General features: G+C 68.7%; 51 protein-coding genes. 38 read left to right on the forward strand and 13 right to left on the reverse strand.

The window, feature by feature from the left end:
* The 3 genes from DK254_RS04950 to aguA all read left to right on the forward strand — a co-directional run.
* A partial coding sequence (locus tag DK254_RS04950; protein ID WP_109933007.1) for a TetR/AcrR family transcriptional regulator occupies positions 1 to 626 on the forward strand: 626 nt, incomplete at its 5' end.
* Between the two features lie 276 nt (positions 627 to 902).
* Positions 903 to 1784 carry an N-carbamoylputrescine amidase gene (aguB, locus tag DK254_RS04955; RefSeq protein WP_109932676.1) on the forward strand — a complete coding sequence of 294 codons (882 nt, stop codon included), beginning with the start codon at positions 903 to 905 and terminating at the stop codon, positions 1782 to 1784.
* A 65-nt stretch (positions 1785 to 1849) separates the two neighbouring features.
* Positions 1850 to 2953, forward strand: coding sequence for an agmatine deiminase (aguA, locus tag DK254_RS04960; RefSeq protein ID WP_109932678.1), 1104 nt, complete (start codon positions 1850 to 1852; stop codon positions 2951 to 2953).
* 296 nt (positions 2954 to 3249) lie between these two features.
* Here the strand turns inward: aguA and DK254_RS04965 are convergent, their stop codons facing one another.
* From DK254_RS04965 to desA, 3 genes are all read right to left on the reverse strand, one after another.
* On the reverse strand, positions 3250 to 4614 hold the full coding sequence (locus DK254_RS04965; protein ID WP_109932680.1) for an OprD family porin: 1365 nt from the start codon (positions 4612 to 4614) through the stop codon (positions 3250 to 3252).
* A 599-nt stretch (positions 4615 to 5213) separates the two neighbouring features.
* Positions 5214 to 6185: a sensor domain-containing diguanylate cyclase gene (locus tag DK254_RS04970; protein WP_109932682.1), complete on the reverse strand. Its 972-nt coding sequence runs from the start codon at positions 6183 to 6185 to the stop codon at positions 5214 to 5216.
* A 126-nt stretch (positions 6186 to 6311) separates the two neighbouring features.
* Positions 6312 to 7493, reverse strand: coding sequence for a delta-9 fatty acid desaturase DesA (gene desA / locus DK254_RS04975; protein ID WP_109932684.1), 1182 nt, complete (start codon positions 7491 to 7493; stop codon positions 6312 to 6314).
* 160 nt (positions 7494 to 7653) lie between these two features.
* On the opposite strand from desA, the gene DK254_RS04980 reads away from it, so the two are divergent.
* From DK254_RS04980 to DK254_RS05005, 6 genes are all read left to right on the forward strand, one after another.
* Positions 7654 to 9930 (forward strand): bifunctional diguanylate cyclase/phosphodiesterase, encoded by a 2277-nt coding sequence (locus DK254_RS04980; protein ID WP_109932686.1) that lies wholly within the window; start codon positions 7654 to 7656, stop codon positions 9928 to 9930.
* Positions 9931 to 10059: 129 nt separating this feature from the next.
* Entirely contained in the window at positions 10060 to 10242 is a 183-nt protein-coding gene (oscA, locus tag DK254_RS04985; protein WP_009614015.1) for a sulfur starvation response protein OscA, read from the forward strand.
* A gap of 87 nt (positions 10243 to 10329) precedes the next feature.
* The gene (locus DK254_RS04990) at positions 10330 to 11340 is read left to right on the forward strand and encodes a sulfate ABC transporter substrate-binding protein (RefSeq protein WP_109932688.1); all 1011 of its coding nucleotides are present in this window, start codon (positions 10330 to 10332) and stop codon (positions 11338 to 11340) included.
* An 89-nt stretch (positions 11341 to 11429) separates the two neighbouring features.
* A complete protein-coding gene (gene cysT, locus DK254_RS04995; protein ID WP_109932690.1) occupies positions 11430 to 12248 on the forward strand; it encodes a sulfate ABC transporter permease subunit CysT in 819 nt (272 codons plus the stop codon).
* Between the two features lie 10 nt (positions 12249 to 12258).
* Complete coding sequence (cysW, locus tag DK254_RS05000; protein WP_109932692.1) at positions 12259 to 13131, forward strand: sulfate ABC transporter permease subunit CysW; 873 nt, start codon at positions 12259 to 12261, stop codon at positions 13129 to 13131.
* A 3-nt stretch (positions 13132 to 13134) separates the two neighbouring features.
* Complete coding sequence (locus tag DK254_RS05005; protein ID WP_089390825.1) at positions 13135 to 14124, forward strand: sulfate/molybdate ABC transporter ATP-binding protein; 990 nt, start codon at positions 13135 to 13137, stop codon at positions 14122 to 14124.
* A 77-nt stretch (positions 14125 to 14201) separates the two neighbouring features.
* On the opposite strand, the gene DK254_RS05010 is transcribed toward DK254_RS05005, so the two are convergent.
* Positions 14202 to 14774 (reverse strand): TetR/AcrR family transcriptional regulator, encoded by a 573-nt coding sequence (locus DK254_RS05010; RefSeq protein WP_109932694.1) that lies wholly within the window; start codon positions 14772 to 14774, stop codon positions 14202 to 14204.
* 99 nt (positions 14775 to 14873) lie between these two features.
* Here DK254_RS05010 and DK254_RS05015 point away from each other — a divergent pair, with 99 nt between their 5' ends.
* Together DK254_RS05015 and DK254_RS05020 are read left to right on the forward strand one after the other, a co-directional pair.
* On the forward strand, positions 14874 to 15617 hold the full coding sequence (locus tag DK254_RS05015) for an SDR family oxidoreductase (RefSeq protein WP_109932696.1): 744 nt from the start codon (positions 14874 to 14876) through the stop codon (positions 15615 to 15617).
* A gap of 32 nt (positions 15618 to 15649) precedes the next feature.
* The gene (locus tag DK254_RS05020) at positions 15650 to 16240 is read left to right on the forward strand and encodes a 2-hydroxychromene-2-carboxylate isomerase (protein WP_109932698.1); all 591 of its coding nucleotides are present in this window, start codon (positions 15650 to 15652) and stop codon (positions 16238 to 16240) included.
* A gap of 36 nt (positions 16241 to 16276) precedes the next feature.
* Here DK254_RS05020 and DK254_RS05025 read toward each other — a convergent pair whose 3' ends face one another.
* Positions 16277 to 16681 carry a hypothetical protein gene (locus DK254_RS05025; RefSeq protein WP_109932700.1) on the reverse strand — a complete coding sequence of 135 codons (405 nt, stop codon included), beginning with the start codon at positions 16679 to 16681 and terminating at the stop codon, positions 16277 to 16279.
* A gap of 129 nt (positions 16682 to 16810) precedes the next feature.
* Between DK254_RS05025 and DK254_RS05030 the strand changes: the two genes are divergently transcribed.
* Positions 16811 to 17599, forward strand: a complete 789-nt coding sequence (locus tag DK254_RS05030; RefSeq protein WP_109932702.1) for a helix-turn-helix domain-containing protein — start codon at positions 16811 to 16813, stop codon at positions 17597 to 17599.
* Between the two features lie 4 nt (positions 17600 to 17603).
* Here the strand turns inward: DK254_RS05030 and DK254_RS05035 are convergent, their stop codons facing one another.
* Positions 17604 to 18128: a DUF962 domain-containing protein gene (locus tag DK254_RS05035; protein ID WP_109932704.1), complete on the reverse strand. Its 525-nt coding sequence runs from the start codon at positions 18126 to 18128 to the stop codon at positions 17604 to 17606.
* 79 nt (positions 18129 to 18207) lie between these two features.
* Here DK254_RS05035 and DK254_RS05040 point away from each other — a divergent pair, with 79 nt between their 5' ends.
* Positions 18208 to 18903 (forward strand): Crp/Fnr family transcriptional regulator, encoded by a 696-nt coding sequence (locus DK254_RS05040; protein WP_109932706.1) that lies wholly within the window; start codon positions 18208 to 18210, stop codon positions 18901 to 18903.
* Positions 18904 to 19128: 225 nt separating this feature from the next.
* Entirely contained in the window at positions 19129 to 19896 is a 768-nt protein-coding gene (locus DK254_RS05045) for a hypothetical protein (protein WP_109932708.1), read from the forward strand.
* A gap of 24 nt (positions 19897 to 19920) precedes the next feature.
* Here DK254_RS05045 and ppk2 read toward each other — a convergent pair whose 3' ends face one another.
* Together ppk2 and DK254_RS05055 are read right to left on the reverse strand one after the other, a co-directional pair.
* On the reverse strand, positions 19921 to 20808 hold the full coding sequence (ppk2, locus tag DK254_RS05050) for a polyphosphate kinase 2 (protein WP_256595812.1): 888 nt from the start codon (positions 20806 to 20808) through the stop codon (positions 19921 to 19923).
* A gap of 219 nt (positions 20809 to 21027) precedes the next feature.
* The gene (locus DK254_RS05055) at positions 21028 to 22014 is read right to left on the reverse strand and encodes a magnesium transporter CorA family protein (RefSeq protein WP_109932711.1); all 987 of its coding nucleotides are present in this window, start codon (positions 22012 to 22014) and stop codon (positions 21028 to 21030) included.
* 89 nt (positions 22015 to 22103) lie between these two features.
* Between DK254_RS05055 and DK254_RS05060 the strand changes: the two genes are divergently transcribed.
* From DK254_RS05060 to DK254_RS05070, 3 genes are all read left to right on the forward strand, one after another.
* Positions 22104 to 22376 carry a hypothetical protein gene (locus DK254_RS05060; protein ID WP_109932713.1) on the forward strand — a complete coding sequence of 91 codons (273 nt, stop codon included), beginning with the start codon at positions 22104 to 22106 and terminating at the stop codon, positions 22374 to 22376.
* Between the two features lie 61 nt (positions 22377 to 22437).
* A complete protein-coding gene (locus DK254_RS05065; protein WP_109932715.1) occupies positions 22438 to 22674 on the forward strand; it encodes a TIGR02647 family protein in 237 nt (78 codons plus the stop codon).
* 133 nt (positions 22675 to 22807) lie between these two features.
* Positions 22808 to 25651, forward strand: coding sequence for a class I adenylate cyclase (locus DK254_RS05070; protein WP_109932717.1), 2844 nt, complete (start codon positions 22808 to 22810; stop codon positions 25649 to 25651).
* 38 nt (positions 25652 to 25689) lie between these two features.
* On the opposite strand, the gene rnk is transcribed toward DK254_RS05070, so the two are convergent.
* From rnk to DK254_RS05090, 4 genes are all read right to left on the reverse strand, one after another.
* On the reverse strand, positions 25690 to 26097 hold the full coding sequence (gene rnk / locus DK254_RS05075) for a nucleoside diphosphate kinase regulator (protein ID WP_109932719.1): 408 nt from the start codon (positions 26095 to 26097) through the stop codon (positions 25690 to 25692).
* Between the two features lie 108 nt (positions 26098 to 26205).
* Positions 26206 to 26406, reverse strand: a complete 201-nt coding sequence (locus tag DK254_RS05080; protein ID WP_109932721.1) for a DUF1289 domain-containing protein — start codon at positions 26404 to 26406, stop codon at positions 26206 to 26208.
* Positions 26384 to 26719, reverse strand: a complete 336-nt coding sequence (gene cyaY / locus DK254_RS05085) for an iron donor protein CyaY (RefSeq protein WP_109932722.1) — start codon at positions 26717 to 26719, stop codon at positions 26384 to 26386. Before cyaY ends, DK254_RS05080 begins: the two co-directional genes overlap by 23 nt.
* 9 nt (positions 26720 to 26728) lie before the next feature.
* A complete protein-coding gene (locus tag DK254_RS05090; RefSeq protein WP_109932724.1) occupies positions 26729 to 27778 on the reverse strand; it encodes an AraC family transcriptional regulator in 1050 nt (349 codons plus the stop codon).
* A 376-nt stretch (positions 27779 to 28154) separates the two neighbouring features.
* On the opposite strand from DK254_RS05090, the gene DK254_RS05100 reads away from it, so the two are divergent.
* From DK254_RS05100 to DK254_RS05125, 6 genes are all read left to right on the forward strand, one after another.
* Positions 28155 to 28295 (forward strand): lipoprotein, encoded by a 141-nt coding sequence (locus DK254_RS05100; protein WP_009614052.1) that lies wholly within the window; start codon positions 28155 to 28157, stop codon positions 28293 to 28295.
* Between the two features lie 11 nt (positions 28296 to 28306).
* Positions 28307 to 29554 (forward strand): diaminopimelate decarboxylase, encoded by a 1248-nt coding sequence (gene lysA, locus DK254_RS05105; RefSeq protein WP_109932728.1) that lies wholly within the window; start codon positions 28307 to 28309, stop codon positions 29552 to 29554.
* Positions 29555 to 29564: 10 nt separating this feature from the next.
* Positions 29565 to 30395, forward strand: a complete 831-nt coding sequence (gene dapF / locus DK254_RS05110) for a diaminopimelate epimerase (RefSeq protein WP_109932730.1) — start codon at positions 29565 to 29567, stop codon at positions 30393 to 30395.
* 25 nt (positions 30396 to 30420) lie between these two features.
* Positions 30421 to 31122, forward strand: coding sequence for a DUF484 family protein (locus DK254_RS05115; protein ID WP_089390804.1), 702 nt, complete (start codon positions 30421 to 30423; stop codon positions 31120 to 31122).
* Positions 31123 to 31202: 80 nt separating this feature from the next.
* On the forward strand, positions 31203 to 32123 hold the full coding sequence (gene xerC / locus DK254_RS05120) for a tyrosine recombinase XerC (RefSeq protein WP_109932732.1): 921 nt from the start codon (positions 31203 to 31205) through the stop codon (positions 32121 to 32123).
* Positions 32120 to 32812 carry an HAD family hydrolase gene (locus tag DK254_RS05125; RefSeq protein ID WP_109932734.1) on the forward strand — a complete coding sequence of 231 codons (693 nt, stop codon included), beginning with the start codon at positions 32120 to 32122 and terminating at the stop codon, positions 32810 to 32812. The genes xerC and DK254_RS05125 overlap by 4 nt, the downstream gene beginning before the upstream one ends.
* Before the next feature lie 918 nt (positions 32813 to 33730).
* On the opposite strand, the gene flgA is transcribed toward DK254_RS05125, so the two are convergent.
* The gene (gene flgA, locus DK254_RS05130; protein ID WP_256595804.1) at positions 33731 to 34354 is read right to left on the reverse strand and encodes a flagellar basal body P-ring formation chaperone FlgA; all 624 of its coding nucleotides are present in this window, start codon (positions 34352 to 34354) and stop codon (positions 33731 to 33733) included.
* 264 nt (positions 34355 to 34618) lie between these two features.
* Here flgA and flgB point away from each other — a divergent pair, with 264 nt between their 5' ends.
* The 15 genes from flgB to DK254_RS34485 all read left to right on the forward strand — a co-directional run.
* On the forward strand, positions 34619 to 34987 hold the full coding sequence (flgB, locus tag DK254_RS05135; RefSeq protein ID WP_089393475.1) for a flagellar basal body rod protein FlgB: 369 nt from the start codon (positions 34619 to 34621) through the stop codon (positions 34985 to 34987).
* Positions 34988 to 34989: 2 nt separating this feature from the next.
* Positions 34990 to 35421 carry a flagellar basal body rod protein FlgC gene (gene flgC, locus DK254_RS05140; protein WP_109932736.1) on the forward strand — a complete coding sequence of 144 codons (432 nt, stop codon included), beginning with the start codon at positions 34990 to 34992 and terminating at the stop codon, positions 35419 to 35421.
* Positions 35418 to 36083 carry a flagellar hook capping FlgD N-terminal domain-containing protein gene (locus tag DK254_RS05145; RefSeq protein WP_109932738.1) on the forward strand — a complete coding sequence of 222 codons (666 nt, stop codon included), beginning with the start codon at positions 35418 to 35420 and terminating at the stop codon, positions 36081 to 36083. Before flgC ends, DK254_RS05145 begins: the two co-directional genes overlap by 4 nt.
* A 21-nt stretch (positions 36084 to 36104) precedes the next feature.
* The gene (gene flgE, locus DK254_RS05150) at positions 36105 to 37292 is read left to right on the forward strand and encodes a flagellar hook protein FlgE (RefSeq protein ID WP_109932740.1); all 1188 of its coding nucleotides are present in this window, start codon (positions 36105 to 36107) and stop codon (positions 37290 to 37292) included.
* Between the two features lie 9 nt (positions 37293 to 37301).
* Entirely contained in the window at positions 37302 to 38027 is a 726-nt protein-coding gene (locus DK254_RS05155) for a flagellar basal body rod protein FlgF (RefSeq protein WP_109932742.1), read from the forward strand.
* 53 nt (positions 38028 to 38080) lie between these two features.
* Positions 38081 to 38866, forward strand: a complete 786-nt coding sequence (gene flgG / locus DK254_RS05160; protein ID WP_109932744.1) for a flagellar basal-body rod protein FlgG — start codon at positions 38081 to 38083, stop codon at positions 38864 to 38866.
* A 5-nt stretch (positions 38867 to 38871) separates the two neighbouring features.
* Positions 38872 to 39534 carry a flagellar basal body L-ring protein FlgH gene (gene flgH, locus DK254_RS05165; protein WP_109933009.1) on the forward strand — a complete coding sequence of 221 codons (663 nt, stop codon included), beginning with the start codon at positions 38872 to 38874 and terminating at the stop codon, positions 39532 to 39534.
* A 13-nt stretch (positions 39535 to 39547) separates the two neighbouring features.
* Positions 39548 to 40651, forward strand: a complete 1104-nt coding sequence (locus DK254_RS05170; RefSeq protein ID WP_109932746.1) for a flagellar basal body P-ring protein FlgI — start codon at positions 39548 to 39550, stop codon at positions 40649 to 40651.
* Between the two features lie 9 nt (positions 40652 to 40660).
* A complete protein-coding gene (locus DK254_RS05175; protein WP_109932748.1) occupies positions 40661 to 41626 on the forward strand; it encodes a transglycosylase SLT domain-containing protein in 966 nt (321 codons plus the stop codon).
* A complete protein-coding gene (gene flgK / locus DK254_RS05180; RefSeq protein ID WP_109932750.1) occupies positions 41623 to 42990 on the forward strand; it encodes a flagellar hook-associated protein FlgK in 1368 nt (455 codons plus the stop codon). Before DK254_RS05175 ends, flgK begins: the two co-directional genes overlap by 4 nt.
* Positions 42991 to 43022: 32 nt before the next feature.
* A complete protein-coding gene (flgL, locus tag DK254_RS05185) occupies positions 43023 to 43937 on the forward strand; it encodes a flagellar hook-associated protein FlgL (RefSeq protein ID WP_109932752.1) in 915 nt (304 codons plus the stop codon).
* Positions 43938 to 43950: 13 nt separating this feature from the next.
* Positions 43951 to 44982 (forward strand): hypothetical protein, encoded by a 1032-nt coding sequence (locus DK254_RS05190; RefSeq protein WP_109932754.1) that lies wholly within the window; start codon positions 43951 to 43953, stop codon positions 44980 to 44982.
* A gap of 114 nt (positions 44983 to 45096) precedes the next feature.
* Positions 45097 to 45423, forward strand: a complete 327-nt coding sequence (locus DK254_RS05195; RefSeq protein WP_089393561.1) for a tryptophan synthase subunit beta — start codon at positions 45097 to 45099, stop codon at positions 45421 to 45423.
* Positions 45424 to 45578: 155 nt separating this feature from the next.
* Positions 45579 to 46289 carry a 2OG-Fe(II) oxygenase gene (locus DK254_RS05200; protein WP_109932756.1) on the forward strand — a complete coding sequence of 237 codons (711 nt, stop codon included), beginning with the start codon at positions 45579 to 45581 and terminating at the stop codon, positions 46287 to 46289.
* Between the two features lie 51 nt (positions 46290 to 46340).
* Positions 46341 to 46564, forward strand: a 224-nt coding sequence (locus DK254_RS34485; RefSeq protein WP_256595805.1) for an SH3 domain-containing protein, incomplete at its 3' end; no start/stop codon positions are given.

The raw sequence follows: 46564 nt of genomic DNA on the forward strand, positions 1-46564 counted from the left end.
CCCCCACCAGCTCCCGCAAGCCCCGCGCCAGCAGCCAGGCGCGCATCGCCAGCATCCTCGACGCCGCCCGCGCCCTGCTTGCCGAAGACGGCACCGCCGGCCTGTCGATCTACGCCGTGGCGGAGCGGGCGGACATACCGCCGTCCTCGGTCTACCACTTCTTCCCCAGCGTGCCGGCGCTGCTGCAGGCGCTGACCGGCGAAGTCCACGCCGCCTTCCGCGCCTGCCTGGCGGCGCCGGTGGACCACGAGGCCCTGCGCGACTGGCACGACCTCTCGCGGCTGGTGGAAGAGCGCATGCTCGCCGTCTACGCCGCCGATGCCGCGGCGCGCCAGCTGATCCTCGCCAGCCACGGCCTGGCCGAGGTGACCCTCGCCGACCGCCAGCACGACATGGAACTGGGCCGCTCCATGCAGGCGCTGTTCGACCGCCACTTCCACCTCCCCGAACTGCCGGCGGACATCGAGGTGTTCAGCCTGGCCATGGAACTGGGCGACCGCGTCTACGCCCTCTCGATGCAACGCCACGGCCGCATCGAACCGCGCCTGGCCGAGGAGGGCATGCGGGTGTTCGACGCCTATCTGTCGCTGTATCTGCCGCCCTTCTTGCCCAAACGGCAGCTGTAGGCGGCAGGCTACAGGCTGCAGGCGAAAAGCGGCTGGCCTCGCCACTTCGATCACGCTCTTACCTGCAGCCTGTAGCCTGCCGCCTGAAGCCGCTTTGTCGATATTTATCTGCCTTTTCATCGGATTCGATGGGCCTACAGATAAAATCCGCTTTAAAAGCCGATTTTTATCGGATATAAATCGCCCCAGCCTTGCGAGAAAGCCTCCTTCTCGCAGCACCCTGCGGCCGCCGCCCAATCCGGAAGGCCGATAAGTATCCGAATAAAAAGGTGTTCCATGACCCGTACCGTCACCGTCGCCGCCACCCAGATGGCGTGCTCCTGGGATGTCCAGGCCAATATCGCCAATGCCGAGAAGCTGGTGCGCCAGGCGGCCGCCCAGGGCGCGCAGATCATCCTGGTCCAGGAACTGTTCGAGACCCCCTACTTCTGCCAGAAGCCCAACGCCGACTACACCCAGTTGGCCACCCCGGTGGAAGAGAACCCGGCCATCGCGCACTTCCAGAAAGTCGCCGCCGAACTGAAGGTCGTGCTGCCGATCAGCTTCTTCGAGCGCGCCGGCCGCGCCCGCTTCAACAGCATCGCCATCATCGACGCCGACGGCAGCAACCTGGGCGTGTACCGCAAGAGCCACATCCCGGACGGCCCCGGCTACCACGAGAAGTACTACTTCAACCCGGGCGACACCGGCTTCAAGGTCTGGGACACCGCCTACGCGCGCATCGGCGTCGGCATCTGCTGGGACCAGTGGTTCCCCGAATGCGCCCGCAGCATGGCGCTGATGGGCGCCGAAGTGCTGTTCTACCCGACCGCCATCGGCAGCGAGCCGCATGACGCCAGCATCACCTCGCGCGACCACTGGCAGCGCGTGCAGCAGGGCCACGCCGGCGCCAACCTGATGCCGCTGGTGGCTTCCAACCGCATCGGCAAGGAAGAGCAGGACGGCTACGACATCACCTTCTACGGCTCCTCGTTCATCGCCGATCAGTTCGGCAAGAAGGTCCAGGAACTGGGCGAGACCGAGGAAGGCATCCTGGTGCACAGCTTCGACCTGGACGCCCTGGAGAAAGTCCGCACCGCCTGGGGTGTGTTCCGCGACCGCCGTCCGAACCTATACTGGCCGATCGCGACCCTCGACGGAGAGAACCTCTCCGAATGACCCCGCGCGGCGGGAGGCGATCCCTCCCGCCGCTTCGTCCGTAGCTGCCCGCACCTGGTGATCCCATGACCACTCTGACCAGTACCCCCCGCGCCGACGGCTTCCGCATGCCGGCGGAATGGGAACCCCACACCCAGACCTGGATGGTCTGGCCCGAGCGCCCGGACAACTGGCGCCTGGGCGGCAAGCCGGCGCAGGCCGCCTTCAGCGCCGTGGCCGAGGCCATCGCGCGCTTCGAGCCGGTCACCGTCTGCGTTTCCGCCGCCCAGTTCGAGAACGCCCGCGCGCGCCTGAGCGACGCCATCCGGGTGATCGAGATCAGCAACGACGACGCCTGGGTGCGCGACACCGGCCCGACCTTCGTGGTGAACGACCAGGGCGCCGTGCGCGGCGTGGACTGGACCTTCAACGCCTGGGGCGGCCTCGACGGCGGCCTGTACTTCCCCTGGCTGCGCGACGACCAGGTGGCGGCGAAGATCCTCCAGGTCGAACGTTGCGGGCGCTACCGCACCGAAGGCTTCGTGCTCGAGGGCGGCTCCATCCACGTGGATGGCGAAGGCACCGTCATCACCACCGAGGAATGCCTGCTCAACCGCAACCGCAACCCGCACCTGTCCCGCGAGGAGATCGAGCAGGTCCTGCGCGAGCACCTGGCGGTGGAGAGCGTGATCTGGCTGCCGGACGGCCTGTACAACGACGAGACCAACGGCCACGTCGACAACTTCTGCTGCTACGTGCGCCCGGGCGAAGTGCTGCTGGCCTGGACCGACGACGTCAACGACCCCAACTACCCGCGCTGCCAGGCCGCCATGCGCGTGCTGGAACAGGCGCGCGACGCCAAGGGCCGCCAGTTGGTGGTGCACAAGATGCCGATCCCCGGCCCGCTGCATGCGACCGGGGAAGAGTGCTCCGGCGTCGACCTGGTGGAAGGCAGCCAGGAGCGCGACCCGTCGATCCGCCTGGCCGGCTCCTACGTGAACTTCCTGATCGTCAACGGCGGCATCGTCGCGCCCAGCTTCGACGATCCGAAGGACGCCGAGGCCAAGGCCATCCTCCAGCGCGTGTTCCCCGAGCACGAAGTGGTGATGGTGCCGGGCCGGGAAATCCTCCTGGGCGGCGGCAACATCCACTGCATCACCCAGCAGCAACCGGCGCCGCAGAAACGCTGAGCCGGCAGCCGCCAACGAAAAGGCCGTCGCCCCGCAAGGGACGACGGCCTTTTTCATCACGGTACCCATCGCAAGATCCGCAGGCGAGCATGGCTTCTCGTAGGAGCGGACTCCGTCCGCGATGGGCCGGCCCCACACACGGTGCTTCCCTGTAGGAGCGCGCCCTGCGCGCGAAATCGCGGGCAGGGCCCGCTCCTACAATCCACCTCGCCGTGAGGCATGGCCTCCCCCCGTAGGAGCGGACCTTGTCCGCGATAGCCGCAACCTCCGGCGCGCTCCTACGGAAAGCCCCGGACCTAGAACAGCGGCAGGGTGTAGCTGACGATCAGGCGGTTCTCGTCCTGGTCGCGCTGGGCCGGGGTAGCGCCCTGGGCCGGCAGGCCGCTGCGCAGCGAGGCGTTCTTCCAGGTGAAGCCCAGGCCCTTGAAGGTACCGTCCGGGATCACGTAGGCCAGGGTGATGTCGCGCTCCCACTCGCTCTGGTCGCCGCGGGCGGTGTCGATGTTGTCGCCGCGCAGGTACAGGGCCTGGAAGGTCAGGCCCGGCAGGCCGGCCTGGGCGAAGTCGTAGCCGTAGCGGGCCTGCCAGGTACGCTCACCGGCACGCAGGAACTTGCCGATCTGCACGTCGGTGATCAGGTAGGCGGTGGCGCCGTCGCCGTTGTTGATGAACGGGAAGTCGCTGTCGCCGCTGAGCTGCTGGTAGCCGACACCGAAGCTGTGGCCGCTGACGATGTAGGTGAACAGGCCGCTGTAGGCCTTGTTGTCGACTTCGCCCTTGGTCACGCCGTTGCCGTAGTAACCGGAGGTGTAGTAGCGCGAGTCATGGCTGTTCTTGCCGTCGTCGCTGCTGTTGAAGTAGCGCAGGTCGCTCTTCAGGACGCCCGGGCCGATCGCCCAGTTGTGCTGCAGGCCGAGGAAATGCTGTTTGTAGAAGTCCTGCAGGTTGCCGTAGTAGTACTGCAGGGTCAGGTCCTTGGTCAGCTTGTAGTCGACGCCGCCGTAGTAGAACTTGTTGACGAACTCGCCGGTGCGCGCGTTGTTGGCGCCGGCGATGGACAGCCCCTCGTTGTTGCTCGAGCTGCGGCCCTTGGTGTGCTCCAGCTGGCCGCCGATCAGCGTCAGGTCCTTGAACTCGTTGGAGGTGATCTGGCCGCCTTCGAAGGTCTGCGGCAGCAGGCGACCGTCGTTGTAGGTCACCACCGGCAGCTTGGGCAGCAGGGTGCCGTAGCGCAGCTCGGTGGCGGAAACCTTCACCTTGGCGGTCGCCCCCAGGTGCGAGAAGTCGTCCACCGCGCGGCCATCGCCATCGGTGGGGAACACGGTGCCGGAGAAGCTGGAGCTGGTCGGGTTGTAGTGGGTGCCCTTGCCGCTGTCCAGGCGCACACCCAGCAGCCCCAGCGCATCGACGCCGAAGCCGACGGTGCCTTCGGTGAAGCCGGAGGTGTAGTTCAGCAGGAAGCCCTGGCCCCATTCCTCCTGCTTGCTCGGCTCGGCCGTGCCATTGCGGTTGTCGCTGTTGATGTAGAAGTTGCGCAGGGTCAGGCTGGCCTTGCTGTCCTCGATGAAGCCGCCGGCGCTGGCCAGCGGAGCATGGGCGCCAAGGGCAGCGGCCGCCACGGCGAGCGCCAGGGTGGATTGCGTGATGTTACGACTCTTCATTGGTAATCCCCATTTATTGATCTTGTGTGAAGTCGGCAAAGCGCCAGGCGCCGCACGGCGCAAATTCCTCCGCCCAGTCGCACGGCCGGGCACGGCCCGGGCCTGCAGGCGAATGGCGGTCGGTCAGTCGGACGCCCCTAGGCGGGGTCTCTACGTGGGCAAGCAGGCAGGAAGGAACTTGCGGAAAGGCATGGCAGCGTCATGGTGAATGCTCGTGTCTTGTTCTTGTGGGCGAAACCTGAGGCTTCACCCCGACATGGCAATCCCCGGGCCAATCGGCCCGGCATGTCCCGACACGTGGACTGGCGCGGGTTGGCATCCCGTAGCCGGCTCCTTCGCTGCGCGCTGGTCAGCGGAAATCCGCCACCTTCCCCGGCCTGGCTGGCGGTTTGTCGCCATGCTCACCGGACTTCATTGCCTGGACCCTGCGGCCACGCTGGGGCAACGATAAGCAATCGGGAATAAATCCAAAAAGAATTAATTATTAAAATGTAATTTCATTTTGGAATAAATAATGCGCCATCGCACCCCGCCAATCCATTTCCCGATAGGGGTACGGGACGGGGGCGAAAGAGGTAGCGGCGCGGAAAAGCGCCGCCTCAGGCCTGCTCGATACGGTCCTTGCCGTTGCGCTTGGCCTGGTACAGCGCGGCGTCGGCCCGGCCGTAGAGCGCCGAGAGGTTCTCGTCGTGGGGCAGCAGCAGGGTCAGGCCCTGGCTGACGCTGATACCGAAGGTCTGCTCGTCTTCCTTGAAGCGCAGGCGCTGCACCTCGCGCTGCAGGCGCTCGCCGATCTGCCGGGCGGTCACCTGGTCGCAGCCGGGCAGCAGCACGGCGAACTCCTCGCCGCCGATGCGGCCGAACAGGTCGCCGCGGCGCAGCGCGCCGGAGGCGCACTGGGCCACGCGCTGCAGCACGCGGTCGCCGACCTGGTGGCCGTAGCGGTCGTTGACCTTCTTGAAGTCGTCCACGTCCAGCAGCAGGAAGGCCAGGGCCGCGCCGGCCTGCTTGGATTCGTTGAAGGCCTGTTCGGCGTTGTCGAAGAAGTAGCGGCGGTTGCTGCTCTGGGTCAGCACGTCGGTGGTCGCCAGGCGCTGCAGTTCGCTTTCCAGGTGTTTCTTGTCGGTGATGTCCTCGGCGATGCCGACCACCATCAGCGGCAGGCCGGCCTCGCTGTGCTGGCTGATGAAGCACTTGTCGCTGAGCCAGCGCACCTCGCCGTCGGCGCGCAGGATGCGGTACTCGCGCTGCTCCACGGCGCCACGCTCGAGCACCTGCAGCAGGCTGCTGGCGGCGTAGTCGAGGTCGTCCGGGTAGATGGCGTTGAGCCATTCGTTGTAGTCGGCCAGCAGCAGGGCCGCCGAACGGCCGAAGATGCGCTCGTAGGCGGGGCTGACGTAGACCATGCGCTGGGCCTGCCAGTCGAAGGCCCAGAGCACCGCGTTGACGCTGGCCAGCAGGGCGCTGAAAAGCTGCTCGCGTTCTTTCAGGCGCTCCACTTCGGCGCGGCTGTGCAGCAATGCCAGCAGCGCTTCGTCGAGATCCTGCGGCGCCCTGTACCTGTCGTCCATGTGTCAGCTTCCTACAACTAATCGAGTGGTCTATGACCGCAAAATTAGCCAAGTGCTCGACAAAAAAAGAAAAAGCCCGCCGAACGGCGGGCTTTTTGTGATGGACCTCTCAGATATCGGCCGGGCTCAGACAGCCGGGCGCAGCGAGTAGGTCTTCAGCTGTTCGGCGAAGTCGCGCAGCGACTGGATGCCACTGGCCTCGGCCTCCTGCACCCACTGCTTGATGGCGGCCAGCATGTCGTGGCCGTTGGCGCTGGTCTTCAGCCAGATCTGCTGCAGCGCCAGGCGCTTCTCGTAGATCACCTGCAGGGCCTGGCTGTGCGCCAGCAGGCGCTCGATGCGCGCGTGGTGGCGCTCTTCCAGCAGGCTGGTCTCGCGGGAGAGCAGGCGCTTGCCGCGGCGGAACAGGTGGCGGACGTTGGCGTCGGCCTTGGCCAGCTCCTGCTTGACCAGCGGGCCGATCACCAGCTTGCGGTACTGGGCCATGATCTGGAAGCGGTTGTTGAGGATGGCCATGGCGGTGTCCATGTCCAGGCTGCCCTTGCCTTCCACCCGGTGGGCGATCGGCGCCACCCGCGCCACCTTGGCCAGGCGCAGGAAGCAGAACAGCTTGATCCAGGCCCAGCCCAGGTCGAACTCCCACTTCTTCACCGACAGCTTGGCCGAGTTGGGGTAGGTGTGGTGGTTGTTGTGCAGCTCCTCGCCGCCAATGACGATGCCCCAGGGCACCAGGTTGGTGGCGGCGTCGCGGCACTCGAAGTTGCGGTAGCCCACGGCGTGGCCCAGGCCGTTGATGACGCCGGCGGCCCAGAACGGGATCCAGGCCATCTGCACGGCCCAGACGGTCAGGCCGAGGGCGCCGAACAGGGCGACGTCGACCAGCACCATCAGGGCGATGCCGCCCAGCGGGAAGCGGCCGTAGAGGTTGCGCTCCAGCCAGTCGTCCGGGCAGTTCTTGCCGTAGATGCGCAGGGTGTCCGGGTTCTTCGCTTCCTCGCGGTAGAGTTCGGCGCCCTTGCGCAGCACGGTGCCCAGGCCCTTGTACACCGGGCTGTGCGGGTCTTCGGCGGTCTCGCACTTGGCGTGGTGCTTGCGGTGGATGGCGGTCCACTCGCGGGTGTTCATCCCGGTGGTCATCCACAGCCAGAAACGGAAGAAGTGTTGCAGCGCCGGATGCAGTTCGAGGGCGCGGTGGGCAGAATAGCGATGCAGGTAGACAGTCACGCTGACGATGGTGACGTGGGTGAGCAGCAGCGTGACCACGATCAGCTGCCACAGCGGTAGATCAAGGAAACCGTTGTACCACATGAATGATAATGAACCTCGGCAATGGTCGATGAGCCTGGAACAAGGCCAGTTCGCATTATCACCAAGCGTGGCGGGAAAACCATCCGGTCTTTTTGATATGAACAGGGGCCATTGGCCATCCTCTATACTGCGCAGCCAATAACTCGTCCCCCTCGTCGCAATGAACCCACGCCCGAGTGCCCTCCGCATCTGCCTGCTGTACCTGCTGTTCGCCTGCCTGTGGGGGCTGACGAGCGACCGGCTGCTGCGCCTGGCGGTCGGCGAGGGCAACCTGCTGCCCTGGCTGGTGGCGAAAAAGTATCTTTTCTTTGCCATCAGCGCCGGCGTGCTGTTCCTGCTGATGACCCGGCAGCTGAAGTGGATGCGGCGCACCCTGGCTGCCCGCGAGCGGAGCGAACGGCGCTTCGAGCGGGCCCTGGACGCCCTGGACGACGGCCTCTGGGAGTGGGATATCGAGCAGCACCGGGTGTTCTACTCGCCCGGCTACGCGCGGATGACCGGCCTGAGCGCGGAAGAACTGGGCGACAGCTTCGGCAACTGGGAGCAGCGGCTGCACCCGGACGACCGCGACAGCGTGCTGGCCCAGCACCGCGACCTCCTGCAGCGGCGCAGCGAGCGCCTGGAATGCACCTACCGCCTGCGCCACGCCGACGGCAGCTACCGCTGGGTGCATGCCCGCGCGCGCCTGAGCGGCGGCCACGGCGGCGAGCCGCTGCGCATGACCGGCGTCAGCCGCGACGTCACCGAGCAGCGCAAGGCCAACGACCACCTGCGCCAGGCCGCGGCAGTGTTCGAGGCGACCCAGGAAGGCCTGCTGGTGACCGACGAGAAGGGCGTGATCCTCCACGTCAACCCGTCGTTCCAGCGCATCACCGGCTACAGCACCGACGAAGTGGTGGGGCGCAACCCCTCGATGCTCAAGTCCGGGCGCCAGGACGATGCCTTCTACCAGCGCATGTGGCAGGCCCTGAACACCGAAGGCCTGTGGTGCGGGGAAATCTGGAACCGGCGCAAGAGCGGCGAGGTGTACCCGCAATGGCAGCACATCTGCGCCGTGCATGACGAGCAGGGGCGCCTGACGCACTACGTCGCGGTGTTCTCCGACCTCAGCAGCATCAAGCGCTCGCAGCACGAGCTGGACTTCCTCGCCCACCACGACCCGCTCACCGGGCTGCCCAACCGCCTGCTGCTGCGCGAGCGCCTCGAACAGGCCCTGGCCCGCGCCGAGCGCGAGCAGGGCGGCGGCGCCCTGCTGCTGCTCGACCTGGACCACTTCAAGCACGTCAACGACAGCCTCGGCCACAGCGCCGGCGACCAGTTGGTCAAGACGGTGGCCGAGCGCCTGCGCGGCTGCCTCGACGAGCACGCCGCCCTGGCGCGCCTGGGCGGCGACGAGTTCGCCGTGGTCCTGGAAAGCCAGCAGCCGCACCACGCCAGCAGCCTCGCCCAGCGCCTGCTGGAAGCCATGCACGCGCCCTTCGAGGTGCAGGGGCAGCCGGTCTACATCTCCGCCAGTCTGGGCGTCAGCCTGTTCCCCGAGGACGCCCGCGACGTCGACCACCTGCTGCGCCACGCCGACGCCGCGCTGTTCCAGGCCAAGGCCAGCGGGCGCAACCTGTACGCCTTCTACACCCCGGAACTGACCGCCCGCGCCCGCTCCCACGTGCAGGTGGAGGCGGCCCTGCGCCAGGCGCTGGAGCACGACGAGCTGCGCGTGTACTACCAGCCGGTGCACGACCTGGCCAGCGGCCGGGTGGTCGGGGTGGAGTCGCTGGTGCGCTGGCAGCACCCGCAGCGCGGCCTGGTGCCGCCCTGCGAATTCATCCCGGTGGCCGAGGAATGCGGGCTGATCGCCGCCATCGACACCTGGGTGCTGGACCAGGCCTGCCGGCAGATGCGCCAGTGGCTGGACGAGGGCGTGGCGCTGGAGTTCGTCGCGGTGAACCTGTCCAGCCGCCTGTTCGGCCGCGACGGCCTGGAACAGCGGGTGGCCCGCGCCCTGCAGGAAAGCGGCCTGCAGCCGCGGCACCTGGAGCTGGAAGTGACCGAGAGCGCCATCATGCAGAACATCGACCAGTCGGTGGCCCTGCTGCAGCGCCTGCGCGGGCTCGGCGTGCAGCTGGCGATCGACGACTTCGGCACCGGCTATTCCTCGCTGATGCGCCTCAAGCGCATGCCGGTGCAGAAGCTGAAGATCGACCAGGGCTTCGTCGCCGGCCTGCCCGACGACGCCGAGGATGCCGCCATCGCCCGCGCCATCATCGCCCTGGCCCGCAGCATGGGCCTGCACGTGGTGGCAGAGGGCATCGAGCGTCCGGACCAGGCGGCCTTCCTGCTCGACCACGCCTGCGACGCCGGCCAGGGCTACTGGTACGGCCGCCCGCAGCCCGCCGACGAGCTGCCCTGGGCCCAGGCGGCATCGCGCCAGCCAAGTTAAAACCTTGTGGAATATAAAAATTCTTAAATAGTATTTTTAAGAATATTCGACTCCTGCCTAAGATGCGCTCACACCGCACGCGCCGCCCACCCGGGACGGCCCGGCGAAGCCCACCAAGGAGCCCAGATCATGAGCGCAACCCTCCGTAGCCTGGAAGGCCAGGACGAAGCCAACATCCTGCGTGAAGTGCAGAGCGCCCTGCGCGGTCTGCGTTTCGGCGCCGTCGAGATCACCGTGCACAACGGCCAGGTGGTGCAGATCGAGCGCAAGGAGAAGTTCCGCCTGCAGCAGCCCGCCAGCCGCCAGAGCTGATTCCCGGGCCCTGCGGGGCCCGTCGCAACGCCCCGATAAGAACACGCCAACAAGCACAACACCAAGATTCGTATCCAGGAGCTGCACATGTCCATCCGCCGTTTCGCCCTGGCCGCCCTGGCCAGTGCACTGGTTTCCACGCTGGTCGCCGGCCCCGCGGCCGCGGCCACCCAACTGCTGAACGTTTCCTACGACCCGACCCGCGAGCTGTACCAGGCGTACAACGCGGCCTTCATCAAGCACTGGAAGGCCCAGGGCGGCGACGACCTGACCGTGCAGCAATCCCACGGCGGTTCCGGCAAGCAGGCCCGCGCGGTCATCGACGGCCTGAAGGCCGACGTGGTGACCCTGGCCCTGGCCGGCGACATCGACGAACTGAACAAGCTCGGCAACCTGCTGCCGGCCGACTGGCAGGCGCGCCTGCCGGACAACAGCACCCCCTACACCTCGACCATCGTGTTCCTGGTGCGCAAGGGCAACCCCAAGGGCATCAAGGACTGGGGCGACCTGACCAAGCAGGGCGTCGAGGTCATCACCCCGAACCCGAAGACCTCCGGCGGCGCCCGCTGGAACTTCCTGGCCGCCTGGGCCTGGGCCAAGAAGCAGTACGGCAGTGACGACAAGGCCGAGGCCTACGTCAAGGACCTGTACAAGCACGTGCCCGTGCTGGACACCGGCGCCCGCGGCTCGACCATCACCTTCGTCAACAACAACATCGGCGACGTGCTGCTGGCCTGGGAGAACGAAGCCTTCCTGGCCAAGAAGGAACAGGGCGGCGAGAATTTCGAGATCGTCGTGCCCTCGCTGTCGATCCTGGCAGAGCCGCCGGTGGCGGTGGTCGACAAGACCGTCGACAAGAAGGGCACCCGCAAGGTCGCCGAGGAGTACCTGAAGTACCTGTACAGCGAGGAAGGCCAGCGCATCGCCGCGCAGAACTTCTACCGCCCGCGCAACGCCAAGGTCGCCGCCGAGTTCGCCAACCAGTTCCCGAAACTGGACCTGGTGACCATCGACAAGGACTTCGGCGGCTGGAAGGTCGCGCAGCCCAAGTTCTTCAACGACGGCGGCATCTTCGACAAGATTTACCAGGCGCAGTAAACCGCGTAGCCACAAGCGACAAGCCATAAGCTGCAAACAGCTCGCTTGCCGCTTGTGGCTTTTGGCTTGTAGCTAACCGAGAGGTTTCAATGTCACGACGCATCTCCCCGGTCATACCCGGCTTCGGGCTGACTCTGGGCTACACCCTGGTGTATCTCAGCCTGTTGGTGCTGATTCCGCTGGGGGCCCTGTTCCTCAAGACCACCGAGCTCACCTGGGAACAGTTCTGGACCATCATCACCGCCCCGCGCGTGCTCGCCGCGCTCAAGCTGAGCTTCGGCACCGCGCTCATCGCCGCCCTGATCAACGGCGTGATCGGCACCCTGCTGGCCTGGGTGCTGGTGCGCTACGAGTTCCCCGGGCGCAAGATCATCGACGCCATGATCGACCTGCCGTTCGCCCTGCCCACCGCGGTGGCCGGCATCGCCCTGACCGCGCTCTACGCCCCCAACGGCCTGGTCGGCCGCTTCGCCACCGAGCTCGGCTTCAAGATCGCCTACACCCCGCTGGGCATCACCCTGGCGCTGACCTTCGTGGTGCTGCCCTTCGTGGTGCGCACGGTGCAGCCGGTGCTGGCGGACATCCCCCGCGAGGTCGAGGAAGCCGCCGCCTGCCTGGGCGCCAAGCCGCTGCAGGTGTTCCGCCACGTGCTCCTGCCGGCGCTGCTGCCGGCCTGGCTGACCGGCTTCGCCCTGGCCTTCGCCCGCGGCGTCGGCGAGTACGGCTCGGTGATCTTCATCGCCGGCAACATGCCGATGAAGACCGAGATCCTGCCGTTGCTGATCATGGTCAAGCTGGACCAGTACGACTACACCGGCGCCACCGCCATCGGCGTGCTGATGCTGGTGGTGGCCTTCGTCCTGCTGCTGCTGATCAACCTGCTGCAACGCCGCATCGAGACCCCCTGAGGAGCGCGCCATGAGTTCCGCAACGCTTTCCACCGCACAAGCGGCGAACGCCGCCCGGCGTGGCAACCCCTGGGGCCGCCGGCTGCTCATCGGCCTGGCCTGGCTGGCCTTCGCCCTATTCCTGCTGCTGCCGCTCTACGTGGTCCTGAGCGAGGCGCTGAAGCAGGGCTTCGGCACCTTCTTCGAGGCCATCCTCGAGCCCGACGCCCTGGCCGCGCTGAAGCTGACACTGATCGCCGTGGGCATCTCGGTGCCGCTGAACCTGGTGTTCGGCGTGGCCGCCGCCTGGTGCGTGACCAAGTTCGAGTTCCCCGGCAAGAGCATCCTGGTGACCCTGATCGACCTGCCGTTCTCGGTCTCGCCGGTGATCGCCGGCCTGATCTACGTGCTGCTGTTCGGCGCCCAGGGCTACTTCGGCCCCTGGCTAAGCGACCACGACATCCAGATCGTCTTCGCCGTGCCCGGCATCGTCCTGGCGACCATCTTCGTCACCTTCCCCTTCGTCGCCCGCGAGCTGATCCCGCTGATGCAGGAACAGGGCACCCAGGAGGAAGAGGCCGCGCGCCTGCTCGGCGCCAACGGCTGGCAGATGTTCTGGCACGTCACCCTGCCGAACATCAAATGGGGCCTGATCTACGGCGTGGTGCTGTGCACCGCGCGGGCGATGGGCGAGTTCGGCGCGGTATCGGTGGTCTCCGGGCACATCCGCGGCGTCACCAACACCCTGCCGCTGCACGTCGAGATCCTCTACAACGAATACAATCACGTCGCCGCTTTCAGCATCGCCACCCTGCTGCTGCTGATGGCCCTGGTCATCCTGCTGCTCAAGCAGTGGAGCGAGTCGCGCCTGTCCCGATTGAAAGTCAAAGCTGACGAGGAATAAGCCATGAGTATCGAAATCCGTAACGTCAGCAAGAACTTCAACGCCTTCAAGGCGCTCAATGACATCAACCTGGACATCCACAGCGGCGAGCTGGTGGCCCTGCTCGGTCCCTCCGGCTGCGGCAAGACCACCCTGCTGCGGATCATCGCCGGCCTGGAGACCCCGGACGCCGGCAACATCGTGTTCCACGGCGAGGACGTCTCGCAGCACGACGTGCGCGACCGCAACGTCGGCTTCGTGTTCCAGCACTACGCGCTGTTCCGCCACATGACGGTGTTCGACAACGTCGCCTTCGGCCTGCGCATGAAGTCGAAGAAGGAACGCCCCAGCGAGGCGCGCATCGCCGAGAAGGTCCACGAGCTGCTGAACATGGTGCAGCTGGACTGGCTCGCCGACCGCTACCCGGAACAGCTTTCCGGCGGCCAGCGCCAGCGTATCGCCCTGGCCCGCGCGCTGGCGGTGGAACCGAAGATCCTGCTGCTGGACGAACCCTTCGGCGCCCTCGACGCCAAGGTGCGCAAGGAGCTGCGCCGCTGGCTGGCGCGCCTGCACGAGGAGATCAACCTCACCTCCGTGTTCGTCACCCACGACCAGGAAGAGGCCATGGAAGTGGCCGACCGCATCGTGGTGATGAACAAGGGCGTGATCGAGCAGATCGGCTCGCCCGGCGAGGTCTACGAGAACCCGGCCAGCGACTTCGTCTACCACTTCCTCGGCGACTCCAACCGCCTGCACCTGGGCAACGACGAGCACGTGCTGTTCCGCCCGCACGAAGTGTCGCTGTCGCGCCAGGCGGTGGAAGCCCACCGCGCCGCCGAAGTCCGCGACATCCGCCCGCTGGGCGCCATCACCCGGGTGACGCTGAAGGTGGACGGCCAGGACGAGCTGATCGAGGCCGAAGTGGTCAAGGACCACGACAGCCTGGTGGGCCTGGCCCGCGGCGAGACGCTGTACTTCAAGCCCAAGGCCTACCAGCAGGTGGCGAACATCTGAGCCGCTGCTTCTTCGGGAGGTTGCTTGATGCGGCCTCCAAGGCCCGGGGCTTTTCGTAGGAGCGAGCTTGCTCGCTCCTACGAAGAAACCCCATCCTCCAACCGCCGCAGCAGGAACGCTTTACTCGACTCGATGATCGCCCGCTGCGTCTCCTCACTGGCCGTCATCCGCGCCAGCACCAGCGCGCCCACGCACTGGCTGAGCATCGCCCAGGCATCCTCCGCACTCCCCAGCTCCTCCGCCCAGGCCTGCTGCAGCCCGAGCATCGCCGCCTCCACCGTGCCGCGCAGTTGCCCGTCGGCGCGGGCGATCTCCGCGCCCAGGGCGGGGATGGCGCAACCGCCATCGACGTTCTGCACGTGGGCCAGCGTCAGGTAGCGCTGCAGGCAGCGCTCCAGGCGCTCGCGGCCCTGGCTGTCGCCGGCCTTGCCCAGGCGTTCGGCGCTGCGCGTCAGTTCGCGTTCGACGATGGCGGCGAACAGCGCATCCTTGGACGGGAAGTGGTTGTAGAAGGCGCCGCCGCTCAGCCCCACCGCCTTCATCAGCGCGTCCACGCCGACGCTGGCGAAGCCCTCGCGCTTGGCGATGGCGCCGCTGCTCTCCAGCAGGCGCTGGCGGGTTTCTTCCTTGTGGCTGGCTGAGTAACGCATGGCGTGGGCTCCGAAAACGGCTTGACGGCTGTCGGAAGCATAACATAACGTTCGTTTACCAAACGATCGTTTACCTATAACGAAAAGAGGAAACAGACCATGAGCGCTGCCTCCCCCAACGACAAGAAAGTGGTGCTGGTCATCGGCGCCGGCGACGCCACCGGCGGCGCCATCGCCCGCCGCTTCGCCCGCGAGGGCTACGTCGCCTGCGTCACCCGGCGTTCGGCCGACAAGCTGCAGCCGCTGGTCGACGCCATCCGCGCCGAAGGCGGCGAGGCCCACGGCTTCGCCTCGGACGCGCGCAAGGAAGAGCAGGTGGCGGAACTGATGGAAACCATCGAGCGCGACATCGGCCCCATCGAGGCCTTCGTCTTCAACATCGGCGCCAACGTGCCCTGCAGCATCCTCGACGAGACCGCGCGCAAGTACTTCAAGATCTGGGAAATGGCCTGCTTCTCCGGCTTCCTCACCGGCCAGGCGGTGGCCCGGCGCATGGTCGCGCGCAAGCGCGGCACCCTGCTGTTCACCGGCGCCACCGCCGGGCTGCGCGGCGCCGCCGGGTTCGCCGCCTTCGCCGGGGCCAAGCACGGCATCCGCGCGTTGGCCCAGAGCATGGCCCGCGAACTCGGCCCGATGGGCCTGCACGTGGCCCACGTGGTGGTGGACGGCGCCATCGACACCGACTTCATCCGCGACAACTTCCCGCAGAAGTACGCGCTGAAGGACCAGGACGGCATCCTCGATCCCGAGCACATCGCCGACAACTACTGGTACCTGCACAGCCAGCCGCGCGACGCCTGGACCTTCGAACTGGATCTGCGCCCCTGGATCGAGCGCTGGTGAATCCCGACTACCACGACAAGAGAGATCACCCCATGAGCAAGAGCGTCGAGTTCTACTTCGACTTCGGCAGCCCCACCTCCTACCTGGCCTACACCCAACTGCCGGGCATCTGCGCCGAGGCCGGCGCCGAACTGGTCTACCGCCCGGTGCTGCTGGGCGGCGTGTTCCAGGCCACCGGCAATGCCTCGCCCATCGCCGTGCCGGCCAAGGGCCGCTACACCCTCATCGACATGCAGCGCTTCGCCCGCCGCTACGGCGTGCCGCTTAAGATGAACCCGCACTTCCCGATCAACACCCTGCTGCTGATGCGCGCCGCCACCGGCGTGCAACTGCGCCAGCCGGAACGCTTCGAGGCGCTGCTGGCCTGCGTGTTCAAGGGCATGTGGGTGGACGCCCTGAACCTGGGCGATGCGGCGGTGCTGGGCCCGCTGCTGGCCGAGGCCGGCTTCGACCCGCAGGCGCTGCTGGCGCTGAGCGCCGAGCAGGAAGTGAAGGACGCGCTCAAGGCCAACACCGAGGCGGCCATCAAGCGCGGCATGTTCGGCGCGCCGACCATGTTCGTCGGCGACGAGATGTTCTTCGGCCAGGACCGCCTGGACTTCGTCCGCGAGGCGCTGGCCTGAAGCGGCGGGCGGCCCCGCGGGGCCGCCCTTCGCCCATCACAGGCCATGGGGCACGGCGGAGCGGCGCAGGCCGAAGAACTCCAGTTCGGCGAGCACCCCGACCGCCAGTGCCTGGCCGATGACGAAGGCGCAGCCCGGTACGCTCGGCTGCACCCAGCCGCTGAGCAGCAGGAACAGGCTTTCCAGCACCCACAGCAGGTTGGCGGCGATCACCGCCCAGACGCCGGTGCGCGACAGCAGTTCGCTGTTGGCCATCCAGGCCAGCACCAGGGCGAAGGGCAGCAGCACGATGCCGGCCACCATCAGCAGCGCGGCGGGCAGGCCGAACAGCCCGCTCAGCGGGTTGGCGGCCAGCGCCAGCAGCAGGCCGGTGGCGCCGCTGGCGAGGGCGTCGAGTTGCAGGGAACGGCGGAGCAGCGGGGACGGTTGCAGCAGAGTCATGGCGAATCCTCCTGAACGAAGCGCCGCCGGTCCGCGGCGCCTGGCTGCAGAATCCGCCGCGGCGGGCACAGCGTCGATTACCTGCCAGGTAATGGCCGTGCACCGGCGGCAGGTCTATCGTTCGTTGCCATGGACAGCCAAACCCTTCCCGTCGGCGCCCTGTTGCGCCAGTGGCGCCAGCGCCGCCGCCTCAGCCAGCTCGACCTGGCCTGCGACGCGGACATCTCCACGCGCCACCTGAGCTTCGTCGAGACCGGCCGCGCCCTGCCCAGCCGCGAGATGCTCCTGCACCTGGCCGAGCAGCTGGACATCCCGCTGCGCGAGCGCAACCGCCTGCTCGGCGCCGCCGGTTATGCGCCGGTGTATTCCGAGCGGGCACTGGACGACCCGGCGCTGACCGTGGCGCGCCAGGCCATCGACCAGTTGCTCAAGGCCCACGAGCCTAACCCGGCGATGGTGGTGGACCGCCACTGGAACCTGCTGGCCTCCAACCACGCGGTGGGCGTCTTCCTCATCGGCGTGGCCCCCGACCTGCTCGCCGCGCCCTGCAACGTGCTGCGCATGAGCCTGCACCCGCGGGGCCTGGCGCCGAACATCCTCAACCTGGGACCGTGGAAGGCCCACGTGATGGCGCGCCTGCAGCGGGACATCGAAGCCAGCGGCGACCCGCAGCTGCAAATCCTGCGCGACGAACTGGCGGGCTACCCGGCGCCGCCCCACGAGGAACAGGCCAGCGGCGACATGGTGCTGATACCGGTGGAGCTGCGCACCGAACTGGGCGTGCTCAGCCTGATAGGCACCATCACGGTGTTCGGCACGCCGGTTGACGTGACTCTCTCGGAACTGGCGCTGGAGACCTTCTTCCCCGCCGATGCGCGCAGCGCGGACATCCTGCGCCGGCTCACCGGCACGGGCTAGGGCCTCAGGCCGCGGCCTTGCGCTCGCGGATGCAGGTCGGCCCGGCGCGTTCCTCGACGGCGCTGCGCACCTCGTCGCGCAGGCCGAGCAGGAAGGCCGCCTCGGCGGCGACGAACAGCGGGCCGACGATCAGCCCCACCAGGTCGTCGACGAAGGCCGGCTTGCGTCCCTCGTACCAGTGGCCGACGAACTGGATCACCCAGCCCACCACGAACAGGCCGATGCCCCAGGCCAGCCAGCTGGCGGTGCTACCCGCGGCCAGCACCGCGCCGGCCCACAGCGACAGCGCCAGGAGCACGCCCATGAGCACGCCGAAGCGCAGGTCCAGGCGCAGGTAGAACACCAGGGAGGCCAGCGCCAGCAGGGTCGCCGGGGCCAGCAGCAGGCCGCCGACCTCCAGGCCCGGGCGCGACAGCAGCACGGCGATGGACAGGACGATCATCGGGATGCCGATGAAGTGGCTGAGGATGTTGCGCCGGTCGCGGTGGTAGGCCGCGTACTGCGCCAGGTGGTCGACGAGTGTTTTCATTGTTCTGTCGTTCGCGGGCAAGGTACTGGCATCATGGCTTGGACTGCCGTACCACTCTGTCAACTAGCCGACAAAGCCCATGCCCGACACCGCCGACTGCCTGCAACGCATCGCCTCCGGCCGTTGGTTCCACGGCCTGCCCGCCGAACTGCGCGAAGCCCTCGGCCAGGCCGCCATCGTCCGCCGCCTGCCCGCCGGGCAGCGCCTGTTCGCCCGCGGCGACGCCCCCTGCGGGCTGTACTGCGTGGTCGAAGGCCGTATGCGCGTCGGCGCGGTGGGCGCCAGCGGCAAGGAGGCGCTGCTGGCGCTGGTGGAAGCGCCCAACTGGTTCGGCGAGATCTGCCTGTTCGACGGCCAGCCGCGCACCCACGACGCCTACGCCGAAGGCCCCACCACCCTGCTGCAGGTGCCGCTGCCGGCACTGCAGGCGCTGCTGGCCGAGAAGCCGCAGTACTGGCGCGACTTCGCCCTGCTGATGAGCCACAAGCTGCGCCTGGCCTTCACCGTGCTGGAGGAGCAGGCCCTGCTGCCGGCCGCGCAACGCCTGGCGCGGCGCCTGCTGATGCTGGCCGCCAGCTACGGCGAGGCCCAGGCCAGCCAGCGCGAGCTGCACCTGCCCCAGGAACAGCTGGCGGCCATGCTCGGGCTGTCGCGGCAGACCACCAACCACCTGCTCAAGGAGCTGGAGGCCCGCGGCGTGCTGCGCCTGAGCTATGCCGGCATCGAGATCCTCGACGCCCACGGCCTGCGCCTGGCCGCCGGCGATCCGGCATGACGGCGTTGGCAAATCACTCTTTCGGATGGTTGCACCGGCCCGCCTAGCCGCTAGCCTGTTGCAAGCCCCGGATCACGGGGCGGGGCGCCGGGGGAGCGCGCCCCGGTTCGGCGCCCCCGCGCAGGGCGCCGGCCGGCCAGGCACGGCCGGCGCAATCCGCGAACCCGCCACGCCCATCGCCGGCGTGGCCAGGCGGCCAACAAGAACAACAGGGAAATTCCCGCCATGAACCGCAAGCATCTCCTGCAGTACCTGTTCCTGTGTCTGTTCGCTTTGTTCACCCTGCCCGCCCGGGCCAACCTGCCCAGCGACGAGCTGCAGCTGCAGAGCATGCAGGTCAACGCCTGCCGGGCCCTGGGCAGCCTGATGCTGCTGCGCGGCGAAGGCTTCCAGGAAGTCCACGCCAACCAGCTGAAGGCCGACCTGGCCGCCCTGGATGCCGCGGTCAAGGGCTACACCAAGGCCGACGACGGCCTGCGCAAGGCCTACCAGGAACTGCTGGGCCAGGTCCGCGCCGGCACCACCTACGGGCCCAGGGAAGAGGACCTGCCCTGGACCTACTCCAAGGACCTCAGCCGCGCGCTGCGCGACTTCCTCGGCCAGGTCGAGCGCTTCGTACCGCCGCCGGCCAAGCCCGGCGAGCTGCCGCTGTGGCAACTGCCGGCACGGGTGGAGTACCTCGCCGTGCAATACCTCGGCCGCGCCTACCTGGGCGGCCTGGAAATCGCCCGCGAGGCGCCGCAGAGCTACCTCGGCCAGGACGAGAGCGTGCTGCTGCCGCTGATCGACAAGGACATCGGCCGCCTGCCGCCCGGGGATGCCGAGAAGAAGCTGCACACACGCTGGAACTACCTGGGCACGGCCCTGGGCGACATGAACAGCAAGAGCAACGCCCTGGTCAGCACCTCCGGCCGGCCCTGGGCGCCGATCATCGTCGAGCGCCACGCCCGCGAGCTGACCGACCAGCTCATGCGGCTCAGCCAGGCCCAGTGAGGCGAGCGCTTGCCCGGCAGCCCCTCAGGCCGCCGGTGCGGGCTCGCCGGCCTCGACCGCCGGCACCGCCGACGGCGCGACATGCGGGCGCGCCAGCTCGTCGCGGTCCAGCTGGGCCGCGCGCCCCACCAGCAGCGGGTCGGGGGCGTGGGCGATGGCCAGGTCCTTGCCGGGGTAGTCCAGCGTGTGCAGGAAGTGGCGCAGGCAGTTCAGCCGCGCGCGCTTCTTGTCGTCGGACTTGACCACCACCCAGGGCGCGTCGGCGGTGTCGGTGTGGAAGAACATCGCCTCCTTGGCCTGGGTGTAGTCGTCCCAGCGGTCCAGCGACTGGATGTCGATCGGCGACAGCTTCCAGTGCTTGAGCGGGTCGTCGCGGCGCGACACGAAGCGCCGCAGCTGTTCCTCGCGGCTGACCGAGAACCAGTACTTGAACAGATGGATACCGTTGCGCACCAGCATGCGCTCCAGTTCCGGCGTCTGCTGCATGAACTCCAGGTACTGGCGCGGCGTGCAGAAGCCCATCACCCGCTCGACGCCGGCGCGGTTGTACCAGGAGCGGTCGAGGAAGACCATTTCCCCCGCGGTGGGCAAGTGCTGGATGTAGCGCTGGAAGTACCACTGGCCGCTTTCCGCGTTACTGGGCTTCTCCAGGGCGACCACCCGCGCGCCACGCGGGTTCAGGTGCTCCATGAAGCGCTTGATGGTGCCGCCCTTGCCGGCGGCGTCACGGCCCTCGAAGAGCACCACGATGCGCTGCCCGGTCTCCTTCACCCAGCTCTGCACCTTCAGCAGCTCCACCTGCAACTGCGCCTTGAGCGCCTCGTACTCCTTGCGCTGCAGGCGCTTGCGGTAGGGGTAGGCCGAGGGCAGGCCGGCGGAGCCGGAATCCTCGTTGCTGCCGCGCGGCGCCATGGCCACGGTGAGGGCGACGGGGCCATGGCTCTGGGCGCGGATTTCCTCGCCGCCGCGGGTCGGCGTCGGAGCCTCCAGGGCGGCGAGGACGGGCGGGGTCTTGGTGTCGGGCTGCGGCATGGTCTCCTCCTGTGAGACGGGCGGGTAATCCCTCCACTGTGCTAGCCGCCGCGCACGGCGTTCTTGATCGACGTCAACGCCAGGCGCGCCCCGCCGGTGCTACAGCCAGCCGCGGTACTTGAACCAGAGGTACGGGATGATCGCCGAGACCACCATGCCCACCAGCGCCATGGGGTAGCCGGCCGCCCAGGCCAGCTCCGGCATGTGCTGGAAGTTCATGCCGTACACGCTGGCCACCAGGGTCGGCGGCAGGAACAGCACCGCGGCGATGGAGAACACCTTGATGATGCTGTTCTGCTCGATGTTGATCAGGCCCAGGGTGGCGTCGAGCAGGAAGGTGATCTCCGCGGACATCTTCGACTGGTAGTCGCCCAGCGAGCGCACGTCGCGCTCCACCGACTTCATGCCCAGGCGCGCCTCCTCGCTGATCCAGGCGTTGCCGTTGCCGCTCTGGCGGAAGTAGGCCAGCGGCCGGCTGACGCTGAGCAGGCTCTCGTTGAGCTTGGACAGCAGCGAGTTCATCCGCCCCAGGTGCTTGACGATCTGCTGCAGGTCGGTCTTGGGCACGCGGGAGCGGGGCAGCTCGCCGTGGTCGGTGAAGATATCCCGCGACAGCGTGTCCAGCTGGCCCTGCACCGACTCCAGCACGTCGGCGATGCGGTCGACCACCGCGTCCATCAGGCTGACGAACAGCAGGTCGCTGGTGCCCTTGCAGCCGCTGCGCTGCACCCGCGTCTCGAAGGTACGGAACGACAGCACGTCGGCGTAGCGCACCGTCACCAGCCACTGCGGGGTGAGCACGCAGGTGACCTCCGCGGTGGTCGGCCGGTGCTCGCGGATGCCGCTGACCACCGAGGTGGTCATGTACAGCGCGCCCTTGTTCTCGTAGAAGCGCGAGGAGTCCTCGATCTCGGCCATTTCCTCGCGGGTCGGCACGTCCACTTCGATGAAGGACTCCAGCACGCGCTCCTCCTCCTCGGTGGGGTGCAGCAGGTCGATCCACAGCGTGCCCGGCGGCATGGCCGCGCCGACCTCGCCGGCGTGGCGCTGCAGACGGTCGCCGTCGAGGGTGTAATAGGTGATCATGTCGCATCCGCGTCCTTCTGCGGCCATCCAGGTCAGCGCAGGTTGGACAACTTCCCCCGGCTGCACAAGCCCGCACGGAGCCACCCGGCATGAGCGACATCGACGACAGCGAAGAATCCTTCGCGGCGCAAACCCTGATCCAGGCCATCGAGAACCAGATCGAAGGCGGCGAACCGGCGGCGGCCCGCGCGGTATTCAACAAGCTGACCCTGGTCGGCTACGAGCGCGAGGAGGCCCTGGAGATGATGGCCATGGTGCTGGCCCACGAGATCCAGGCGATGCTCGCCGAGGACCGCGCCTTCGACGGCGCCTGGTACGAGCAGGCCCTGCGCGATCTGCCGCAGCTGCCCGGCGAGGAATGAGCTTGCCGACGGCGGGGTGGCTGTGGCTAAACTGGGGCCACATCGCCACCGAGGAGTCGCCATGGCCTTCACCCAAGAGCTGGTAGCGGAACTGGAATTGCTTGCCCTGTTCGATCTCGAGAACACCCAGGCGGGCCTGAAGATCCACCATGATGCGGGCCCGACGGCCGTCGCCGCGGCCGGGCGGCTGCACGCCAAGGGCCTGATAGACCAGCCCGACGGCGGCTACCTGACCAGCCTGGGGCTGGACGCCGCCGAACACGCCCAGGTGCTGCTGGGCATCCTCAAGCCTGCCTGAGCCGTGCGGCCGCCATCCATCGGCGGCCCTCCCCCAATCCCTTAAGGACAGCCCCGCCGCGGTCGATATACAGTGCAGAGCACAGGGTAATGGCATTCAGCCATGCCCGCCCGACAGCTGACCGCGGCAGGCCATGACCTTCACCCACGAGATTCGTCCGGACATCGACGACGGCATCGACCGCAAGGTCCTGGCGCGCCTGCGCAAGCGCTTCCTGGCGGTCAACCAGGGGCGCCTGGAGCGCGCCATGGCCGCGCTGTCGAGCCGCCAGCAGCTGGTGCTGCGCCTGTTGCCGCTGCTGCTGGACGTCAACCATCCGCTGCTGCCCGGCTACGTCTCCGGCGCCACCCCGGCGGGGCTGTGCGGCTTCGTCCCCGACGACGAGTTGCTGGCCGAGGCCCAGCGCCTGACCCGCTCGTTCGCCTACAAGCCGCGCCGCGGCGAGGCCGACCTGCCGATCCACGGGCTGTTCCTGATGGGCAGCCTGGGCACGGTGGCCCAGGAGGAGCGGAGCGACCTCGACCTGTGGGTCTGCCACGCCCCCGGGCTCGCGCCCGGCGCGGTGGCCGAGCTGCAGCGCAAGTGCGAGCTGCTGGAGCGCTGGGCCGCCAGCCAGGGCGCCGAGGTGCACTGCTTCCTCATCGACCCGCGCGGCTTCGTCAGCGGCGCGCGCAACGCCCGGCTGACCTCCGACGACTGCGGCACCAGCCAGCACTACCTGCTGCTCGACGAGTTCTACCGCACCGCCATCTGGCTCGGCGGCCGCACACCGCTGTGGTGGCTGGTGCCGGTGTACGAGGAAGGCCGCTACCGCGACTACGTCGAGCAGTTGCTGAGCAAGCGCTTCATCCGCCACGAGGAGGTCCTCGACCTCGGCCACCTGGCGCACATCCCGCCCGGCGAGTTCGTCGGCTCGGGCATGTGGCAGCTGTTCAAGGGCATCTCCTCGCCCTACAAGGCGGTGCTCAAGCTGCTGCTCAGCGAGGTCTACGCCAGCGAGCACCCGCAGGTCGCCTGCCTGGCCCTGCGCTTCAAGGCCGAGGTGTACGCCGGGCGCCTGGCGCTGGACGACCTGGACCCGTACATCCTGCTCTACCGGCGCCTGGAGGAATACCTGGCCGCCCGCGGCGAGCAGGAGCGCCTGGAGCTGGTGCGCCGCTGCCTGTACCTGAAGGTCGGCAAGAAGCTCAGCCGCCGCCCGCAGCAGGGCCGCAAGAGCTGGCAGCGCCTGCTGATGGAGCGCCTGGCCGGCGCCTGGGGCTGGGACGAGCGGGTGCTCGGCCTGCTCGACGCGCGCAGCCAGTGGAAGGTGCGCCAGGTCACCCTGGAGCGCCGTGCCCTGGTCAACGAACTGACCTTCAGCTACCGCTTCCTGTCGCGCTTCGCCCGCCAGCAGCAGGCCGCCAGCGGCATCGACCCGCGCGACCTGGGCGTGCTCGGCCGGCGCCTGTACGCCGCCTTCGAGCGCAAGGCCGGCAAGGTCGAGCACATCAACCCGGGCATCGCCCCGGACCTGGGCGAAGACCTCCTCACCCTCGCCCGCCTGCCCGCCGGCAACGCCGCCGAGGGCGGTTCCTGGGCGCTGTTCCCGGGCAACCTGACCGGCGCCGAGCTGGCCGACTACGCGCCGCTCAAGCGCGCCCGCGAGCTGGTCGAGCTGCTGGCCTGGAGCCACCGCAACGGCGTGATCGACGGCGGCACCCGGCTGTCGCTGCAGCCCGGCGACAGCGACCTGAGCGAGCACGAGCTGGGCAACCTGCTGCTCGGCCTGCAACAGGCCATGCCCATGCCCCTGGAGGAAGTGGCCGAAAGCGCCCTGCTGCGCCCCAGCGCCCCCGCCAGCGTGCTGATCCTGGTGAACGTCGGCCTCGACCCGCTGCGCCAGCACAGCCAGGCCAACCTGCACATGACCAGCGGGCGCACCGACGCGCTGGGCTATTCCGGGATGCGCGACAACCTGGTGCTGACCCTCGACCAGGTCACCCTGAACAGCTGGAACGAACTGCTGGTCAGCCGCTACACCGGCCCCGGCGCGCTGCTCGACTGCCTGCGCGACTTCCTCAACGCCCTGCCCGCCGACGCCGCGCCGCCGCGCCTGCTGGTGCGCTGCTTCTGCCGCAACCGCGCGGCGGCCATCGCCCAGCGCGTCGAGGAACTGTTCCAGGACGCCTACACCCAGCTGGCCAGCGGCAACGGCGGCCGCTACCTGCTGCAGATCCGCCAGCAGTACCACCTGCTGCGCCTGCAGCCGGGCCAGGTCAGCCACCAGAGCCTGGCCGACCTGCCGGCCCTGCTCGAACACCTGGGCGAGCGCCAGGGCGCCTACAGCCCGCTGCACCTGGACCGCCACGCCCTGGAAGGCGAGGACCTGGCACTGGTGCTGCCGCTCGGCCGCCCCGGCTGCCTGCAGGTGGTCTACCGCCTGGACGAGGGCCAGGCCGCGCTCTACCTGCTGGATGAACGCAATTCCCTGTGGCACGGCCGCCAGGCCTGCGACGACGAGCAGACCCTGCTGGTGCCGCTGCAGCGCTTTCTCCAGGCCATGCTCTACCGGCGCAGCGCGCAGCTGCCGCTGGGCGAGGCGCAGCCGGTGCAGGAAATTCTTTATTACGAATTGCTACCGGCCGGCCGCGGACGGGCTCGCCGGGTGGAGCGCCGCAGCGTACCGCCGAGCGCACAGGAGCGGCCCTACTACAACGTCCAGGCGATCGTCGAGCCGGGGGCCGGGCAGCGGTCGCGCATCACCCTGTACTGCAACCACCGCGAATTCTCCGAACTGGAGTACGGCGCCGGGCTGTTCCAGGCCGTGGCCCGGCACATCCTCGCCCAGCGCCGCGGGCAGGAGCGCTACCCCTGCTACATCACCGACCTCGACCTGTCGGCGGTGGCCGCGGAGCCGGCGCTGCAGAGCATCCATTACCTGCGCTACAAGCAGCGCCTGGAAAGCGCGCTGAACCAGGCCCTGGCCGACGCCTGAGGCGCGGCCCCGGGGCCTGCGTCCATCGCCGGGAGGCCTCAGCGGTTGTAGTCGCCGGCGGCCTCGGGCTGGTAGGTGATGTCCAGCAGGCTCAGCTTGAGGGTCTTGCCGCCCGGGGCCGGCCAGTCGATGCTCTGGCCGACGGTCAGGCCCAGCAGCGCGGTGCCCACCGGCGCGAGGATGGACACCTTGCCTTCGCCGCCGGCGTCTTCCGGGTAGACCAGGGTCAGCAGGTACTCCTTGCCGCTGCCTTCCTCGCGGCAGCGCACCGTGGAATTCATGGTCACCACGCCCGGCGGCACCTCGTCGTGGCCGACCACGTTGGCGCGGGACAGCTCGGCTTCCAGCGCTTCGGCGGCGGGACCGTACTCATCCAGGCTGTCGAGCAGGCGCTCCAGACGTTGCAGGTCGAGACGGGTAACGGTGATGGACGGTGCGGTGGTCATGATGGCCGGCAGACTCCTTGGCAGTGGATCGAAAAAAGAAAAACCCCGCCCAAGGCGGGGTTTTCAGCGGACACTAACACAGTGCCGCGAATAAGCAAGGCCACCCGCTCAGGGGTACGGCCACAGCGGTTTGCGGCGCGCCAGGGCGGCCTCGACGATCTGCCGGCGGCGCTCGCCATCGGCCTGGTTCCATTCGAGAATCTCCGCCAGGCTGCGGCCGCAGCCCAGGCAGACGTCGCCCTCGTCCAGGCAGCAGCGCCGGCAGCAGGGCGAGGGCACCGGCGCCTCAGAGGCCGGGGAACTCGACATCCGTGCCCGCCTGCTCCAGGGTCGCCCGGTTGAGCAGCGCGCCCAGCGGCTCGCGGGTGCTGTCGCTCAGCCACAGGCTGCCGGACTCGTCGTAGTCGAAGTGGAAACCGCCGGAGCGCGCCGCCACCCACAGCTGGCGCAGCACCGGCTGGCGGCTGAGGATCAGCTGGCTGCCGTTCTCGAAGCGCACGGTCAGCACGCCGCCGGAATTCTCCAGGTCCACGTCCAGGTCACTGTCATCGAAGGCGTCTTCCACCGTGGTCTGCACCTCGTCGACGAGGTCGTGGAAACGGGCTTCGCTCATGCTGCTCATGCATTGTCCTCAGGAATCTGCCAAAGGCTGCAGTGTACGCCGGTATTGCCCGAGACTCTGCCCCGTCCAGCGGCGGAAGGCCCGCGCCAGCGAGCCGGTCTCGCTGAAGCCGACCAGGCTGGCGACGTCGGCCAGCTCCAGCGCCGGGTCGCGCAGGTGGTGCAGCACCAGTTGCTGGCGCGTCTCGTCCACCAGGCGGCTGAACGACAGGCCGCTGTCGCGCAGGCGGCGCTGCAGGGTGCGCGGGCTCAGGGCCAGCTCGCCGGCCAGGGCCTCGAGGTCGACCGCCTGCTCCGGCAGGCGCTCGGCCAGGCACTGGCGGGCCCGCTCGAGCACGCCGTCGCCTCGGCGGATGCTTTCCAGCAGGCGCCCGGCGTAGGCGTCGAGGGTGCGCTGGATCTGGCTGTCGGCCTGCTCCAGGGGCAGCGCCAGCAGGCGCCGGGGGAACACCAGGGCGTTGTCCGCCTGGCCGAACAGCACCGGGCAGCGGAAGATGCGCCGGTGCTCGGCGATGTCGGCCGGCGCCGGGTGGCGGAAGCGCACCTCCAGCGGTGCCTGGTCGCGGCCGCTGATCCAGTGGCCGAAACGCAGCCAGCAGGCCAGGGTCTCCTCCGCCAGCTGGCGCTGCTGGCGCGGCAGCAACGGCTCCCAGCTGTGCCGCACCAGCGGCTCGTGGCCGGCGCGCGGCGGCTCGTCGGCCAGTTCGACGCGGCCCAGGCTGCCCACCAGCTCGGCGTAGCGGGCCTGGCGGTGCAGGGCGTCGCCGAGGGTCGCGCAGCTCATCAGCAGGTAGCCGAGCACGCCGAAGTGGCCAGGGCGCACCGCCTCGCCCAGGTGCAGGCCGAGGTCGGCGTCGCCGCTCAGCGCCAGGCCCAGCTCCAGCAGGTCGACATAGACGCTGGCGGCGATGCGCGCCTCGCGCTGGTCGAGGACCGCCGGGTCGAGCTGGACGCCGGCCAGCAGCCGCTGCGGCGCGACGCCGCGACGTTCGAGATGGTCCACCAGGCCCTGCACGTAGGCGATGGAGATGGAGCCGGCGAGTGGGACGGGGGCTTGCATGGATCCTCCGTTTTTTCCTTCAGATGCTAGGGGCTGGCGGGGGCTGATCGCAAACCGCGTTGCTGCGAAAAATGCCGTCAGGCTAGACGCGGGACGCCGGGAATGGTCGCCCCTTGCCAAGTCCCGCAACGACGCATGGCGACATTTTCCGCGCAACCCGAAGGGACGGGACTGTTCCGGCGCGCCGCCGCCCATCCATCGTATGACTGCGCGACGGGGTCGCGGCAGGTGCCGTACTCGCGCTGGAACAGGCGCCGTCGCGGCCCCCGCCAGCCCCTTTGCAAGGCCCGCCGGGCGGGAGTCCGCTCGCATAGGCAAGGCGCCGGGGGGCCGGTATACTCCGGTCCAATTACGCTTTGATCACAAGGATTCCGCCATGAAGCGACTGCTTCTTCCCTTCGTCGCGCTCGCCGTGCTCAGCGCCGCGCTCGCCGGCTGCGGCCAGAAAGGCCCGCTGTACCTGCCGGACGACCAGCAAGCCCAAAGCAAGCACAGCAAGGACCGCTACGGTCTGTAAGGGAGCAGCACATGGAGGCATTCAACGTCCGTGACGGGCAACTGTTCGCGGAAGGCGTGGCGTTGTCGGCCATCGCCGAGCGCTTCGGCACGCCCACCTACGTCTACTCGCGCGCTCACATCGAGCAGCAGTTCCGCTCCTATACCGACGCCCTGCAGGGCCTGCCGCACCTGGTCTGCTTCGCGGTCAAGGCCAACTCCAACCTGGCCGTGCTGAACGTCCTGGCGCGCCTGGGCTCGGGCTTCGACATCGTCTCGCGCGGCGAGCTGGAACGCGTGCTGGCCGCCGGCGGCGACCCGGCCAAGGTGGTGTTCTCCGGCGTCGGCAAGACCCGCGAGGACATGCGCCGCGCCCTGCAAGTGGGCGTGCACTGCTTCAACGTCGAATCCACCATGGAGCTGGAGCGCCTGCAGGAAGTGGCCGCGGAACTGGGCGTCAAGGCGCCGGTGTCGCTGCGGGTGAACCCGGACGTGGACGCCCAGACCCACCCCTACATCTCCACCGGGCTGAAAGAGAACAAGTTCGGCGTCGACATCGACGATGCCGAGGCCATCTACGCCCGCGCCGCCGAGCTGCCGAACCTGGACGTGAAGGGCGTTGACTGCCACATCGGCTCGCAGCTGACCCAGCTCGAGCCCTTCCTCGACGCCCTCGACCGCCTGCTGGCGCTGGTCGACCGCCTGGCCGCGCGCGGCATCCTCATCCGCCACCTGGACCTGGGCGGTGGCCTGGGCGTGCGCTACCGCGACGAAACCCCGCCGCCGGCCAGCGACTACATCCGCGCCATCCGCGAGCGCCTGGGCAGCCGCCAGCTGACCCTGGTGTTCGAGCCGGGCCGCTACATCGTGGCCAACGCCGGCCTGCTGCTGACCCGCGTGGAGTATCTCAAGCACACCGCGCACAAGGACTTCGCCATCATCGACGCGGCGATGAACGACCTGATCCGCCCGGCGCTGTACCAGGCCTGGATGGAAGTCAGCCCGGTCGTCCCGCGCGCCGGCGAGAAACGCACCTACGACCTGGTCGGCCCCATCTGCGAGACCGGCGACTTCCTCGCCAAGGGCCGCGAGCTGGCCCTGGAGGAAGGCGACCTGCTGGCGGTGCGCTCGGCCGGCGCCTATGGTTTCGTCATGAGTTCCAACTACAACACCCGCGGCCGCGCCGCCGAGGTGCTGGTGGATGGCGAGCGGGCCTTCGAGGTGCGCCGCCGCGAGACCGTCCAGGAGCTTTACGCCGGCGAAAGCCTGCTGCCGGAGTGAGGCCGAGACCATGTTACTGCGCTTCACCAAGATGCACGGGCTGGGCAACGACTTCATGGTCCTCGACCTGGTCAGCCAGCACGCCCACGTGCTGCCCCGCCACGTCAAGACCTGGGGCGACCGCAACACCGGCGTCGGCTTCGACCAGCTGCTGATCGTCGAACCGCCGGGCACCCCCGACGTCGACTTCCGCTACCGCATCTTCAACGCCGACGGCAGCGAAGTGGAACAGTGCGGCAACGGTGCGCGCTGCTTCGCCCGCTTCGTGCTGGACAAGCGCCTGACCATGAAGAAGACCATCCGCGTCGAGACCAAGGGCGGCATCATCGAGCTCAGCGTCGCCAACGACGGCCAGGTCACCGTGGACATGGGCGCGCCGCGCCTGGCGCCGGAACAGGTGCCCTTCGTCGCCGACGCCGAGGCCACCAGCTACACCGTGGACGTCGACGGGCAGAGCGTCGAACTGGCCGCCATCTCCATGGGCAACCCCCACGGCGTGCTGCGGGTGGACAACGTCGACACCGCCCCGGTGCGCACCCTGGGCCCGCAACTGGAGGTGCACCCGCGCTTCCCGGCCAAGGCCAACATCGGCTTCCTGCAGGTGCTCGACGCCAACCATGCGCGCCTGCGCGTGTGGGAACGCGGCGTCGGCGAGACCCTGGCCTGCGGCACCGGCGCCTGCGCCGCCGCGGTGGCCGGCATCCGCCAGGGCTGGCTGCGCTCGCCGGTGCAGATCGACCTGCCGGGCGGCCGCCTGAACATCGAGTGGGCAGGCCCCGGCCAGCCGGTTATGATGACCGGGCCCGCCGTGCGGGTGTACGAAGGCCAGGTCCGCCTGTAACCCGAGACGCCAAGCCGAGACGCCCATGACCGAGAACAGCCCGGAACACCGCCCGCCGCTGGATGCCGAACAGGTCGCCGAGTACCTGCGCCAGCATCCCGAATTCTTCGTCGAGCACGACGAGCTGATCCCGGAGATGCGCATCCCCCACGAGAGCGGCAACGCCGTCTCGCTGGTGGAGCGCCAGGTGCGCCTGCTGCGCGAGCGCAACATCGAGATGCGCCACCGCCTGGCGCAGCTGATGGACGTGGCCCGCGACAACGACCGGCTGTTCGACAAGACCCGCCGCCTGGTGCTCGACCTGCTCGACACCACCAGCCTGGAAGACGTGGTCAGCACCGTGGAAGACAGCCTGCGCCACGAATTCCAGGTGCCCTACGTCAGCTTCATCCTGTTCAGCGACAACAACCTGCCGGTGGGCCGCTCGGTGAGCAGCGCCGAGGCGCACCAGGCCATCGGCGGCCTGCTCTCCGGCGGCAAGACCGTGTGCGGCGTGCTGCGCCCCCACGAGCTGGCCTTCCTGTTCGGCGAAGCCGAGCGCGACGGTGTCGGCTCGGCGGCGGTGGTCTCGCTGAACTACCAGGGCCTGCACGGCGTGCTGGCCATCGGCAGCCCGGACCCGCAGCACTACAAGAGCTCCCTCGGCACCCTGTTCCTCGGCTACGTGGCCGAGGTCCTGGCCCGCGTCCTGCCGCGCTTCTCCACGCCGCTGCGGTCGGTACGCTGAGAGCGGCGGCAGGCTGCAGGCCAAGAGCGGCAGGCCGAGTGCTTTTGCCTGTAGCCTGCTGCCTGTAGCCTGGAGCCCCTGTGAAACTTGAAGCCGACCTGAATGCCTTCCTCGAACACCTGCGCAGCGAGCGCCAGGTGTCCGCGCATACCCTCGCCGGCTACCAGCGCGACCTGCTCAAGGTGGTGGCGCTGTGCGAGAAGAACGGCATCGCCGACTGGGCCGACCTGCAGGTGCGCGAGCTGCGCGCGCAGGTCGCCCGCCTGCATGCACAAGGCCTGGCCAGCCGCAGCCTGGCGCGGCTGCTCTCGGCGGTGCGCGGGCTCTACCAGTACCTGATCCGCGAGGGCCGCTGCCGGCACAACCCCGCCGACGGCCTGGCCGCGCCCAAGGCCGCGCGCAAGCTGCCGCGCACCCTCGATGCCGACCGCGCCGGGCAACTGCTCGACGGCGCCCTGGAGGACGACTTCATCGCCCGCCGCGACCAGGCCATGCTGGAGCTGTTCTACTCCTCCGGCCTGCGCCTGTCCGAACTGGTCGGCCTGGACCTCGACGGCCTGGACCTGTCCGCCGGCCTGGTGCGAGTGCTCGGCAAGGGCAACAAGGTCCGCGAGCTGCCGGTGGGGCGCGCCGCGCGCCAGGCCATCGAGGACTGGCTGCCGCTGCGCGAGCAGGCCCGCCCGGCCGACCGCGCACTGTTCGTCGGCCACAGCGGCAAGCGCCTGACGCCGCGCGCCGTGCAGCTGCGCGTGCGCCAGGCCGGCGTGCGCGAGCTGGGCCAGCACCTGCACCCGCACATGCTGCGGCATTCCTTCGCCAGCCATATCCTGGAATCCTCCCAGGACCTGCGCGCGGTGCAGGAACTGCTCGGCCACGCCGACATCGCCACCACGCAGATCTACACCCACCTGGACTTCCAGCACCTGGCCAAGGTCTACGACCAGGCCCACCCCCGCGCCCGGCGCGGCAGGAAAGACAGCGATACAGGAGCCGAGGAATGAGTATCCAGCTGGTCACCTTCGACCTCGACGACACCCTCTGGGATGTCGCCCCGGTGATGAACAGCGCCGAGGCCACCCTGCGCGAGTGGCTGGCGGCGAACGCCGCGCAGCTCGGCCCGGTGCCCATCGAGCACCTGTGGGCGATCCGCGCACGGCTGATGCAGCAGGACCCGATGCTCAGGCACCGCCTGAGCGAACTGCGCCGGCGCATCCTCCTGCACGCCCTGCTCGACGCCGGTTATCCACAGGCGGAAGCGGCGGACCTGGCCGAGGCCGGTTTCCAGGTCTTCCTCCACGCGCGCCACCAGGTCAGCCTGTTCCCCGAGGTGCACCCGACCCTGGAAGCCCTGGCCAACCGCTTCATCCTCGGCGTGCTCACCAACGGCAACGCCGACGTGCGCCGCCTGGGCCTGGCCGACTACTTCCAGTTCGCCCTGTGCGCCGAGGAACTGGGCATCGGCAAGCCCGACCCGAAACCCTTCCAGGAAGCGCTCAAGCGCGCCGGCGTGGCACCGCAGCAGGCAGTGCACATCGGTGACCACCCCAGCGACGACATCGCCGGCGCCCGCCGCGCCGGCCTGCAGGCCATCTGGTTCAACCCGGCGCGCAAGGCCTGGGACGGCGAGGAAGCCCCCAGCGCGATCATCCACAGCCTCGCGGAACTGCCCGGGGTGCTGGCGCGCCTGTAGGGCGGATGACGCCCCAGGCGATATCCGCCGTTTCCGCGAACTCGGAAACCCAATTGGCTTGAGGCTTGGTGTAGCGCGCCGCACCGAGTGCGTTGATATCTCTCGTTTCGCCCCCTCGGGCGAGTCCCTTTTGTCAATCGGTGGAAGGCCACCCCCGCAAAAAGGAACCAAAAAGGCTTGCCCCGACATACGGGCCCGATGAAGCCGGGCTACCCTCGCGAACTCCCCCGCCACGGAGGCCCGCCCCGACAGCACGTCCCTGTGCTGATCGGGGCTCTCGCGACATCCATGTCGCATGACCTCCTGAGCGCCGGTTTCGCTCGGCCTTCTGAAGGGGCGTTCCGGTGCGCTTGGATGTTTCTCTGGAAATCCAAAATCAAGAGCGGCACAGCTCTTCGTAGGAGCGAGCTTGCTCGCGAACCCTGGCTCCCCACGTTCGCGATAGTTCGTAGGGCGCATAACGCCTACGGCGTTATCCGCCATCGTCGTCGGGCATCGGTGTTTGGGCTAACGGCGGATAACCGCGAACGGTTATTCGCCCTACGAGTTTGCCGGCTGACGCTGTGTTATCCGCCTGCTCGGACGGCCCCCTCTCCCTTCAGGGAGAGGGTTGGGGAGAGGGGCGGACTTCGCTCACGCACCTCTGCCAACCCTGGCTCCGCTCCCCCTCCCTAACCCTCCCCCGCAAGCGGGAGAGGGAACCGTTCGGCGTGATGCGAAACCGCGAAGCTCCCGGAGGCGCATAACGCCTGCGGCGTTATCCGCCAAATCGCGGACAGAGTCCGCTCCTACGGTTCCGGGACACACCGTCGTAGGAGCGGACTCCGTCCGCGATTGGGTTCACCGGCCGCGCCGGACGCTCCGGTAACACGGCCAACGGCGGATAACCGCGAACGATCATCCGCCCTGCGCGCGCTTTCATTCGAAGGTGCTGCTGACCACCCCCGCCTCGATCACCCGCGCCTGGATCACCTTCTCGCTGCTCAGGTTGCGCACCTTGATCACTTCCCCCTGCTGCCCGTTGGCCAGGGCCTCGCCCGGGGTGCTGGCCTGGATGCCGTCGCGGCTGGCGCTGATGCGCACCTGCTGGCCGCGCCTGACCAGCTGGGCGCTGGCGAGCACCTGGGGGGTGAGCAGCTGGCCGGCGCGCAGGCGGCGGCGGGCGCCCTGGCCGATGACCTGTTCGGGGCGGGTGAAGAAGCCGTGGTGGGCGCGGGCTATGTTCTGCGCTTGCAGCTTCAGGTCGGCGGCGGCCAGGACCTGGCCGCGGTCGACCATGCCGGCGGTCACCAGCACCGGCAGGAAGGCGTCGGCCTGGCTGCTGACCGTCACTGCCCAGCCGGCGCCGTCGGTGCAGCGGACTTCATGGCGCTGGCGGGCCAGGGCCGAGGGCTCGTCGCTGCGCCGCTGCACTTGCAGCGGCGTGCTGCAGGGCGCGGGCGGCAGGCTGCCGAGCAGTTCGTGGCTGAACTGGCTGCGCAGGCCCTGCCAGCCGTTGCGCCGTGCTTCTTCGCGCAGCTGGGCGTCCAGTTGCGCGCTCACCGCCCGCTCGATCTGCGCGCGAACCTCGCCGGCCGCCTCGGTGGCGGGGCTGGCCAGGCTGCCGGCGAGGACCAGGAAGAGGGCGGAAAGGCTTTTTCCGCCCCGGCCCGCCAGGCGACGCGAAAGCGGAAGCCGGGGGGCGGCCGGGGGTTGCCGATGCTGGCTGCAAGTCAATGAAATCAAGGCTTTGCTCGCTGTTCTCAAGTTAGGCACGGTTCCTGCTGAAGGGGACGCCAGCAAGAGTCAGGCCGGAGACAGCCACCGATGAGCATACGGGTAGAAGAATCCCTCGCCGTGCACGTGCGCGCGCTGCAGGTCCGCACCCAGCGCAGCGAAATCCTCGCCGCCAACCTGGCGAACCAGGACACCCCGGGCTTCCTCGCCCGCGACATCGACTTCGCCGGCGAGATGCGCCGCCTCGACCCGCAGGCCGAGGACGCCGGGCTGGCTTTCGCCGACGACAGCGCGCAACTGAAGTACCGCATCCCCAACCAGCCGTCGGAAGACGGCAACACCGTCGAGCAGGGCGTGGAGCAGTCGGAGTTCGCCCGCAACGCCATGGGCTTCCAGACCAGCCTGACCTTCCTCGGCATGAAGTTCCGCGGCCTCAGGCAGGCCATCGAAGGACGTTGAGCATGGCACTGGACTCCATCTACCGCATCGCCGGTTCCGCGATGACCGCGCAGACCGTGCGCCTGAACACAGTGGCCAGCAACCTGGCCAACGCCGATTCCGCCGCCTCCAGCGCCGACGCCGCGTACAAGGCGCGCAAGCCGATGTTCGCCGCCGTGTACGGCAACGACGAGCTGAGCCGCGACGCCGGCATGGGCGGCGCCCGCGTGCAGGTGCTCGACGTGGTGACTTCCGGCACGCAGGCGCAGCGCCGCTACGAGCCGAACAACCCGCTGGCCAACCGCGACGGCTACGTCTACTACCCGGACGTCAACGAGATCGAGGAAATGACCGACATGATGTCGGCCACCCGCAGCTTCGAGACCAGCGTCGACGTCCTCAACCGCGTACGCAGCATGCAGCAGGGCCTGCTGAAGCTGGGAGAGCAGACATGACCAGCAGCGTCAACGGCACCGGCTCCACCAATGGCGGCAGCACCGGCGGCGACAGCGTCGGCGTCAACCTGACCGACGTGTCGCAGCTGCAGAACAACTTCATCACCCTGATGGTCGCGCAGATCCAGTACCAGGACCCGACCGACCCGGTGGACAGCACCCAGTTCGTCAACCAGTACTCGCAGCTGTCCCAGGTGCAGAGCCTGGAGAACCTCAACACCATCCAGAAGAACAGCCTGGTGCTCGCCGACAACCTGCAGAACCTCACCGCCGCCGGGCTGGTGGGGCAGAAGGTGATGGTCTCGGTGGACAGCCTGCAGCTGGACGGCGCCGCGGTCGATGGCCAGGTGCAGCTGGAGCACGCCTCCACCAGCACCACCCTGAAGCTGACCAGCGCCGCCACCGGCGAGGTCACCAGGCTCGCCCTCGGCCCGCAGGAGGCCGGCAGCATAGGCTTCAGCGTCGACACGCAGAAGCTCGGCCTGGCGCCGGGCAAGTACAGCGTCGAGGTCGAGACCAGCAGCGGCGAGAAGCCCAAGGTCGAGGTCGGCGGCAAGGTCAGCCACGTGCGCGTCAGCGACAGCGGCCCGGTACTGGAAGTGGAGGGCGCCGGTTCCGTGCCCTTCTACAACATCGTCGAATTCGGCAGCGCGGCTGCCTGATCCCGCCCAGGAGCGAACCCGATGAGCTTCAACATTTCCCTGACCGGGCTGAACGCCGTCAGCGAGCAGCTGGATACCGTCAGCAACAACATCGCCAACGTCGGCACCGTCGGCTTCAAGTCCTCGCGCACCGAGTTCGGCAGCGTCTACGCCGACAGCCAGGCGATGGGCGTGGAGGTGCTGGGCAACACCCAGAGCATCAGCCTCGGCGGCAGCCTCACCAACACCAGCCGCAACCTCGACCTGGCCATTTCCGGCGCCGGCTTCTTCATGGTCAAGAGCGCCACCGGCGAGACCCAGTACACCCGCGCCGGGGTGTTCAACACCGACAACGCCAACTACATGGTCAACGCCTCCGGCCAGCGCCTGCAGGGCTACTCGGTGGACGCCGCCGGCAACCTGCAGGCCGGCGTGCTCGGCGACCTGCAGGTGAAGACCGCCAGCCTGCCGGCCAAGCCCACCGACAGCCTGGCCTTCGTCGCCAACCTCGACGCCGACGAGGCCGTGCCGGCGCTGGCCTTCGACCCGGCCAACGCCTCCACCTACAACTCCACCTACACCACCAAGGTCTACGACTCCCAGGGCAAGGAACACACCCTGACGCAGTACTTCGTGAAGACCGCCGACAACGCCTGGACCAGCCACTACTACGCCGACGGCAACGCCGTGGGCACCCAGGCGCTGAGCTTCGACAGCGCCGGCATGCTGACCTCGCCCAGCGCGCCCTTCACCCTCAACGTCGGCGGCCTGGCCGGCGGCGTGAACGCCCTGGCGGTCAGCGTCGACTACACCGGCACCACCCAGTACGGCTCCGACTTCGCCGTCACCACCAACAAGGCCTCCGGTTATGCCTCCGGCGACAAGACCGGCCTGACCGTCGACGACGACGGCATGGTCTACGTCAACTACAGCAACGGCCAGCGCCTGCTGCAGGGCCAGGTGGTGCTGGCCAGCTTCGTCAACCCCGAGGGCCTGCGCGCGGTCAGCGGCACCGCCTGGACCGAGACCTCGGCCTCCGGCGGCCCGCTGGTGGGCGCCCCCGGCGGCGGCCAGTTCGGCGACCTGGTGGCCGGCGCGCTGGAAGGCTCCAACGTCGACCTCACCGCGCAACTGGTGAACCTGATGGAAGGCCAGCGCAACTACCAGGCCAACACCAAGGTGCTGACCACCGACAAGGAACTCACCCAAGCGCTGTTCAGCGCCATCTGAGGCTGACCCATGGACCGCCTGGCCTACACCGCGATGAGCGCCGCCAGCCGCACCCTGCAGTCGCTGCAGGTGCGCGCCAACAACCTGGCCAATGCCAACACCCCGGGCTTCCGCGCCGACATGGAGCGCGTCAGCGCCGTGGACGTGACCGGCTACGGCTACGACAGCCGGCACCTGGCGCGCCTGGAGAACAACGGCGTCGACATGGCCCCCGGCACCCTCACGGTGACCGGCCGCGACCTCGACTTCGCCATCCGCGGCCAGGGCCTGATCGCCCTGCAGGACGGCGAGGGCGAGGCCTACACCCGCCACGGCAGCATGCTGGTGGACAGCGAAGGGCGGCTGACCATCAACGGCCGCCAGGTGCTGGGGGAGGGCGGCCCGATCGTCCTGCCCGAGTACGACAGCGTGAACATCGGCGAGGACGGCACCGTCTCGGTGATGCCCCGCGGCGACTACCTGATGACCGAGGTGGACCGCATCAAGCTGGTCGACGCCCCGGTCGCCGAGCTGCAGAAGAACGCCGCCGGCCTGCTGGTGCGCAAGGACGGCCAGCCGGCGGAGGCCGCCGAGAACGTGCGCCTGGTCAGCGGCTACCTGGAGGCGAGCAACGTGTCGTCCATCGACCAGCTCACCGCCACCATGAGCCTGAACCGCATGTTCGAGACCCAGGTGAAGATGATGAAGGCGGCCGAGGACATGGCGTCCGCCGGCGACCGCCTGCTGCGCGACTGACGCGCCCCGTACAACCCGGCCGCGCCGCGCGCGGCCCGCTAAGGAGATACCGCATGAGTTCGGCACTGTGGGTGAGCAAGACCGGCCTGGCCGCGCAGGACACCGCGCTGTCGGCGGTGGCCAACAACCTGGCCAACGTCAACACCACCGGCTTCAAGAGCGACCGGGTGGTCTTCGAGGACCTGTTCTATTCCATCGACCGCCAGCCCGGCGCCCAGGCCGACCAGGTCAACACCGTGCCCTCGGGCATCCAGCTGGGCAGCGGCGTGCGCGTGGCCGGCACGCAGAAGGTGTTCACCGAAGGCAGCATGCAGACCACCGGCCAGCCGATGGACCTGGCCGTGGTCGGCCGCGGCTTCTTCCAGGTGGAAGCGCCCAACGGCGACACCCTGTACACCGAGAACGGCCAGCTGCAGCTCAATTCCGACGGCGTGGTGGTCAACGCCCAGGGCCTGCCGCTGGTCCCCAACATCGAGGTGCCGGCCGGCAGCAGCAGCTTCACCGTGGGCAGCGACGGCACCGTCAGCGCGATCATGGCCGGCGAGACGCAGCCGACCCAGCTCGGCCAGATCACCCTGGTCAACTTCACCAACCCGGCCGGCCTGGAAGCCCTGGGCGGCAACCTCTACCGCGAGACCGTGGCCAGCGGCCAGCCGGTGGAAGGCGTGCCCGGCGAGGACGGCCTGGGCACCCTCAAGCAGGGCGTGCTGGAAGGCTCCAACGTGCAGGTGGTGGAGGCGATGGTGAACATGATCGCCATCCAGCGCGCCTACGAGGCCAACGCCAAGGTGCTGGACGCCGCCTCCGGCATGCAGCAGTTCCTCAACCAGACCGTATGACCGCCATGAGCCGCCTGCCGACGCTGCTCGCCCTGCTGCTGCTGGGCGGCTGCGCGAGCTTCGACGAGATGCTCCCGGACGAGGACTCCAGCGCCTACCAGCCGCCGACCCTCGACTACAGCCTGCCGCCCACCAGCGGCGGCGGCCTGTACCGCCCCGGCTACTACGGCGGCCTGGTGCAGGACCAGCGCGCCCTGCGCGTGGGCGACGTGCTCACCGTGGTGCTGGAAGAGCAGACGCAGTCGAGCAAGAGCGCCGGCACCAGCTTCGACAAGAGCTCCAGCCTGGGCATCGGCATCCCCACCATCCTCGGCCACAGCTACGACCGCCTGGAAAGCTCGGCGGACAGCTCGCGGGACTTCAAGGGCGACGCCAAGAGCGAGCAGCAGAACTCCCTGCGCGGCGCCATCGCGGTGACCGTGCACCAGGTGCTGCCCAACGGCACCCTGGTGGTCCGCGGCGAGAAGAACCTGCGCCTGAACCAGGGCTCGGAGTTCATCCGCCTCACCGGCCTGGTGCGGGTGGAGGACATCAACCGCAACAACCAGGTGTCCTCGCAGAACGTCGCCAACGCCAACATCTCCTACGCCGGGCGCGGCGTGCTCAACGACAGCAACTCGGCCGGCTGGCTGACGCGCTTCTTCACCCACCCCCTGTTCCCGCTGTGAGGCGCTGCCGGCCATGCGAGCCATCCTGAAGTACCTGCTGCCGCTGGCGCTGTCCTGCTGGCCCCTGGCGAGCCGCGCCGTGCCGCTGCTGGAACTGGTGGACGTGGAGGGCATCCGCGGCAACCAGCTGATCGGCTACGGCCTGGTGGTCGGCCTCGACGGCACTGGCGACAAGACCCAGGTGAAGTTCACCAGCCAGTCGGTGGTGAACATGATCAAGCAGTTCGGCGTGAACCTGCCGGCCAACATCGACCCCAAGCTGAAGAACGTCGCCGCGGTGAGCATCACCGCCGAAGTGCCGCCCTCGTTCAGCCCGGGGCAGACGGTGGACGTCACCGTCTCCTCGCTGGGCGATGCCAAGAGCCTGCGCGGCGGCCAGCTGCTGCTCACGCCGCTGCGCGGCATCGACGGCGAGACCTACGCCCTGGCCCAGGGCGCGGTGGCCGTGGGCGGCCTCAACGCCAGCGGCCAGAGCGGCTCCAGCGTCACCATCAACACCGCCAACGGCGGGCGCATCCCCAATGGCGCGACCATCGAGCGGATGATCCCCAGCGACTTCGCCAGCCGCCCGGACATCATGCTCAACCTGCGCCAGCCCAGCTTCCAGACCGCCGCGCACATCGTCACCGCCCTGGACAACCTGCTCGGCGCCGGCAGCGCCCAGGCCCTGGACGGCACCAAGGTCAGCGTGCGCGCGCCGGTCTCGGCCAACCAGCGCACCAGCTTCATGGCCCTGCTCGAAGGGGTGGAGGTGCAGGAAGGCCGCGAACGGCCGAAGGTGGTGTTCAACAGCCGCACCGGCACCGTGGTCATCGGCCAGGGCGTGCGGGTGAAGGCCGCCGCGGTGTCCCACGGCAGCCTCACCGTGACCATCAGCGAGAACCCCCAGGTCAGCCAGCCGGCGCCGTTCTCCGGCGGCCGCACCACGGTCACGCCGCAGTCCGACGTCAACGTCGCCCAGGACAAGAAGCCGATGTTCCGCTGGCCCGAGGGCGCCAGCCTGCAGGGCATCATCGACACCGTGAACAGCCTCGGCGCCACCCCGGACGACGTCATGAGCATTCTCCAGGCGCTGGAGAAGGCCGGCGCGCTGAACGCCGAACTCATCATCATCTAGGGCGCGCGCATGAGCATCGTTTCACTCCCCACCGCGCTGAACGCCGCGCGCGGCCAGGACGGCAACCCCCAGGCGCGCCTGGAGGCGGCCGCCGAGCAGTTCGAGGCGCTGTTCCTGCAGCAGATCCTCAAGCAGATGCGCAAGGCCGGCGACGTGCTCTCGGCCGGCGGCATCACCCGCAGCCGCGACCTGGACACCATGCGCGACTTCTACGATGGTGTACTGGCCGACAACCTGGCCGAGCGCAAGCAGACCGGCATCGCCGCGCTGCTGGTACGCCAGCTTTCCGGGCACGACGCCGACGGCCGCGGCGAGATGCTCGCCGGCGGCGACCGCATGGGCATGCCGCGCAGCCTGCAGCAGGCCGTGGTGGCCGACTGGCAACGCGGCGTGCAGAGCGTCGGGCGGCTCTGGCAGCGTGGCAGCGCGGCCTTCGGCGAGCTGGTGGACAGCCTGATCGACCACGAGTCCGCCGGCGACATCGCCGCCGTCTCGGCCAAGGGCGCCCGCGGCCTGATGCAGCTGATGCCCGACACCGCGCGGGAAATGGCCGCCAAGCTGGGCCTGGACTTCGACGAACAGCGCCTGACCCGCGACGGTGCCTACAACCGCCAGCTCGGCAGTGCCTACCTCGACCAGATGCTGCAGCGCTACGACGGCCACCGCGCCCTGGCCCTGGCCGCCTACAACGCCGGCCCCGGCCGCGTCGACGAATGGCTGAAGAGCAACGGCGACCCGCGCCGCGGCGAGATCAGCGGCGAGGCCTGGATCGAGCGCATCCCCTTCGAGGAAACCCGCCGCTACACCCGCGGCATCCTCGACGACCTGGCCCGCCGCGGCCAGGCCACGGCACCGGCGCCGCTTAAGCCGGCGGCCGAACCGGTCGCCTATCAGCAGCAGGGCACGCAACACCAGGCCATGTCCGCCGCCTTCGCCCAACCGATCCGCCTTCAGCCCAAAGGGAAGCAGTCGTGAGCAATTTGACGCAGATCGCCTACAGCGGCGTGCGCGCCTCGGAGATCGGCCTGTCGATCACCGGGCAGAACACCTCCAACGTCAACACCCCCGGGTTCAGCCGCCTGTCGGTGCTCACCAGCTCCCTTGGCGGGCAAGGCTCGCTGAGCCCCGGCGGCGGGGTGAAGGTGACCGGCATCCGGCGCATGTCCGACGACTTCCTCAACCAGCAGCTGTGGCGCGCCACCACCGCGCAGAACTACTACAGCAACGCCCAGCAGTACCTGGGCGCGCTGGAGGACCTGATGTCCAGCGACGGCGCCAGCATCAGCGTCGGCCTGGACAATTTCTTCGCCGCCCTGAGCGAGGCCAGCGCCACCCCGGACTCCACCGCCCTGCGCCAGCAGATCATCGCCGAGGCCGGCAACCTGGCGCAGCGCTTCAACACCCTTTCCGGCAACATCGACACCCAGCTCAAGTCCCTGCAGGAACAGCGCGGCACCATGGTCGGCGAGATCAACGGCCTGACCTCCAACATCGCCCTGCTGAACAAGAAAATCGTCGCCGCGCAGTCCGCCGCCGCCGACCCCTCGGCCCTGCAGGACCAGCGCGACGCCCTGATCACCCAGCTCAGCCAGTACAGCAGCATCCGCACCTCGGCCGCCGTCGACGGCTCCATCTCGGTGTCCCTGGCCAACGGCCAGCCGCTGGTGGCCGGCGCCTCCGCCGCGCAGCTGAAGGTCAGCCTGACCAGCAGCGGCGAGCAGGACGTCAGCCTGGCCTTCGCCGGCACCCAGTTCGCCATCGACCAGCAGGACCTGGGCGGCGCCATGGGCGCGCTGCACGACACCGAGTTCCAGACCCTGCGGCCGAACCTAGACAGCCTGGCGCAGATGGCCACCCAGGTGGCCGACCTGGTCAACTCCACCCTGGCCGGCGGCTACGACCTGAACGGCAACCCCGGCCAGGCATTGCTGCAGGCCAACGCCGGCAGCACCGGCAAGCTGCTCAGCCTTACCGGCCTGCAGCCTTCCGAACTGGCGCTGTCCGACAGCGCTGGCGAAAAGGGCAACAACGGCAACCTGCTGAAACTGATCGACCTGAAGAGCCAGGTCATCACCGTCGACGGCAACGCCGTGACGCTCAACGACGCCTACGCCGGGCTGATCGGCCGGGTGGCCAGCGACAGCCGGCAGAACCAGGCCGACCTGGACACCGCCAAGGCCGTGACGCAGCAGGCGCAGAACCAGCGCGACAGCGTCAGCGCGGTGAACCTGGACGAGGAGGCGGTCAACCTGATGACCTACCAGCAGGCCTACCAGGCCAACATGAAGGTCATCAGCACCGCCAAGGACCTGTTCGACAGCATGCTCGCGGCCTTCTGAACGCCGTAGCCCGCCACCCGACGAGACGCCCCATGCGCATCACCAATTCGCAGAGCACCGCCATCCTCCTGGACTCGATGAACCGCAACACCGAGAAGATGTCGCAGCTGATGCAGCAGATGTCCAGCAGCAACCGCATCCAGCATCCCTCGGACGACCCCATCGCCGCGGTGCGCATCCTGCGCATCCAGCGTTCGGAGGCCAGCCTGGCCCAGTACGGCAGCAACATCGCCGGGGTGTCGAGCAACCTGTCGATCCAGGAAACCAACCTGCAGTCCACCTCCGACACCCTGCTGGACATCCGCGACCTGCTGCTCTGGGCGGCCAACGGCTCCAACGCCAAGGAGCAGCTCGGCGCCATGGCCGGCGAGCTGTCGAACCTGGAGAAGACCCTGGTCAGCTACCTGAACGTCAAGGACGAGGAGGGCCGCTACCTGTTCTCCGGCACCCTCACCGACCAGCCGGCGGTGACCTACGACGCGGCCAGCGGCACCTACAGCGCCAGCGGCAACGACAAGACGCGCCAGGCGGTGGTGGCCAACGGCGTGATGGTCGACGAGAACGTCGCCATCCGCCCGCTGTTCGGCAACGGCATGGACCTGCTCAACGGCCTCCACGCCCTGGTGGCCAAGCTGCAGGACCCGGCCCTGGACAGCAGCGACCCGGCCATCCAGCAGAGCATCGCCGCCACCATCGACCAGCTGGACGACAGCCACGGCAAGCTGCTGGCGGCCATCACCGACCTGGGCGGGCGGCAGAACACCCTGACCCTGCTGGACAACAGCAACCAGGACATCTCCCTGGTCAACCAGAAGGTCGAGGGCGACCTCTCGGCGCTGGACTACGGCAAGGCCAGCATCGACCTGGGCAACTACAAGCTGGCCCTGCAGGCGACGCAGAAGACCTACCTGACGGTCAACGGCCTGTCGCTGTTCAGCCTGCTCTGAGGAGCGCAACGCGATGAAGGTCGAGAACCCCTTCCCGGCGGTCGCCGCCATCGATGGCCAGCCGCGCCAGGCGCCGCCGGCGGTGGGCGAGCGCACCCTGCGCCAGCGCAAGCGCAGCGCCACGGCCCCGGCCGGCGAGCGCGGGGTGGGCAAGGCCGCCGGCTTCAGCATCCAGCTCAACCAGCAGCTCAGCGCCATGCAGAGCGCCGAGGGCTACCTGGGCGAACTGGCCGAGCGCCTCAACCAGCTCAAGCTCAGCCTGGGCCGCGAGCTGGGCAGCGGCCAGGGCGGCAACCGCAAGCAACTGGAGCAACCGCTCAGGCAGGCCACCGAGCTGCTGGCGCAACGCCGCGAGCGCAGCGCCGGCGGGCTGGACGCCAACCTCGACCTGCACCTGCACGAACCGGCGCGCACCCGCTTCGCCATCGACGGCCTGGCCACCCTGGACGAAGCCCGCAGCGGCGGCCGCGAGACGTTGCTGTTCAGCGCCGGCCGCGCCCAGGGCGAACCCGGCGTGGTGGTGCTGGACGACGCCATGAGCGACCAGCAGCTGTTGCGCAGCTTCAACATCGGCCTGGCGTCCAGCGGCATCCGCGCGGAACTCGACGCCGACGGCAAGCTGACCTTCTCCATGGCCGAGGCCGACTGGCGCAAGCAGGGCGGCCAGCTCAGCGTGCAGGGGGAGGGCAAGCGTTTCGCCAGGGACCGCGCCAGCCGCGCCCAGACCCGCGAGCAGCGCCTGCTGGACCTGCCGCAGAGCCTGGCCGGCAGCGACCAGCGCGAGCTGCGCCACCTGCTCGACCAGGTGATAGACGCGCTGGACCGCATCGGCACCCTGCGCGACCAGTTGCGCCAGCGCCAGGGCGAGATCCGCGAGTTCCTCGCCCGCCAGGCCGACCGCGACGAACAGCAATGGGCGCAGGACTACGCGGCGTCGGTGTTCAACCTGGTGCGCGACAGCGGCTCCAGCTACGCGGCGGTGACCCGCACCGTGGTGGCCCAGGCCAACCTGAGCCGTTTCGCGGTGGTCAGCCTGCTTTCTTGAGCCGACCTTGTTAAGCTGCGCCGAACCCCGGGGCCGATCGACGGTCCCAGGTAGCTGACGACGGACGGGAGCGGTCCGTCCGCACCCTTGACAATGACGGTTAGGTTGATCCGCATGGTTTACGTACAACGCGATGGGCAGGGAAGGCTGTTGAGAGTGGAGACCCAGCCCTTCGAGGGCATGAACGACACGCTGGCCTACCAGAGCGAGGAGCTCGGCCAGTGGCTGGACGCGCGCACCGAGGTGCGCAGCCGGCTGGACCTGCTGCGCCATTCCGACCTGGAAGTGATCCGCGTGCTGGAAGACGTGGTCAACGTGCTGGTCGAGCGCGGCGTGATCCGCTACACCGACCTGCCCGAGGCGGCCCGCCGCAAGCTCGACGAGCGCGCAGTGGCACGGGCCGAGCTGGAAGGCCTGGCGGACCATCCCGGCGACGACTGAACCGAGCGTCGCACCGAGGCGCTTTTCGTAGGGCATTCCTCCTGCGACTGTAGGCGCGAGCTTGCTCGCGAACCCCGGGTTTGAAAGTCGGCATCGGGGCGCACGCCGGCGCGCCGCTTGCCTAGACTGGCGGCATCGCCCCTCGGAGCCCGCCCATGTCCTCACTCGCCGAGCGCATCGCCGCCCTGGACTGGCCGGCCCTGGCCGCGCAGCTGGATAGCGACGGCCACGCCCAGGTCCCCGGCCTGCTCGACCGGCGCCAATGCCGGTGGTTGCGGGCCCTCTATGCCCGTGACGAGCCCTTCCGCAGCCGGGTGGTCATGGCCCGCCACGGCTTCGGCCTGGGTGAATACCGTTACTTCGCCTATCCCTTGCCGGCGCCGCTGCAGACCCTGCGCGAAGCCTTCTATCCGCCCCTGGCGGGCATCGCCAACGCCTGGCAACAGCGCCTGGGCCTGGCCCCGGCCTACCCGGCGCGGCACGCCGAATTCCTCGAACGCTGCCACGCCGCCGGCCAGCTGCGGCCCACGCCCCTGCTGCTGCGTTATGGCGCGGGCGACTACAACTGCCTGCACCAGGACCTGTACGGCGAACTGGCCTTCCCGCTGCAGGTCGCCATCCTGCTGTCGCAACCGGACGAGGAATTCACCGGCGGCGAATTCGTCCTCGCCGAACAGCGCCCGCGCATGCAGTCGCGGGTGGAAGTGGTGCCGCTGCGCCAGGGCGATGCGCTGCTGTTCGCCGTCTCGCAGCGGCCGGTGCGGGGTGCCCGCGGGGATTACCGGGTGAACATGCGGCATGGGGTCAGCCGGTTGCATTGGGGGGAGCGGTTTACATTGGGTGTCATCTTTCACGATGCGCTTTGAGGGTTGCCCTGCGTACCATCGCCTGCCGTACAGCAGACGAAGGAGCGCGCAATGCACTACGAGGTCATGGTGGCCCACCGTAGCGAGTATCCGGAGCCAATTGCTTTTACCAGGGGCGCCTCGCTGAAGGTAGGCGAGCGCTACGAGGGGCCCGAGGGCTGGGACGACTGGTATTTCTGCGCGGTTGCCGGGCGGGAAGGCTGGGTGCCGGCGCAGGTGTTCGAGCGGGTGGGCGAGGGCGTCGGGCGGGCGCTGGAGGACTATACGGCGCGGGA

Source organism: Pseudomonas sp. RW407 (genome assembly GCF_003176655.1).
In the GTDB taxonomy this organism is placed as follows: Bacteria; Pseudomonadota; Gammaproteobacteria; order Pseudomonadales; family Pseudomonadaceae; genus Pseudomonas; species Pseudomonas delhiensis.

Bases quoted from the DNA above. Each gene is read 5' to 3' on its own strand.
- aguB (WP_109932676.1), top strand. From the start codon at position 903: ATGACCCGTACCGTCACCGTCGCCGCCACCCAGATGGCGTGCTCCTGG.
- aguA (WP_109932678.1), top strand. From the start codon at position 1,850: ATGACCACTCTGACCAGTACCCCCCGCGCCGACGGCTTCCGCATGCCG.
- DK254_RS04965 (WP_109932680.1), bottom strand. From the start codon at position 4,614: ATGAAGAGTCGTAACATCACGCAATCCACCCTGGCGCTCGCCGTGGCG.
- DK254_RS04970 (WP_109932682.1), bottom strand. From the start codon at position 6,185: ATGGACGACAGGTACAGGGCGCCGCAGGATCTCGACGAAGCGCTGCTG.
- desA (WP_109932684.1), bottom strand. From the start codon at position 7,493: ATGTGGTACAACGGTTTCCTTGATCTACCGCTGTGGCAGCTGATCGTG.
- DK254_RS04980 (WP_109932686.1), top strand. From the start codon at position 7,654: ATGAACCCACGCCCGAGTGCCCTCCGCATCTGCCTGCTGTACCTGCTG.
- oscA (WP_009614015.1), top strand. From the start codon at position 10,060: ATGAGCGCAACCCTCCGTAGCCTGGAAGGCCAGGACGAAGCCAACATC.
- DK254_RS04990 (WP_109932688.1), top strand. From the start codon at position 10,330: ATGTCCATCCGCCGTTTCGCCCTGGCCGCCCTGGCCAGTGCACTGGTT.
- cysT (WP_109932690.1), top strand. From the start codon at position 11,430: ATGTCACGACGCATCTCCCCGGTCATACCCGGCTTCGGGCTGACTCTG.
- cysW (WP_109932692.1), top strand. From the start codon at position 12,259: ATGAGTTCCGCAACGCTTTCCACCGCACAAGCGGCGAACGCCGCCCGG.
- DK254_RS05005 (WP_089390825.1), top strand. From the start codon at position 13,135: ATGAGTATCGAAATCCGTAACGTCAGCAAGAACTTCAACGCCTTCAAG.
- DK254_RS05010 (WP_109932694.1), bottom strand. From the start codon at position 14,774: ATGCGTTACTCAGCCAGCCACAAGGAAGAAACCCGCCAGCGCCTGCTG.
- DK254_RS05015 (WP_109932696.1), top strand. From the start codon at position 14,874: ATGAGCGCTGCCTCCCCCAACGACAAGAAAGTGGTGCTGGTCATCGGC.
- DK254_RS05020 (WP_109932698.1), top strand. From the start codon at position 15,650: ATGAGCAAGAGCGTCGAGTTCTACTTCGACTTCGGCAGCCCCACCTCC.
- DK254_RS05025 (WP_109932700.1), bottom strand. From the start codon at position 16,681: ATGACTCTGCTGCAACCGTCCCCGCTGCTCCGCCGTTCCCTGCAACTC.
- DK254_RS05030 (WP_109932702.1), top strand. From the start codon at position 16,811: ATGGACAGCCAAACCCTTCCCGTCGGCGCCCTGTTGCGCCAGTGGCGC.
- DK254_RS05035 (WP_109932704.1), bottom strand. From the start codon at position 18,128: ATGAAAACACTCGTCGACCACCTGGCGCAGTACGCGGCCTACCACCGC.
- DK254_RS05040 (WP_109932706.1), top strand. From the start codon at position 18,208: ATGCCCGACACCGCCGACTGCCTGCAACGCATCGCCTCCGGCCGTTGG.
- DK254_RS05045 (WP_109932708.1), top strand. From the start codon at position 19,129: ATGAACCGCAAGCATCTCCTGCAGTACCTGTTCCTGTGTCTGTTCGCT.
- ppk2 (WP_256595812.1), bottom strand. From the start codon at position 20,808: ATGGCGCCGCGCGGCAGCAACGAGGATTCCGGCTCCGCCGGCCTGCCC.
- DK254_RS05055 (WP_109932711.1), bottom strand. From the start codon at position 22,014: ATGATCACCTATTACACCCTCGACGGCGACCGTCTGCAGCGCCACGCC.
- DK254_RS05060 (WP_109932713.1), top strand. From the start codon at position 22,104: ATGAGCGACATCGACGACAGCGAAGAATCCTTCGCGGCGCAAACCCTG.
- DK254_RS05065 (WP_109932715.1), top strand. From the start codon at position 22,438: ATGGCCTTCACCCAAGAGCTGGTAGCGGAACTGGAATTGCTTGCCCTG.
- DK254_RS05070 (WP_109932717.1), top strand. From the start codon at position 22,808: ATGACCTTCACCCACGAGATTCGTCCGGACATCGACGACGGCATCGAC.
- rnk (WP_109932719.1), bottom strand. From the start codon at position 26,097: ATGACCACCGCACCGTCCATCACCGTTACCCGTCTCGACCTGCAACGT.
- DK254_RS05080 (WP_109932721.1), bottom strand. From the start codon at position 26,406: ATGTCGAGTTCCCCGGCCTCTGAGGCGCCGGTGCCCTCGCCCTGCTGC.
- cyaY (WP_109932722.1), bottom strand. From the start codon at position 26,719: ATGAGCAGCATGAGCGAAGCCCGTTTCCACGACCTCGTCGACGAGGTG.
- DK254_RS05090 (WP_109932724.1), bottom strand. From the start codon at position 27,778: ATGCAAGCCCCCGTCCCACTCGCCGGCTCCATCTCCATCGCCTACGTG.
- DK254_RS05100 (WP_009614052.1), top strand. From the start codon at position 28,155: ATGAAGCGACTGCTTCTTCCCTTCGTCGCGCTCGCCGTGCTCAGCGCC.
- lysA (WP_109932728.1), top strand. From the start codon at position 28,307: ATGGAGGCATTCAACGTCCGTGACGGGCAACTGTTCGCGGAAGGCGTG.
- dapF (WP_109932730.1), top strand. From the start codon at position 29,565: ATGTTACTGCGCTTCACCAAGATGCACGGGCTGGGCAACGACTTCATG.
- DK254_RS05115 (WP_089390804.1), top strand. From the start codon at position 30,421: ATGACCGAGAACAGCCCGGAACACCGCCCGCCGCTGGATGCCGAACAG.
- DK254_RS05125 (WP_109932734.1), top strand. From the start codon at position 32,120: ATGAGTATCCAGCTGGTCACCTTCGACCTCGACGACACCCTCTGGGAT.
- flgB (WP_089393475.1), top strand. From the start codon at position 34,619: ATGAGCATACGGGTAGAAGAATCCCTCGCCGTGCACGTGCGCGCGCTG.
- flgC (WP_109932736.1), top strand. From the start codon at position 34,990: ATGGCACTGGACTCCATCTACCGCATCGCCGGTTCCGCGATGACCGCG.
- DK254_RS05145 (WP_109932738.1), top strand. From the start codon at position 35,418: ATGACCAGCAGCGTCAACGGCACCGGCTCCACCAATGGCGGCAGCACC.
- flgE (WP_109932740.1), top strand. From the start codon at position 36,105: ATGAGCTTCAACATTTCCCTGACCGGGCTGAACGCCGTCAGCGAGCAG.
- DK254_RS05155 (WP_109932742.1), top strand. From the start codon at position 37,302: ATGGACCGCCTGGCCTACACCGCGATGAGCGCCGCCAGCCGCACCCTG.
- flgG (WP_109932744.1), top strand. From the start codon at position 38,081: ATGAGTTCGGCACTGTGGGTGAGCAAGACCGGCCTGGCCGCGCAGGAC.
- flgH (WP_109933009.1), top strand. From the start codon at position 38,872: ATGAGCCGCCTGCCGACGCTGCTCGCCCTGCTGCTGCTGGGCGGCTGC.
- DK254_RS05170 (WP_109932746.1), top strand. From the start codon at position 39,548: ATGCGAGCCATCCTGAAGTACCTGCTGCCGCTGGCGCTGTCCTGCTGG.
- DK254_RS05175 (WP_109932748.1), top strand. From the start codon at position 40,661: ATGAGCATCGTTTCACTCCCCACCGCGCTGAACGCCGCGCGCGGCCAG.
- flgL (WP_109932752.1), top strand. From the start codon at position 43,023: ATGCGCATCACCAATTCGCAGAGCACCGCCATCCTCCTGGACTCGATG.
- DK254_RS05190 (WP_109932754.1), top strand. From the start codon at position 43,951: ATGAAGGTCGAGAACCCCTTCCCGGCGGTCGCCGCCATCGATGGCCAG.
- DK254_RS05195 (WP_089393561.1), top strand. From the start codon at position 45,097: ATGGTTTACGTACAACGCGATGGGCAGGGAAGGCTGTTGAGAGTGGAG.
- DK254_RS05200 (WP_109932756.1), top strand. From the start codon at position 45,579: ATGTCCTCACTCGCCGAGCGCATCGCCGCCCTGGACTGGCCGGCCCTG.